Source organism: Campylobacter concisus (assembly GCF_002165815.1).
GTDB lineage: Bacteria > Campylobacterota > Campylobacteria > Campylobacterales > Campylobacteraceae > Campylobacter_A > Campylobacter_A concisus_BH.
Genome location: NZ_NDYN01000006.1, coordinates 57,672 through 115,107, shown reverse-complemented (window position 1 = coordinate 115,107; position 57,436 = coordinate 57,672). Strand labels below are relative to the sequence as shown.

Below are 57,436 nucleotides of genomic sequence, written 5' to 3'. Positions count from 1 at the left end.
GCTTGCACCAAATAAATTTACGCCCAGAAAAAGGGCAAAAATGGCAAATTTTTTCATATTTTTCCTTGAAATTTTTGCGTTATACTAGCCTTTAAGCACTTAAATTTTAAAATATTTTGCAAAAAAAGGATGAAAAATGAGGCGAAAAGATAGAGAGCTTAGCCAAGACGAGGCGCTTGAGATTATCGATGATTGCGAATACGCGGTGATCTCATGCGTGGATGATGAGGGAGAAATTTTTAGCGTACCGATCTCGCCAGTTAGAGTTGGTGAGAGCATTTTTATCCACGGAGCGAGCGCTGGCAGCAAGGCAAAACTGCTTCAAAATGGGCGAAAAATGGAGTTTGTCTGCGTTAGCTTCAACAAGGTCCCACACCTAAATGATAGCGAGCTAGAAATGATAAAAGACGACGGCAAGGCGCTTGGTGGCAAGGTCTTTACGACTGAATACAAAAGCGCCATCGCAAAAACAATAGCCTACGAAGTGAAAGATGAAGCCAAAAGATATGAAATTTTAAAAATTCTCAGCCAAAAATACACCTCCTACGCGATGAGCACCTTTGACGTGGCGGCCGAGTATGGGCTAAAAAATATGAAAATTTACGAGCTAAAGATAGAGAGCCTTAGCGCAAAGGCCAAAATTTTACCAAAAGCGGTAAAGGAGTAAATTTGAGCTCACTTGCACTGATGTTTAGACCAAAAAACTTGGATGAAATTTGCGGTCAAAAGGCGGTTAAAGCGGCATTTTTAAAATTTATAGCCACAAGCAAGATACCGCACTCCATATTTTATGGTCCAGCAGGCTGTGGTAAGACGAGCTTTGCAAGAGCTGTGGCAAGCGGGGCAAACTACGACTTTTACGAGTTTGACGGCGGAAATTTAAAGATAGATGACTTTCGCAAAATTTTAAAAAACTACGAAAACGCCCTAAACAAGCCGCTCTTTTTCATAGACGAGATCCATAGGCTTAGCAAAACCCAGCAAGAAGCGCTTTTGATCCCCATGGAAAACTACAAAGCCCTAGTCATCGGTGCAAGTACTGAAAATCCCTTTTTCACGCTAAGCTCAGGCATAAGAAGTCGCTCGATGCTCTTTGAGTTTAGACCGCTTAGCAGTGGCGATTTTGAGGAGCTTCTTGGCAAGATAAAAGAGCAAATTTCATTTAGTATTGACGAGGAGGCAAAGGAGTATCTCTTTAAAAGTAGCGGTGGCGACGCAAGAGCTATGCTAAATTTACTCGAATTTGCCGTCACGCTTGATGAAAATGTGAGCCTAGAAAATTTAAAAACACTTCGCCAAAACGCCCTAAAAGAGGGGGCAAAAGAGGATGACACGCACTACGAGCTAGCAAGTGCTTTTATAAAAAGCCTGCGCGGAAGCGACGAAAACGCCGTCATATACTATCTCGCAAGGCTCATAGACTCTGGCGAGAGCGCGGACTTCATCGCTAGAAGGATGGCGATATTTGCCAGCGAAGACATCGGCAACGCAAACCCAAATGCGCTAAATTTAGCCGCAAGCACGCTTAGCGTCGTAAAAGAGATAGGCTTCCCAGAGGCTAGGATCATACTGGCTCAGTGCGCCGTCTATCTAGCTAGCTCGCCAAAGTCAAACTCCAGCTACAACGCGATAAATGCCGCCCTAAGATACGTGCAAAGCGAAGAAATTTTAAAGATCCCGCCATATCTAAAAAATCACACAAAAGAGAGCAAAGACTACCTTTATCCGCATGATTTTGGCGGCTGGGTCGAGCAAAAATACCTAGAAAAACCGCTCGTTTTTTACAAAAGCAAGGGCATAGGCTTTGAAAAAACGCTAAATGAGTGGCTAGAAAAGATAAGGTCAAAGGACTAAATTTAGGCTTTACTCTTTCAAATTTAAAAGGGCTGTTTTAAGGATGAATGAGCAAAATTTAGAATATATCGCAAATTTAAAGATAAAAGACGTGCCATGGGATAGACTAAGCTGTAGCTACGGCACGGCGGAGCTTTTTGCGCAAATTTTAAACACACTTACAAAGGCTGTGAAAAAGTCTAAATTTGATGAAAAAGAGCTTAGCGAGCTGCTTGATGAAATCTTTGGTGAGTGTGAATATCAAGAGACATTTTGGCATGCAACGCCATTTGCGCTCGTTTTTTTAGTGCGAATTTATAAAAGTGCGCTAGACGAAAAAGGCGAGGCAGCTAAATTTATCTCGTGTAAGCTTGAACTCTTTTTTAAATTTATGCTTGAAATTTGCGAGAAATTAGAGCAGCTTGAGCACGCAAAGCCACTTACTAAAATGGAGCAAATGCTAGAGCCAAAGTATCTTGATATCGTAGATCAAGACGAGCTAAACTATGACGATAGGCTATTTTACAGCTTTTACTACTACTCAAGCATGGTTTTGCAGGACGCTTTTGTAAAAATTTAGCTTGGCCATGATTTTTTAGTAGTTAATTTAAATTTTATATTTTTTCAAATATACTTCTTAAATCCAAATCAATCACGAAAGTTAAAAAATGCCTACAAATTTTGCTGAAATTTTAAATAACTACGTTGAAAGTATAAATTCATTTCTCTGGGGTCCATACTTCCTAATCGCCCTACTTTGCGGCACTGGACTATTTTTCACCATTAGACTTGGCTTTGTTCAGATTTTTAAATTTAAGATGGGTTTAGGCGAACTTTTTGGAAATTTCTCACTTCACGGCGAGGCTGCTGGCAAGGCTGGTATGAGCTCGTTTCAAGCAGTCGCAACCGCTATCGCGGCTCAAGTTGGCACTGGAAACCTCGTGGGTGCGACCACAGCGCTTATCATGGGCGGTCCTGGGGCCATTTTTTGGATGTGGTGCGCAGCCTTTTTAGGCATGGCTACAAATTTTGCTGAAATTTGCCTCGCCCAAATTTACCGCACCAAAGACGATAGCGGCCACACGATAGGCGGTCCAGCCTTTTACATAAGCCGCGGATTAAAGGGCAAATGGGCGAAATTTCTAGCTGGATTTTTCGCTATCGCTATCATCATCGCACTTGGCTTTATCGGCAATATGGTTCAAGCAAACTCCATATCAGACGGCTTTAGCGGCGCTTTTGGCATACCGCAGTGGCTAACGGGGGCGTTTTTGGCTCTCATCTGCGCGCTAATTTTCATAGGCGGAGTAAAAGCGATCGCAAGGGTCGCTGAAAAGATCGTGCCGCTAATGGCGCTACTTTACATCGTTGTTGGCGTGGTTATCATCACTTTAAATTTTCACCAAATCCCAGAGGCGATCTCGCTAATATTTAAAGCCGCATTTGATCCTTCGGCTGCTTGGGGTGGGGCAACTGGAGCTAGCATCGCAGCTGCTATGAGATACGGCATCGCAAGGGGACTTTTTAGCAACGAAGCTGGCATGGGCTCAACTCCGCACGCACACGCTGCTGCAAACGTCAAACACCCAGTCGATCAAGCCGTCCTTGGCATAATGAGCGTCTTTATAGACACCTTTGTCATCTTAAATATAACCGTTTTTGTGGTGCTTACTGCAAATGTCATCAGCTTTGAAAACGGCAAGGCAGTCTTTACAGGCATCACCTTGGTGCAAGAGGCGTTTTCGTCACATATATTTGGCAAAACTGGCGGTTATAGCTTCGTGGCGATCTGCCTATTTTTCTTCGCATTTACGACGATCATTGGCTGGTATTACTTCGCTGAGATCAACGTGCGCTACCTTTTTGGCGCAAAAGCGGTTAAAATTTTTAAAATTTTAGTTGTCGTTTTTGTCTTTTTAGGCAGCTTGCAAAAGGTCGATTTTGTCTGGAGTTTAGCAGATATGTTTAACGGTCTTATGGTTGTGCCAAATTTGATCGCCATTATCCTTCTAAGCCCAGTTGTAGCCAAACTTTTAAAAGATCACGATGCTGGCAAAGAGTACGACGTAAAAGAGTATTTGAAGTAAATTTAAGAGTGAGTGGAGAGAGCTCTCTCCACATTAAATTTATATTATAGGTGGTCAGTTGGAGCAACAGTTATAGGCTCAAGTGGCATATAAAATGTCGTTGCTTGAGGTTCTGCGTATTTATTGCCAGCCTCATCTACTGATGAAGCTTGGACTGTGTACTCAAAATCTCTATTGTTTAAAACACTACTTTCGACTTTCCAGTTGCCATCAGCATCAGCCTTAGCGCTTAGCTCTTCGACTACTTGAGCTGCTTTACCTAGCCAAGAGTTACCTAAGCCATCACGATTAATAATATCAGCTGTTTTAATAACCAAATTTATTTCAGCAAATGGCTCTGCTTTGCCCTCTATGGTCGGTGAAAAGTCATATTGTTTATTGCTATCATACATTGTATTATAGTGTGACAGGTCAGAAAAGTCATCAGTAGATATTTTTGTGATAGACAAGGTGCTATTGTCTGTATCAACAGTTATCTCTTGCTTGCTTGTAGCTTTTAGCTCTTCGCCGTTTGCAGCTACTTTACTAGCTTCAATCGTAAATTTATGATCCCCATCAGCTAAAGGCGAAGTTGGTGTGTATGACCAGTTGCCATCATTATCAGCAGTTGTCGTGCCAAGCAGTGGTGCATTTTCACCTTCACCATCAAATATACTTATAGTAGAGTTTGCAGTAGCTTTACCTACTAAAGTTGGAGTGTTATCATTTGTGATATGTAGGCCTGTTCTTTGTGAATTTTCATGCTCTAAGATATTGCCCTCGATGTCAAGGTTGCTGCTTACTGCCTGATCTGTATTTCCAGTCACTACGTTATCATCAACTGCTGTGACAGATACTTCTAGTGGCTGCGGCAATATATTGTTATATGCATTATCTATCGCAGCCGCAAGTGTATCAAGACTAAAGCCCTCCTCGCTTGCGCCACCGCCTACATTTGTAAAAGCCTCTGCACTTGCATTTGCTTGAGAGCTTAGATCGCCAAAATTCGCATTGATGTTTGACTCATGACCGCCATTTGCAAAGCCAGCAGCGCCAAGGCTCACGCCATTCGAGCTTACTCCGCCCGCTGATTGAGTGCCGCCAGCTGCAGTCTCTTCAAGATCAGAGATATTTTTACCATTTAATAATTGCTCTTGTAGTGATGCTATCTCTTTGCCAGTCTCATCGCTAGCTTTTTCATTTTGAGTTTGCGCAGATTGTACCTCAACCTTTACGCCATCTTGCTCTTTTATGACCTCATTGTCATAGATCACGTCGCCTGCTTTTAGAGTTCTTTGATTTCCGTTAGCGTCTATAGCGACGATGGCATCCGTGCCGATTATTGATTTTATTAATCCTTTAACTTTACTCATAACATTTCCTTTTTATGTTTTTAGTTTTTATGCTGCAATTATAAGTAAATATTTTAGTTCTTTACTATTGTACTTTGGTACAGTTGTGACATTTTAGAAATATGAAGTTATAAATTTTTTAGTTAAATTTAGTAATAGCTTGCCGTATTTTAGGGATTTAGTTTAAAATTTAAAAATGGTATAGTTACAAAAAAATATTTTTAAATTTTATTTTTTGGATTTTACGTTTTGGGGAAGTTTATATAGAAATGGTGGCCCCGAATGGACTCGAACCATCGACCACTACCATGTCAAGGTAGTGCTCTACCAACTGAGCTACGGGACCAAAGATTTGGGATTATATTTTATTTTCCTTTTTATTTAGCTTAATTATCCTTTTCTTTAAAATTCAAACGCTTGATTTCTCTTACATTATATGAAATTTATTACCAAAAGATAAATTTATATATTAAAGATAATATTAATTTTTACTAACAAATTTTCTTTTATTACCTTAAAAATGGCAATATATTTTTTATCATTTCTCATATTATTCTCATACTATCCTTGTATAATTCTCACAGCGAGACAAATTTTATCCAAAAGGAGATCTTATGAAGCAAATTTCAAGACGTGAAATGCTTAAGATGAGTGTTGCAGGTGCTGGTGCTTTGGCTTTAGGTGCTGTAAATGCACAAGCTTCTGCTATAGATGCAAAAGATGTCAAATTTGACGAAGAATATGATGTTGTCATCATCGGTTCTGGATTTGCAGGGCTTGCAGCTGGCCTTAGCGCAGCCAAAAGAGGAAACAAAGTCTTGATCATAGAAAAAATGGGTAGGATCGGCGGTAACTCTGTCATAAATGGCGGCGGTATGGCTGTTCCAGTAAATCCAGTCCAGGAAAAAACTGGCATAAAAGATAGCAAAGAGCTATTTATCGAAGACTGTCTAAAAGCAGGCCTTGGGCTAAACCACCCAGAGCTACTTGAGACCATAGCTAATCGCGCGATGGAGTCATTTAACTTCTTAGTAGACTGCGGCGTGCAGTTTAAGATGGATCACTGCGCTCACTTTGGCGGTCACAGCGTGGCTAGATCGATGCTTACTACAAACGACAGCGGCTCAGGCTACATCCAGCCTATGCTTGAGAAATTTGAAAAAACAGATGGCTGCAAGCTAGTAAGAAGAACTAAATTTGACGACTTTGTTGTCGATGAGAGCGGCAAAGTAGTGGGTGTTGCGGTAAGAGAAGAGTATAAATTTGATGATAAACTTTATAACGACGACTTAGAGAACACAAGCGGCACTAAAAAGACCATCAAAGCAAACAAAGGCGTCATCCTTGCAGCTGGCGGCTTTTGCAGGGATAAGGCGTTTAGAAAGCTTCAAGACCCGCGTATCCCAGACAACGTCGATAGTACAAACCACGCAGGTGCGACAGCTGGCGTGCTTTTAAAGGCATTTGAGCTTGGCGCATACCCTGTGCAAGTAGACTGGATCCAGTTTGGCCCATGGGCGAGCCCAGATGAGAAAGGCTTTGGCACAGCTCCTATCCTAACTCAACAAGGCACATTTAAATACGGCATCGCAGTAGATGTAAGAACTGGCAAGCGCTTCATGAACGAGCTAGCTGACCGCAAGACAAGAGCAGACGCTGAGTTTAAAATTTTAAGAGCAGCACCTGATAAATTCCCTATCACATTTGCCGATACAAAGATGGCATTTAAAGACCTTAGCGAAGAGATCATAAGCAAGGGCATGAGTAGTGGCAAGCTAGTTGGCGAGTGCAAGAGCTTAGATGAGATCGCTAGCAAATACGGCGTCCCAGCTGATGCGCTAAAAGAGACGGTCAAAAAATATAATGAGGGCGTAAAAGCCAAAAAAGATGAATTTGGCAAGCAAGAGAGTGCGCTTTCTGAGATCAACGAAGCTGGTCCATTTTATGTCATCCGCCTATCTCCAAAACCTCACCACACAATGGGCGGTCTAAAGATCAACGAAAAAGCGCAAGTATTATCAAGCAAGAGTGGCAAGCCAATACCAGGCCTTTACGCAGCTGGCGAGATCACTGGTGGTACGCACGGAGCGAGCCGCTTAGGCACTGTTGCGATCACTGATTGTATAGTATTTGGCATGATCGCTGGAGAAAATATCTAAATTTAGTGTGCCTTTTGGCACACTAATTTATTATTAATGCAGATTTAATCAAGCGAAGACTATAATTTTATAAAAATAAGTTTAAGCAAAAATATTAGTTTTTCACTGAAATTTGACGTTAATAAAATTTTAAAAGAAAGGAAAAGGGTATGAATAAGCTTAAATTCATCGCTATTTTTGCCTGTTTATTTTCGCTTCATCTCTTTGGCGCCGATATGCCAAAGGGCGATCTAAACGTCACAAAAGTAGTAGTCTCTGATGAGCTAAGAGCCAAATATAAGATCAAACCTCATCACGAGCACCTAAGCTTTGACTGCGTTGATTGTCACCAAAACCAAGGCGATGATCCTAGCAAATTTAAAGCGATCGGCGACGCTGGCTGCCTATCCTGTCACAAGAGTAAAAAGCTCTTAGCCCAGAGGCTAAAATTTATGGATACTCTAAAGGCAAATCCTCACAACTCTGTTCACGATGGTCCGACTTTGTACTGCGACGAGTGCCACAACGAGCACAAACCATCTACAAACATGTGCTCTGAGTGCCATGAACACGAGGTGCCACAATGGATGAACGGAGTAACACCATGAAAATTTCAAAAAAATTACTAGCGCTTATAATCTTCATAAGCGGAATTGTTGGATTTTTAGTCGTTTTGCCAGTTCATTACGCGCTTGATGAGACGAGTGGGGATAAATTCTGCGTAGTTTGCCACGAGATGGATCCTATGGTGATCGCCTACAATGACGACATCCACAGCGGCAAGGGCAAAACCGGCATCAAAGCAAGATGCGTCGACTGCCATATACCACATGACAACATCGCAAAATACGCCCTAACAAAGGCGAAAAATGGCATTTTAGAGGGCTGGGTGCATTTCTTTGGCGATCCTAACGCAATCGACTGGCACAAAAACCTCAAAAATCGCGAGCATTTTGTCTTTGACAACGGCTGTACAAGCTGCCACACAAACGTGATAGACAGCAACAGCACTTCAGTGCAAGCTCAAAAGATGCACGCTCACTATAAAGAGCTTCTTGGCACTCCTAAAGAGCTAAAATGTGTAAGCTGCCACTATGACGCAGGTCACGGCGCTGGCTTTAGAAACTATCTTGAGTACTGGAAGCCATCGTATAAAATTTACGATAAAAAGATGATCGAAAAGAGGATCGAAACTAAGCAAAAATTCTTCAAAGATGAGTACAAACCTACAAAAGAAGAAGAGGAATTTATAAAACAAAAGGCTGAAAAAGACGCCAAAAAACCAGCTGGCGGTGGCATGGCTGGCTGACGAAAAAGATCTTGCTGCTCTCAAGCGACTTTGAGCAAAATGTCATCCTAAATGCATCGCTTTACCGCTTTGGGTTTAGGATGATCCAGCTCAAAAGCGCCAGCGAAGTCATCAAAGACTTTGAGTGCGGCAACGGATAAAGAAATTTAAACCTTGATCTGGTTAAATTTATAAGAGATAGCCAAAATATCACTCCCATTATGCTTTTGCTAGATGTTAGCGTTCCTAGCGTTTTTAATAGGATTTACTACGCTAGAGTTAATGACTTTATCATCAAGCCATTTTGCCCTGAAGAGTTTTTATTTCACGCCTTTAGCTTTGCAAGGTGCTTTTAGGCTCTAAATTTGAGCTAAAAAATGGCCTAGTCTTTGACAAAGACTCCCTTTGTATAAGAAAAGAGGACGAGGTCATCTATCTTGGCAAAAAAGAGAGCCAGCTGCTTGAAATTTTATGCAAAAACTCGCCCCACGTCGTCACCTACGACGAGATAGATCATCACCTATACAAAAACGAGACATTATCTCAAGACCGCATAAGATCACTCGTACGGGAGATAAGAGCTAAGATCCCAACCATTTGCCTAAAAACCGTGCGAGGCACTGGATATAAGGTGTAGTGAGGGGTTTAGTCAAATTTAGATCTTATTTGAGGGGCAAATTTCTATACTTTTGGATCAAATTTGCTTAAATTTGTAAAAACTCTTGCCTTGTTTGGCTATTTTGACTTCAACGATTTTCACAGCACCTTTGATAAATTTACCTTGCCAAAGCAGCGCCTTTTTTCTCTTAGCAGTTTGCCGTATTCGTATATCTCGTCAAATTTCTTACATAAAGCAACATCTTTTTTGCTATAGCAACTTTTTGAAAATCGCCAAGCAGTAGCTAACCGACATTTAAAACAGCTTGTAATCGCTAATGATAACGACTATTCTTTGTGGATTTGTGGTGCCATTGCGCTATCAAAAAAGAATTTGTATAAATTTATAGCAAGAGCTGGCGTTACACCAACTCTCTTATGCTTTTTGTTAGTTCAAGGCTCGCTTCGATCTCGGCGCGTTTTGCCATGACGCTTTCTATATTTATGCTTAAATTTAGCCCATTTTCATCGCCAAATTTCTTTAGCTCGCACCAAATTTCTTTGATGATCTCGCAGCTACTGGCTAGGTAGTCAGAGCTTAAATTTAGCCTCTTCTCAACCAAGCTTGGCACGCTCACTCCGAGCCATTTGATAAATTCAAGTGTTTTTGCATTGCCAGCTGTACTAAATGTAAGAAATATCGGCTCGCTTATCTTTGCAGCCGCACAATCCTCTAAAAATTTACGCGCTAGCTGTGCGTCAAATATCGCTTGCGATATGAAAAATTTAGCCCCAGCTGCGATCTTTTCACGCATTCTTTGTGGCTCATCGCCCTTTTTGCCGTGACGCTCTGCGATACAGACACCGCCCACTGCCAACTCTTTAAATTCGCTAGCGATCTCGTAGGCGCGAGCTAAATTTAGCCTCACTTTTTGCGTGCTTGAAGTTGCCCCCACTAGCACGTTTAAATTTGAGCTTTGAGCCTTAAGTGCCGCGCGAAATTCATCCTCGCCGTATCCGCTAGCCACGCGGTAAAATATACTAGGTGTTGCGACGTTTAGATACTTTTTGTAGTAAATTTCTGGGCTTAACGTCCCACTAAACTCAAATGTCCTCTCGCTATCATTTCGCTCGCTCTCGTCTTGCACCTCGTAAAGCACGAGCCCGTCGGCCTTGATATCATTTATCCGGCCCGTCCAGCGCTCTGAGATCTCACGCAGCTTTGCCTCTTCAAATTCAGCCTTTGGCGGCGTAAGGCCATATAGCAAGAGCCCTTTTTCTTTATTTAAAATTTTCTCTTTTAGCATTTTCTCACTTTTGAACTAGATCAGCCCTCATCACCACACCAACAGAACTTTTTGACGACATGCAGACAAACTCGTCTTTTAGGTATTTCGCGTCGGCTCGCCAAAAGCTTACGATATTTGCCACGTCGGCATTTTGCTTTTTAGCAGCTATCATATATCTTTTTATAACAGCGACAAAAGCCTCTTGGCAATAGCCCTTTATATCTCCGCTATCAGTGATAAATCTTTGAACCTTTACATTTGCCTTGATGACGCTTTTATTTTGGTCGTTTGAGCCAAACTCAAGCCTTACATTTTCAAAACCTGCTAGCTCTTTTTTGGCAGCTTCTAAATTTAAAGCCTCGCTGATACTATAGATATTTGTTTGCTTGTATGCACCTTTGTTGAGTGGTATAGAGTGGCGTCCAGAACTACATCCGGACGCAAAGATAACTAATATTACAAATAGAAAAATCCTTTTCATTTTTCAAATCCTTTTTAATTAAATTTTATAGACCTCTTACGATCTTGACGGCTTCTACCATGTTTTTAAGGCTTGGCTCGACCTCTTCCCATTTTCTGGTTTTTAGGCCGCAGTCTGGATTGATCCAAAGTTGCTCTTTTGGCAAGACCTCAAGCAGAGCTTTGATCTGAGCGACGATCTCCTCGACACTTGGCACGCGTGGGCTGTGGATGTCGTAAACGCCAGGTCCGACCTCTTGTTTGTAGCCAACGGCTTTGAAAATTTTAAGTAGCTCGTTGCCACTTCTTGCCGTCTCGATACTGATAACATCAGCATCCATTGCCTCGATAGTCTTGATGATATCGTTAAATTCAGAGTAGCACATATGCGTGTGGATCTGAGTTTTTGCCTCAGCTGAGCTTACTGAAAGCTTAAAGCAATCAACCGCAAATTTCTCATAAGCTGGGATATTTTCAGCTCTTAGCGGATAGCCCTCTTTAAACGCTGCCTCATCGACTTGGATCACTCTGATGCCCGCATTTTGAAGGTCTGCGATCTCGTCATAGATACAAAGTGCGAGCTGTTTTGCTACCTCGCTTCTTGGAAGATCGTCACGCACAAAGCTCCAGTTTAGCATAGTCACAGGACCTGTTAGCATGCCCTTCATTACGTGTTTTGTGATACTTTGAGCGTATTTCATCCACTTAACAGTCATCGGCTCTGGGCGGCTTACGTCACCAAAGAGGAGTGGTGGCTTGACGCAACGGCTGCCGTAGCTTTGTACCCAGCCATTTTGGCTAAATGCATATCCGCTGATCTGCTCGCCAAAGTACTCAACCATGTCGTTTCTCTCTGGCTCGCCGTGTACTAGCACATCTAGGCCGATATCTTCTTGGAATTTCACGCAGTGATCGATATATTTTTTGATGCCTGCTTCATAAGCGGCCGCGTCGATCTCGCCTTTTTTGAAATTTTGGCGAAGTACGCGAAGATCAACCGTTTGAGGGAAGCTACCTATCGTTGTTGTTGGTAAGATGCCGTATTTTAGCGTTTCACGTTGAATTTTGATGCGATCTTCAAATTTCTCGTCACGTTCAAATTTGCTTAAATTTTTGATACGTTTTTGAACACTTTCAGAGTGGATGAGCTTTGAAGTAGCGCGAGTTTTAACTGCATTTTTATTCTCTTCGTAAATTTTTGTTTCGCTCTCATCAAGCTTCTCGCCATTTGCTAGTTTTGTGATGATCTTGATCTCATCAAGCTTCTCAACCGCAAAGCTTAGCCAGCTTTTGATCTCTGGGTTTAAATTCTCTTCATATTTTAGAGTGTATGGCACATGTAGAAGCGAGCATGAAGTGCCTATGTAAAAGTCTTTGCCGCCTATTTTTTCTGAAATTTCACGAACAAGTTTTACCTTATCATCGATGTTGCTTTTCCAGATATTTCTGCCGTCTATCACGCCAGCAAATAGCGTCAAATGGCTATTTTTGATAGTCTCAAGTGCTTCGAAATTTCTCTTACCGTGGATGAAGTCAAGCGCGATGCCGTAAATTTTAGTTTTAGCCACTTCGCTAACTGCCTTGATCGCATGCTCAAAATATGTCGCAAACACGATCTTGATGTTGTTTGCAACGCCTGTTAGCTCGTTATAAACCTTTGTGATAAGTGGTAAAAGGTCGCTTTCGTTTTTGTCAGTTACGAAGATCGGCTCGTCAAACTGCACTAAAATTTCATCATCAAGCTTAGAAATTTGCTCAAGTAGCTTTTTATACTCGCCTACAAGCGCGTCAAGGTGCTTAAATGGGCAGCTGCCATCAGTCGTCTTTGAAAGAGCCAAAAATGTGATAGGGCCGATCAAATTTACCTTGCCTTTTACTCCGTTAACCTTCGCCTCTTTGTATTCATTTAAAATTTTGTCCGCTTTTAGGCTAAATTTACTCTCGCTGCTAAGCTCTGGCACGATGTAGTGGTAGTTTGTGTTAAACCACTTTGTCATCTCCATCGCAACGCCATTTTTGTTGCCTCTTGAGCAAGCAAAATATTGCTCCAAGCCGCTTAAATTTGCAAATCTTGGAGGCGTAGCGCCAAAAGCGATGATGTTATCAAGCATTAGGTCGTAAAACGAAAAATCATTAACGCTAATAGCCGAAATGCCAGCGTCTTGTTGATATTTCCAGTGTCTTTGGCGAAGCGTCTTTGCAGTCTCTTGCAAATTCTCTTCACTAAAGCCCTCTTTACCAGCCCAAAAGCCCTCTAACGCACGCTTTAACTCTCTTTTCTCTCCGATTCTTGGAAAACCTAAAACATAACTTTTTATCATTTTTATCCTTTATAAATTTCTATTTTTAAATTAAATCTGCGCAAGGCACAGCAACCTTGAATATTTTTATGCAGGTATATCCCTTCGACCAAAACCCCCCAGCACGTTCAATGTTGTTGCACTGCGCACAAGTCTGGGCTACCCAAAACGCGGTGGATGACACCCACTTCTTCTTAAACTAAAGTAAAATTTATAAAAAACCCTGCTAAAAAGATCCTTGCCAAATTTCAGGCACTGCTTAGCTTTGCTGTTAAAAATGCAGTTACAATGCAGCGGACCTGCTAGCAAAAATGGATTTATATCAATGTGAAAAAATGTAAAATTGTTTAAAAATTTGCGTGTTTTTTGAAAATCGCTGATATGTTTTTTGCCGAGATTAATGAGCTTTACGCATGGGACAAGGCATCAGCGTTTTTCCTTTGTAGTGAATTTTTGTCGCATTATAAACGCTCTTTGCCAAATTTTTGTTTAAAGTTTGGGCGCTACTAAATTTCGCGCCCAAAGTTTTTAGTCTTTTTTGCCTTTATTTAGGGATTTTAGCTTAGCATCCATATCGGCTGTAAGCATAGTAAAGACTTTGTTTGTAAGCTCCTGAGTTAGATCTTTAGCCTCTTGCATAGTCTTTTGGCTAAATTCATTTAGGAGTTTGTCCGCTTTTTTCTTATCTTTTTTATAAAGTTTGACGTACTCATCTTCAAATTTAGCCTGTTTTACCGCCAACTCTTTTTCAAATTTAGCGTAGGCCTCTTTAACCACCGGCGAATACTTCTCATAGTCAGTCATAACAAGGGTTTGAAGCTTTCTATAAACCCAGTAAATCGAAGTGTCATCAGCATCGTATGAGCCGTCTGAGTAGCCTTTTATAAAGCCATCAAGCCCCTCGTAATACGGCAAATAAACGCTAAGATCAGCCATACCAAGAGCGACGTAGGTCACACGGCCGATCTCTTTTGGTAGCCATGGGCGCACTTGCATGACGTGAGACTCGTATGTTCTAAAGACGCTTATAGCGCGGTAGATGTTTTTCTTATCTTCATCTTTGCTAGTGTAGTTATCAAACGGGGTGCCGTCGTAGTGGGCTCTCATCGCAGCTTTTAGATCTTCTACACTTAGTTTTTTCTCTGGTTTTAAAAATACTGGAAATTTCTGGCCATCGGCGAAGTCTTGTTTTAGGCTTGGGTTAAACATGCTTTGAACCCAGCAAACACGTGGGTAGTTGTAAGTCACATCCCTCTCATCATCCCTTGTATAGGCCTTTGTAAAGTTAAATTCTCCATCTTTTGCAGGGTCATAAGTCTTGTTATCGATCGCAAATTTGATGACATCTTTTGCGCCCATGAAATTTGGATCATTTTCTTTATAAGCGTGAAGTCTGCCTTGGTTTGCAGTGACGAAGTACTCATCTTGTGGGATCTTTGAAGCGATCCACTTATGGCCTGTGCCAGTTTCAAAGTACCAAAGCTCATTTGCATCGACAAATACCACACCAAAGCCCTCGCCAGCGCCTTTTGTCTCAACTATCTCGCCAAGAAGTTTAACGCCCTCTTTTGCACTCTTCATACGCGGCAAAAGCACGTCTGGGATGTCATCTTCTGTAATGCCACTCTCTTCGTTGTATGGATCAACTTTTAAAAGCTCATCTTTTGCATAGATGGTCTCAGTGCCACTAAGTCCTACGCCAGCCTCGTTGTAGCCGACTGCTCCGTGAAGTTTTGTGTGTGAGTTTGCGATAGTTGTGTATCTCATGCCATCTTTTGGGAGCGGATATGTAAAGTCATTTGCGCCGTCATGTGCCTTTGAGCTGTGCATGCCAGTTTGGTTTTTCGTAGCTGGGTGTATCAAAAAGACTTGAGCTTTTATAGCCTTGCTATCAGCACTTCTAGCCACTAGCATAGAGCCGTCGTTTGAAGCTTTATCTCCTACTAAAATGGTAGTGCATGCCAAGCTACTTGTGCCTAGAATCGCACTCATAGCGACGATTGATGCGAGAATTTTCCCTTTCATTTTTACTCCTTTAGTAAAATAAATTTCTTATATGTGATTATATGCCAAATTTAATAATTTAATTATAAATTTTAAAATTCTTTTAAGTTTAATGTAAATTTATTGCAAATTTGTCTAAGTGAAATTTAAATTTTCTAAAGGATTTTTCGATATAATCCAAATCTTACGCACTTGCGTATAAAATTTCAAAAAGGATTAGCATGCCAAAGATGAAAACCGTTCGCGGTGCTGCTAAGCGCTTTAAAGTAGGTAAAAATAAGATAAAAAGAGGCTCTGCTTTTAGAAGCCACATCTTAACAAAAAAACCTACTAAGCGTATGAGAGATTTGCGTGGCCCACACTACGTGGATAGCACAAATGTCCCAGCCGTTCGCAAAATGCTCGGCGTATAAAGCAGCGTAGATTTAAGTTTTTGACAAAAAGTCATTCAAACTCCCCCAAATTTAGGGGCAAGACTCACTTCGTGAGCGCCAATTTGTAAAAGGATAAATATGGCAAGAGTAAAAACAGGCGTAGTTAGAAGAAGACGCCATAAGAAAGTTTTAAAGCTAGCACGTGGCTTTTTCAGTGCTAGACATAAACACTTTAGAAAAGCTAAAGAGCAACTAGAGAGAAGTTTAGTTTACGCATACCGCGACAGACGCCAGAAAAAACGTGATTTCAGACGTTTATGGATCGTTCGTATCAACGCAGCTTGCAGACTAAACGACATTAGCTATTCAAGATTTATCAACGGCTTAAACAAAGCTAACATAGAACTTGATAGAAAAATTTTAGCTGATCTAGCTATGAATGACGCGAAGGCATTTGCGGCACTTGCAAAACAAGCAAAAGATGCTTTGAAATAACACCTTTTCTCCGCTTCGGCGGAGATCTTCTTTTTTTATACACTTTAAAAAATTTAATAACAAAAACTCTATAAAGCTCTTTGTTTTAATTTACTACCCGCGACTTTTACAAACTACTAGCTAAATTTAACTACCAGCAGACGAAAAAGTTAAATTTCGATACTCGTGTTTCACCGCTCCGCTAAATAAAATTTCGGCGGAGATTTTTACACCCCACTAAACTTCATATAAATTTATTCTCGAGATATTTAAGTAGCTAAACTCTTAAATGGTTTGTATTTAAATTTTAAGTCAATACCACTATAAATTTAGCTAACTGTTGAGCGTAAAATTTAATGGCATAAATTTGAAAATTTGCTTGCTCTGACTAACCCAAAGCAAGCGTAAAACTCGCTCTAAAAGCTTAAATTTCAATACTCGTATCAAAGCAGTGTTTCACTGCTCCGCTAAATAAAATTTTGCCATTTTCAAGCCTAAGGCCAAGCTCTTCGCCGCTTTTTGGATAGACTTTTAGGCATTGCGCTTCGTTTAAATTTAAAGTAGCGCCATAAAAGCAAGCCGCCATACCAGTGCCACAAGCTAGTGTCTCGTCCTCCACGCCCCTTTCGTAGGTTCTTACCTTTAAAACTCCACCATCAAATTTGGCTAAATTTACATTTGCATTGTATTTTTGGCGAAGCGCCCTGCACTCTTTGACGTCAAATTCATCTAAATCTTGAGTGAAATTTACAAGATGCGGCACGCCAGTGTCGTAAAAGTACCAAGTTTTGCCGTTTTCATTTAGTGGCTCGCTTAAAATTTTTGGACTTGTTAGCACGACCTCGACGCACTCATCTTTCACGCTTGCCATCACCTCGCCGCTACCAGTTAGCAGAGCAAATTCGCTTGAACTAACAAGGCCGTTTAGATAGGCATATCTAGCAGCCGCACGCGAGCCGTTGCCACACATCGCAGCGTAGCTTCCGTCGCTGTTGTAAAACTCCCATTTCACGCCCTTTTCGTAAGGCAAAAGCACGATGAGCCCGTCAGCTCCCACGCCGTTTGTTCGGCTACAAATTTGCCTCGCAAGTTCGCTTCTATCTTTGCCTAAAAATGTGTGAAATATGACAAAATCGTTGCCGCTGGCGTTATATTTTGAGACTTGCATGAGCCATCCTTTTATTTTTTGCGTGATTTTACTAAAATTTAGATAAGAGTTATTAGTGATTTTAAAGGAGCCACTTTGAAGAGCTACATCTTAAATTTAGAAAAAGAGTTTTCTTTGATAGAAAATGGCTTTAAAGAGCAAGAAAGAAGAGCCTTAGCTGACTATAAAGCAAAGGGAGCTGCGCACTGCAAAGAGCTTGCACTCCTAGCATACAGCTCGGAGGTCTATCAAGTGCGGATGTATGCGGTTTTTCTCTTTGGACACCTATCAGATCGTGAAGAAATTTTGACGTTTATGAGGGATGAAGTCTCAAAAGATGAAAACTGGAGGGTTCAAGAGGTGCTGGCAAAGGCGTTTGACGAGTTTTGCAAGAAAATTGGCTACGAGCAGGCACTTTTAACGATCGATGAATGGCTAAAAAATGGCAACGCAAATGCAAAAAGAGCCGTAACAGAGGGGCTTAGGATATGGACAAATAGACCTTATTTTAAAGATAACCCAAACGAGGCCATTAGGCGTCTAGCCAGCTTAAAAGGAGACGAGAGCGAGTATCTTAGAAAGTCAGTTGGCAATGCAATAAAAGATATAAGCAAGAAATTTCCAAATTTAGTAAAAACCGAGCTTGATAGCTGGGATTTGGATAGTAAAGAGGCCATGCAAACATATAAATTTGCTAGTAAATTTATCAAGAAATAGCGCAAATTTGGCCTAGAAATTTCTCTAGCTCAAGCTTTAAATGCTCCATGTCGCTGCTATTATCTATAACAAATTTTGCCATTTTTTTCTTTTGCTCGATGTCCATCTGAAGCCCTACTCTAGCTTTTGCAGCTTCTAAATTTAGAGCATTTCGGTTCATTAGACGGCTTAGCAAAAGCTCTTTTGGCGCGTAGATCACGGCTACATTTTTAAATTCGCTGTAACGCTCCTTTTTTTCAAAAAACAAAGGGATATCGACAAAATAAACTTGCCCCAAACCCTCAAACTGCGAAGCTTTGAAAAAAATTTCAGCTTTTATCTTTGGATGTAAAATTTGCTCTAAATTTTTAAGCTTTTTTGGCTCGTTAAAGACGATGGCGCCCAGTTTTTTGCGATCTATTTTACCAGCCTCATCTAAAATTTGCTCGCCAAAAACTTCTACTATCTCTCGTTTGCAAATTTCAAGCTGCTCGTGCGCGATCAAGTCCGCGTCGATCACACTAAAACCTCGCTCTTTTAGTAAATTTACAACCGTGCTTTTGCCACTAGCGATCGAGCCTGTGATGACGTAGGCGTTTGGAAAATTCTGCAAACTCGCTCCATTTTTGAAAATTGATAACAATTTTAGCAACTTTTGGCTAAAGTTTTAAAAAATAACCAAAAGGGTGAAAATGATAAGTTATAAAGATGCCGGAGTCGATATAGATGCTGGAAATAGCTTTGTTGAGGCGATCAAGCCTTTCGTAAAATCTACGCAAACACCAAACGTCATAGGCGGCATCGGATCATTTTCAGGTGCGGTCAGACTGCCAAGCGGATATAAAAATCCAGCCATTTTAGGTGCCACAGACGGCGTTGGCACGAAGCTTCGCCTAGCTATCGACGCTAAGAAATTTGAGGGCGTTGGCGAGGATCTAGTCGCTATGTGCGTAAATGACCTCATCTGCAACTTCGCCACACCACTCTTTTTCCTCGACTACTACGCGACTGCAAAGCTTGAGATAGAAAGCGCCAAAGAGGTGGTAAAAAGCATCGCAAATGGCTGCAAAAAGGCGCAGTGCGCGCTTATCGGCGGCGAGACAGCCGAGATGCCATCGATGTATGAAAAGGGCGACTTTGACCTTGCTGGATTTGCCGTGGGTATCGCTGAGGCTGACGAGATCGACAGGAGCAAATTTGTAAAATCTGGCGACGTTTTAGTCGCACTTCCAAGTAGCGGCCTGCACTCAAATGGCTTCTCTCTTGCAAGAAAAGTAGTAAGCGAGCTTGGGCTAAAATTTGATGAAAAAGTGGATGAGCGCAAACTAATCGACGTGCTTCTTGAGCCAACTAAAATTTACGTGAGCGACTTTTTAAACTTGAAAGATAAGATCACAGCGATGGCGCATATAACAGGTGGTGGCATAGTTGAAAACTTGCCTCGCGTCTTCCCTGCTGGACTTGGCGCGAAGGTGCAAAAAAGCGCTATAAAAACGCCTGAAATTTTTAAAATCCTAGCTCAAAAAGTAGAAGATAGCGAGATGATGAGGACATTTAACATGGGCGTTGGTATGATCCTTGTTGTAACTAAAGAAAACGTAGATACTGTGCTAGCAAATAGCGATGGCTACGTGATCGGCGAAGTGGTAAGTGGCAAAGGCGTTGAGCTAGTTTGATGCAAGAATTTAGCAAAAAACGCCTGCTAAGGACCGAAAATAAGAGCTTTTTTGATCTTAGCATTTATGAATATATAGGCTATTTTGGTGTACTAGAAAGCGAGATAAAAAAGCTTGATCCTTATAATCACTGGTGCAAGGTCTCACGAGGGTCAGGCATGCTGTCTATCATGCAAGACAACGGCGAGGACGGCGATCTTTATGATGAGAGCTACGAGGTGATCGACTGCCTTATCTACCTATATGACTGGGAGAAATTTAGCCGTATCTACATAAATACAGGAAATTGACTTGGCAAAGCAAAAGGCGAAAATCGCACCGATCTGGGCTAGAGTAAAGGCCTTTATCATCGATCTTTTCATCATCGGCATGCCGATATTTTACATCAGCACATATCTCGTTCTTGGCGGTAAAGAGGACTTTTTAAACAACCAGCTTGCCATCTTTGTGGTAAATAGCATCATCTCATTTATAATGTGCCTATTTTTTAGCATAAAAGCACAAACTCCAGGCTACAAAGCGCAAGAAATTTATCTCATAAATTTACAAACTGGCAAAAAACTAAGCCTTTTTCACGCGATCTTGCGTCAAATTTGCTTTGCATTTGCTGGCTTTAGCATCATCGGACTTTGCCTTTGCTTTTTCAGAAAAGACAGACTAAATTTACACGACATCATAACCCACTCAGCCGCCGTGCAAAAAGCAGCTTAAATTTACTTTGCTCCGTGCCAAAGTAGGCGGTTTTTGCCTAGCTTTGTATCAATACTCTCTTTTATAATGGAGCAGATATACTCTTTAAAAAGCCCTATATCTCTTGTCCTTTGCATGGTAGCAAGCAGGTGCCACTAAGAAGTTACAAAACGGGCTAATCTATGCTCTTAATTTTTTATCTTGGCAACAGCTTTATCACAAAATAATGCACATTTATCAATGTAAATTTAGCTGATGAATTGTTGTTTCAAATTTTTGGTCACAAATCGTCTATATGGTGAGCTAAATAGAGAAAATAAAGGCTGAAAATTAAGAAATTTAGCTACAAGCCACGAAAAATTTTTGATTAAATTTGAGTGAAATTTAAGCGCTTTGCGAGTAGAGTTTGACCTCGTTTATCAAAAATTCATAGACTCTTTGTTGCACTAAAATTTCCTCCTCGCAGCCACTCATCAAGCGACGAAGGTGCGAAAAGTCTATCTTTTTAGCATATCTTTTATGATCTTTCATATCTTTATCTATGCTTAAAAGAAGCGTGTCAAGCGTGATCCTATCGTTTCTTTTGACCCTTGCCACATACTCTCTAACGGTTTGGATTAAGAAGTCTTTTCTGGTCTGATCGTTTTCATAAATTTCACTTACGATGTCGTTTAAAACGTCAAAATCATCCTCGTCTGGGTCAAATTTAGCCGAGATAATCGCAGTAAAAATTTTGGCACGAAACTCTAAAGACTTGTGATGATAGACAAAAAAATCTCTAAAGGCCGATAAAAAACGAAGTTTGATCTTTCCTGACATTGCCCTACTTTTGGTGAAATTTATGTGAGATTATATACTCTTAAAGCTAAATTTTTAAAAATGTAACTATAAAACTAAATTTAAGTATAGTTTTTGTATGATTGCGAAGCTCCTTCTTAGACCTGTGCAATGCTTTTTATGAGCACCGCTTCAGGGTGGGAACACAGCAGAGCACTTGTATTAAGTGTGTGCCGCAGTCATCTGAGAGGGGGTCTTTCTAAACCAAAGTGCTCATTAAAATCATCGCAAATCTCTAAAAAATCCACTCCGTCGATCTTAGGTTTTTCGCTAAAAAATTTATACATATTATTAAAACCATCAGTTAGCTCTTTTGACTTGACGCCGTAGCTTATGGAAATTCCGGCTTCGATGTAGGCTGAGAGCTTGTCGCAGTATTTTAGCGCTTTGCCATCGATCGGGTTAAATTTATCCTCATTTACGTTCTCCATAGTCCCTTCGTGGCAGATGATCTTGCGCTCGAATGTTCTATTTTCAAACTCATCTTTTATAAATTTCTCGCCATCTTTTCTGATACCAAGGATGTAGCTAAACTCATCTTTGATCTTTTCAGGCACAAATGGCAAAATCCTCTCATCAATAAGCCTCATCTCATACTCGCTGATGATCTCATTTAACCCCTTTACGCCGTATTTTACAGGGCTTATGATATCCCTTGTAAGGCTCTCTGGCAGGTCGTGAAATAGTGCGCAAAAGAAGTTATTTTCTAGCCGTTTTTTGCAAGCTTTTGCTTTTAGTGAGTAAAAGTAGCTTAGTATCGCAACAACTAGCATATGTCCTAAGACCGCAGTTTCAGGGATGCGTGGCGTTTGTGCCCAGCGCTTTTGAAACCTTAGCCTGCCACTTAGATCAACAAGGCGGGCTAATTTTTGATTCATAGCGATCTTTCTAACGCCAATTAACTCGTAATAATCCTCCATCTCCTCCTCAACCTTCGCCTTAAGCTCGTCGATGTCGCTTAAAAACTGGCTCGTTTGATAGACGATAGAAAATTCCCACCTAGTGGCAAGATAGCTGGCTGCTTTTAGTATAAGGCGCTCTTTTTCGTGAGTTTTGTCGTTTTTATAGTGGTTTTTAAACCTCTCCAAAAACTCGCCGTCCTCGATATCTGAGATGAGCGTCTCAAGGTTGCTTAAAACCCAGCTATTTATCTGCTCTTTTTTCGTCTTTTGGATGTGGTGAAAGACGTCAGGACGTATGTCTGTGACAACAACCCTGCTTAAAAACTCAAAAATTCCAGCCTCGATGATGTAGTTCATATCGGCATTTTGCTCTTGTTTTGCTATGAAATAAGCGATGATAAATTTATGAGCCTGCTTGTCAAGCTCGACTAAATTTGTCATCTTTGGATAGTCGTTCCAACGTGATATAGATGCTGCTTTAAAGATATGTTCTATAAGCTTAGCACTTATCATTATTTATCCTTTTTGACTACTTTTGGCTTCTTATCATCGGCATAGCTTATCTTTCTAAAGCCCTCTTTGTTTGAGCTTCTTCTTGGCTTGTCATCTTTTTTAAATTTATCATCTCTGCTGCCTCTACTGCTAGCGCGATCGCTTGTGCTGCGTCTCTCACGTGGCTTGTCGCTAAAGTTTCTCTCCCTACTTTTTGGAGCGTATTCTTTCTCTTCAGCTGGCTTTTTTACCACTAGATCAGAGCTGATCTCGATAACTGTATGGACATTTCCACGTGGGTTAAAGTCGCCAACTATCTTCATAAATTTAGGCTCAAGTTTTTTCTCTAAAACAGAGTAAATTTCATTTATACTATCTTCGTGGCTGATGTTGCGGTTCATAAAGCTATTTATATAAAGCTTTATCGCTTTTAGCTCGACAACTAGCTTGTTAGGGATGTACTCAAGGTATATAGTCGCAAAGTCAGGATAACCAGAGCGAGGGCAAAGGCAGCAAAACTCAGGCAGAGTGATCTTTATGACATAGTCCCTTGTTTGCTTATTTTCCCAGACCTCAAGGTCACTCTCTACGTCAAATTCTTTTAAAATTTTCTCGCCGTATTTCATCTCTATCTCTAGCTCTTCACTCATTCTTTATCCTTTATATTTTTACTAACCAGGTCAAATTTAAATTTGATCACCTTTTAAATATCCAAGTGTTTAACGTCTTTTGCGTGGTCTTGGATGTAGTTTCTTCTTGGTTCGACCTCATCGCCCATGAAGAGATTAAACGTATCAGAAGCACTTATAGCGTCGTTTATATCGATCTTTAAAAGTCTTCTGTTCTCAGGGTTCATAGTTGTCTCCCAAAGCTGCTCAGGGTTCATCTCACCAAGACCTTTGTAGCGCTGGATATATGCACCTTTTTTCGCATTTTTCTCTACTTCATCAAGCACGTCTATAACGTCACTATGCAAGTCTAGGCCGCGCTCTTTTATCTTTTGGCTGATGTAAAGTGCCTCTTCATAGAGTGGATTTGTGAATAAATTTTCATTTACCACAAGCTCTTCTAGGCCGCTTTCAGTTTGGACGTAAATTCTAACCTCATCTTCGCTAACGTAGTGATTTAGGATGTTGTGACCCTCAGCTTTTAAGAAGTCTCTTAAAATTTCAAAAATTTCATTGTAGCTTTTTGAGACGATGTCTGGATTTTCTATCATATAGCGGATCGCCGAAAGGACGTTAAAGCGTTTTTCAAGCTCTTTTAAGACGCTTCTATAAGCTGCAACGATCTTTAAAAAGTCAATCAAATCCGCACTGCCAATACCCTCTATATCAACGCCCTCGATGCCAGTTTCGATAAGAAATTCGTTTAGTGCCTTTTCATCTTTTAGATAAATTTCTTTTTTGCCTTTTTTATAACGGTAAAGTGGCGGCTGAGCTAGGTAGATGTGGCCATTTTCAACAACTTTATTTAAAAATCTAAAGAAGAAAGTTAAAAGTAGCGTCTGAATGTGGCTACCATCGACGTCAGCATCGGTCATGATGATGATCTTATGATATCTAAGCTTTTCAGCGTCAAATTCATCTCCGATACCGCAGCCTAGCGCTGTTATCATATTTTTTATCTCATCAGACTTTAAAATTTTATCTAGTCTTGCCTTTTCAACGTTTAGAATTTTACCCTTTAGCGGCAATATCGCTTGAAAAACTCTATCACGTCCTTGCTTTGCAGAACCGCCCGCAGAGTCGCCCTCCACTAGGTATAGCTCGCTAATAACTGGGTCTTTACTTTGACAATCAGCTAGTTTGCCAGGTAGTGTGCCTACACTCATGCTCTCTTTTTTGCGAGTTAGATCCCTAGCTTTTTTAGCGGCTTCGCGACCACGAGCTGCCATTAGGGCTTTATCCATTATCACTCTTGCTTCGATAGGATTTTCTTCAAAATACTTTGTAAGCACGTCAAAAACCATCTTTTGAACGATAGGTTTTACATAGCTTGAGCCTAGTTTGCCCTTTGTTTGTCCCTCAAACTGTGGCTCTGGCACTTTTACACTAACAACTGCGATAAGTCCCTCGCGGATATCTTCACCAGTTATCTTTGTATCTTTTTCACGTGCAGCAGCGTTTGCTTGAACGTAGTTTGTGATAACTCTTGTAAGACCCGCTCTAAAGCCAGCCTCGTGAGTACCGCCATCTGGAGTTTTGATGTTATTTACAAAGCTTAGTAAATTTTCACTATAAGTGTCGTTGTAAAGCAGTGCAAAATCAACCATAACATCATCTTCGCCGCCGCTAAATGAGACTGCTTTGCTAACAGCATTTGCCTTATTCATATCAGTTACAAAGCTCTCAAGTCCGCCCTCAAAATGAAAACTCTCACTTCTGCCATTTCTTTGATCTTTGAAATTTATAGTTATCTTTGGGTTTAGATATGCTAGCTCGCGAAATCTTTTTACTAAAATTTCATCGTCAAATTCAGTCACTTCAAATATACTGTCATCTGGCCAAAACTCGACTTGCGTGCCTGTGCGGTTTGTAGTTTTTATCACTTCAAGATCGCTTTGTGGGATACCTTTTGCAAATTCTTGTCTGTGAAGCTTGCCATCGCGTTTGATATTTACGATTAGCTTTTTAGAAAGGGCATTTACGACAGATACACCAACGCCGTGAAGACCGCCAGAGACCTTATAAGTGTCCTTGTCAAATTTACCACCAGCGTGAAGCACAGTTAAAACAACAGTCGCAGCTGAAATTTTCTCAGTTGGGTGCATATCTACTGGGATACCACGGCCATTATCGCTAATGATCGCTGAGCCTTCACGTGTAAGCTCAACATCTATCGTATCACAGTATCCTGCCATCGCTTCGTCGATAGAGTTATCAACGACTTCGTAGATCATGTGGTGAAGGCCGCTTATGTTAGTATCACCTATATACATGCCTGGGCGCTTCCTAACCGCCTCAAGCCCTTTTAGTACTTTAATATTTTCTGCGCCGTAATTATTTTCCATCATAAACCTTTTTTAACTTATATATTTAATGGACTTATAACCGTTAGAAGCTCTTTTGAGCTAACAACGAAAGGTAAATTTTTATCTTTAAATCCAAACTCAAATTTCTCATCTTCTATGCTTTGCAAGAAGTCTATTAAATTTCTATTTTTTACATTTATGCTGATATCTTCTTCAAGTCCTGTTTGAAACTCTATCATTGTTTTTGCTTCTGAGTTATCCTCTATGATGCTCTCAAATGTGATGCTCTCTTTTGAAAAAGTTATCTTCATCTGATCGCTTAGCATCGAGATAGTTTTGATGCCCTCAACCATCTTATCTCTGCTTAGCTCAAATCTTATAGCGATATCTTTTGGTATAACGCGCTCATAGTCAGGGAATTTGCCGTTTATCAGCTTTGTGAAAAACTCAAAATTTTGGCTTTGAGCGATAAGGACATTTTCATCATAGTAAATTTCTATCTTGTCGAAAAATAGCTTTTGAATTTCATTTATCGCTTTTTTAGGGATGATCAGTGAAAACTCATTGCTCGCTTCATTTGCAAATTTAAATACAGCTAGCCTTTTTGTATCGGTGCCTACTATATTTATATAGTTTTGTTTTATGTCTAGTAAAGCGCCGTTTAGCTCAAATTTAGGGTTGTTGCTATCGATGCAAGGTAAAATTTTCTTTAAGCTTCTGCCTAGCATTATGGCGTCTATGTCAAATTTAGCCTTGCCATCTATCGTTGGAAACTCTGGGAAGTCTTCAAATTTATACATTGGAAGTTTGTATTTTGAGTTTTTTTGTTTGATGTAAAGATAGTTATTAACAGTTTCAAGCGTTACTTCTTCATCTTTTAGGCTTTTGATGATATCAAGTAGCTTTTTACCATTTGCAGTTGCATAGCCCTCATCAACGATCTTTGCGTTGCTTAGTTTATATGCTAGTCCTATCTCGTGATCAGTTGCTTTTATGTTTAAAACTCCATCTTTTGCTGAAATGTAGATGTGAGAAGTTATAGCACTAAGATCTCTTTTTTCGAGATATGGATTAGTGTTTGTTACTATGCTCTCAAGCATGTTTTTGTTTATTAGAACCTTCATTAAATACTCCCTCTTATTTTTAATTTTCTTTTTGTTGTATTAGTTGGTAGCGTGAAAGTGTGAAAAGCATCTTTTCTCACGCCAGCATCGTTATTTAAAATGTGAAAAGAATTTTTCATTTCTTCACATTTATTCACGAATTTCATTCTGTTTTTATCCTTTTGTTAAAATTTTGTTCTTTATCTCAGTCACTCTGAGGTTGAAAATTTCGTTACTCTCCATGAGCTCGTTTATCTTTTTTATGTTGTGACTAACGGCGCTATGGTCTTTCATACCAAAATAGTTTGCAATTTGGGGCATTGAATTTGTAGTGAGCATCTTTGCAAGGTAGATGATGATGCGTCTAGCCTCGACGATATTTTGCACTCTTGACTTGCTTTTTATGTCGCTTGGCTTGATGTTTAGCTCTTTGCTAACGATCTCTATAATGGTCTCTAAATTTATATTTTCATGTTTTTCTTTGATGAGATCTTTTAGTGTGTTTTTAGCAAATTCAAGCGTTATCTCAACTCTCATCAAGCTTGCGTAGGCGTTTAAATTTATAATAGCGCCCTCGATCTCACGGATATTATCGCCCATGTTTGTAGCGATGTAGTCGATTACCTCTTTGTTTAGGTAAATTTTGTCAAATTCACATTTTTTGATGATGATAGCTATCTTTGTATCAAGCTCAGGCGGCGTGATATCAGCCATTATGCTTTGCTCAAACCTTGACTTTAGCCTCTCATCAAAGCCCTTTAGTATCTTTGCTGGGCGGTCTGAGGTCATTACGATCTGACCTTTTTTGGCGATGAGCTCGTTAAAGGTGTTGAAAAACTCCTCTTGAATTTTATCTGTCTTGCCAAGAAACTGCACGTCGTCTATTAGTAAAACGTCGCAGTTTCGGTATTTTTCACGAAATTTAGTCATCGAGTGGCTATTTAGATGCGTGGTAAAATCAATCATAAATTGATCGCTCGTGACGCAGATGACTACTTTGCCTTGATCTAGGCAGTAGTTGCCAACTGATTGAAGCAGGTGCGTCTTACCAAGGCCAGTAGTGCCATATATAAAAAGTGGGTTGTAAAGCACGCCAGGCTTGTCCGCGACTGCCTTTGCGTTTAAAAATGCAAACTGATTTGAGTCGCCGCAGACAAAATTTTCAAATGTATATCCAGGGTTTAAAATGCTACTTTGCGCCTTGATCTGCTTTACATTTACTTGGTTTTGCTTTATGTTTTTTAGCTTTGTTTGACTAGTTATCTCGACCTCTGGCTTTTTGCCGGTTTTTACTTCATAAAGGTAGGCGATCTTTTCTGCGTATCTAGTTTTTATAAATTTAGCCATCAATTCACTCGTGGCGTTAAAAACTATAAAATCTTCGTTTGAAGCCTTTTCGTTAAATTTTAATTGTTTGATGTAGCAGTCAAATTCATTAGCGGATATTTTTGTCTGTAAAAGCTCTAAAATCTCGTCTGCTAGCAAATTTAAACCCTTTTGAAGTAATTAATTTTATTAGCGATTTTATCTTAAATTTAATAAAACCTTTGTTAAACTCCGACAAACTTTTTCACGGCGTGAAAAAGTCGTGAAAAAGTATTGAAAAGATTGTGATGAAAATTTTAGGAATCGATCCAGGCACGAAAAATTGCGGTTACGCGATACTTGAAAAGAGCAAATTTAAAACCATACTTCTTGAAGCTGGGCTTATAAAGATAAAGCCAAACACACTTCAATACCAAATAACAGAGCTTTGCGAGGGGCTTGATCTCATCTTTAAAAACCATAAATTTGATGAGGTCGCGATAGAGGACATCTTCTTTGCCTACAACCCAAAAACCGTTTTAAAGCTCGCTCAGTTTCGCGGGGCACTTAGTCTTAAAATTTTGCAGCTTCATGGTGACTTTGCCGAATATACGCCACTTCAAGTGAAAAAAACGGTCACTGGCAAGGCAAAGGCTGACAAAGAGCAAGTGGCATTTATGGTGAAGAAAATTTTAGGTATAAATAAAGAGATAAAACCGCTTGATATCACCGATGCGATCGCGATCGCGCTAACTCACGCGAATAATTTAAGAATAAACTAAATTTGATAGGGATGAAATGGCAACACTAAAAGCTTTACTAATTGGAGGCGTGAAAAACTACGGCTCGCAAAACGCAACTGATAAGCTAAATTTACCTTGGAGCTCAGCTATTTTTAAAGTAGCTCAAAATGGCGAAATTTTCGCAAATGAGCTTGGTTTTGAGGGCGATAGCGTCGCTGATACGAAGCACCACGGCGGCCCTGAAAAGGCGGTCTTTGCAAATTCATTTGCAAACTACGCCGAGTGGGAGAAATTTTTGGGATTAAAAAACATAGCTTATGGGGCGATGGGAGAGAATTTATGCGTTGATGGGCTTGATGAGAGCTGCGTTTATGTGGGCGATATCCACAAGGTGGGCTCACTTGTGCTTCAAGTCTCGCAGCCTAGAAAGCCATGCTTTAAGCTCTCAAAAAGATGGGGCAATGAAAATATGGCGACACATATCTTTGAAACAGGCCTTACTGGCTGGTACTACCGCGTCCTTACGCCAGGCTCATGCAAAGCAGGCGACGCGATAGAGGTTATAGAGAGTGACCCAGTTCATATGAGCATTTTAGAGATAAATAGGCTCTTTTACGCGCCAAATGAAAATTTAAATTTACTTGAGAAATTTAACGCCCTCACCACTCTTACAAATGGCTGGCATGATGATATGAAAAGACGCATCGAGGGAATTTACAGCACTGAATTTATGAGAACACTATAAACATTTATACTTTTGCTCCGATTTTGTTTTACAAATAAATTTCAAACAAAATTTAAAGGAGCAGAGGTGTTTCGTTCTATCACAAATAAGATAGCACTCGCCTTGATGGTTTTACTCATCATCTCGTTTTGCGCTATCTCGGCGGTTAGTTATTTTACTTCAAAGGACAAGATCGTTGAACTTGTCAGTGGCAAAGAGGATCAAGTCCTTAAAGATATAAAGAGTGTTGCAAATACTTTTTTTGATGAAAATTTAGAATACGTCAAGAAAATTTCATCAGCAGTTGAAGGCGCTCAAAGTGGCGATGAGATAATGAACTTTGTCTTATTAGAAAAAAAGGTCGCAAACTCTGCGGTGAAATATGTCTATTACGGCGATGAGGACGGACACTTCTTTCAGTCAGATGGTAAAAGAACAACCGTAGCTGATAACTACGACCCAAGAACTAGAGGCTGGTATAAGAGCACAAAAGAGAAAAATAAAGAAATTTATACCGAGCCAAGGATCACTTCTACAAATGATCTTGTTATGAGTTTTACTGCTCCTGTTACTAAAAATGGTAAATTTGTTGGCGTTGCTGGTATAGATGTAGATGTGAAAAAAGTTAGCGACAAGATCATCGAGATAGGCAACACTGGCGATGGCGGATATGCTTATGTGATGAGAAAAGATGGCACTATGCTCTTTTCTGACGTAGTTTCAGAGGTTGGCACTATCTTGCCAGCTACAAAGGTCGTCTCAGAAAAATATGCCAATAAAGAATTTGACGAAAATGGTCTGATCTCATATAAAAACTCTAAAAACCAAGATGTAACGGCTAAAATTTTACCTATCAACGATGATGGCTGGCTTGCAACTGTTGCCATAGGTGCAGATACATTTTCAAACCACACTATGCCTATCTTAAAAGCTCAGCTAATGCTTGCAGTGCTATTTATAGTCATACTCTCAGCCATTGTTTTCGTGCTACTAAAACGCTCGCTTAAACCTATCGGAGTTATCCAAGAGAAGCTTTCTGATACATTTAAATTTATCACTTATGAGAGCAGCACCGCTCCAAGCAAGCTAGACATCCACACAACTGATGAATTTGGCGTGATGAGCGAGGATATAAATAAAAATATCGACAAAGTCATAGCTGGTATCAAGAAAGATAACACCATGCTTGAAGAGCTAAATGTAGCTGCAAATAACATGATAAGAGGAAATTTAGGCGTCAAACTAAGTGAGAATCCAAACAACCCATCACTTATCAAGCTAAAAGAGCTACTAAACACCTTCTTTAGCTCTATCAGTCAAAATTTAGGCAGCGTCATAAATATCCTAAAAGCCTACTCAAATAATGACTACACCGCTAAGATCGAGCTAAGAGATGACATAGAGGCTGATCTAAAAGCTATGATAGTTGGCATAAATAGCGCAGGCGATGCTATAAGCGCTATGCTAAATAGCAACCTAAATCAAGCTCAAATTTTAGAAGAAAAAGCAACGATGCTTGCTGAGTCTATGAGAAATTTAACTGAAGGTGCGAGCAAACAAGCTGACTCTATCCAAGAGAGCGCGGCTGCGGTTGAGCAGATGTCAAGCTCGATGAATGCTATCTCGCAAAAGACAGGGGACGTCATAAGACAAAGCGATGAGATCAAAAATATCATCGTCATCATCCGTGACATCGCTGATCAGACAAATTTACTAGCCCTAAATGCCGCTATAGAAGCAGCAAGGGCTGGCGAGCATGGACGTGGCTTTGCGGTTGTGGCTGATGAGGTTAGAAAACTAGCTGAAAGGACACAAAAAAGTCTAGGCGAGATCGAGGCAAATACAAATGTATTGGCTCAATCAATCAACGAGATGAGTGAGAGCATAAAAGAGCAGGCTGAGGGCATAAATATGATAAATAGAAGTGTCGCTCAGATAGATAACGTCACAAAAGAAAATAGAAGCGTTGTTAGTAACACAAATGAAGTAACTAGCGAGATAGATGGCATGGCAAAGGTCATACTAACAGACGTTAGAAAAAATAAATTTTAATACCCAAAAATACTACTAGGCTCATGTAAATTTACGTGGGCCTTTAAATTTTAAATCTTTTTTACGCTAAAATTACCAAAAATTTAAAGGAGAATATATGCCACTACTTGATAGTTTTTGCGTAGATCATGTGAAGATGAAAGCCCCAGGAGTTAGACTAGCAAAGAGTATGAAGACCCCAAAGGGCGATGATATCAGCGTTTTTGACTTGAGATTTTGCAAGCCAAATGAGGAAATTTTGCCAGAAAAAGGCACTCACACTTTAGAGCACCTATTTGCTGGCTTTATGAGAAACCATTTAAACGGCAACGGCGTTGAGATCATAGACATCTCGCCGATGGGTTGCAGGACGGGCTTTTATATGAGTGTGATCGGCACACCTAGCGAAGAAGCTGTAAAAAAGGCATGGCTAGCCTCTATGAAGGACATCTTAGAAGTCAAAGATCAAGATAATATCCCAGAGCTAAATAAATTTCAATGTGGCACTTACAAGATGCACTCACTTGATGAGGCGCACGCCATAGCAAAGAAAATTCTAGATCATGGTCTAGTCATCATAAACAACGATGAGATCAAGCTTGACGTTGATGCTATGGGACTAAAAAAGCACTGATTTGAAACCAGCTAGACAAGAAAATCAAGCCTATCTAAAAGAGCAAATTTTAACCTATCTTGGTAACAAACGCTCTCTTTTAGGCTTTATCGAGCGAGGCGTAAAATACGCAAAAGACGAGCTTAAAAAAGAGAAGCTTAGCTGCTGCGATCTCTTTAGCGGAAGCGGCGTGGTGGCTAGGTTTTTAAAACAAAATAGCGAATTTATAGTCGCAAACGACTTGGAGCTTTATAGCTTCATCACAAACTCATGCTACCTACAAAACGCCACAAATGAGCTAAGAGATGAGATAAATTTCTGGCAAATGAGACTTGAAGAAGAGATAAAAAATAGCCTTCATGAGGGCTTTATAACAAGGCTTTATGCCCCGCAAGATGATGAAAATATCGCATTTGGCGAGCGGGTCTTTTACACAAGGAAAAATGCCAAATTTATTGATACCGCAAGAAGGCTCATAGATGAGATGTTGCCAGAGGAGATGAGAAAATTTTTCATAGCTCCACTACTTTATAACGCAAGCGTGCATGCAAATACGAGTGGAATTTTTAAAGGTTTTCATAAAAATAAAGAGGGCATCGGTCAGTTTGGTGGCAGGGGACAAAATGCCATCTCAAGGATCACTTCTGATATAAATTTGACTAAGCCTATTTTTTCAAATTTTAGCGTGCCATTTGAGGTCTATCAAAAGGACGCAAATTTGCTGGCAAAAGAGCTTGATGGGCTTGATCTAGTCTATCTTGATCCGCCTTATAACCAGCATCCATACGGCTCAAACTACTTCATGCTAAATCTCATCGCAAGTTATGAAGAGCCAAGTAAAATTTCAAAAGTCTCAGGCATCGCAAAGGACTGGAACAGATCAGTTTTTAATAAAAAATCATCAGCAAGCGAGGCATTTTTCGAGTTGATATCAAATTTAAAGGCGAAATTTGTGCTTATCTCGTTTAACTCAGAGGGCTTTATCAACCAAGATGAATTTGATAAAAATCTAAATAAAATGGGCAAAGTTCATCTACTTCGCCAAAAGTATAATGCCTACCGCGGCAGCAGAAATTTAAAAGCTAGAAACATCCACGTAGACGAACTTCTTTACGTTTTGAAAAAATAAATTTAAGGCTTAACCCTCATCCGCTGGCAAACACTTCTCGAATATGAATTTATGCTCATTTGGCAAGGCGTCGTAGATAGCATTTGATAAATTTCTTATCTCCCAAAGGGCTGACTTTGAGCTTCTTAGTGAGATGAAATTTTGCAAGCTTCTAGCGTTTATACTCCACGTAAGCTCGGTTTTATAGCACTCTGGCAAGCAGTATTTAACGATATCAAGGCTCTTTGTAGTTGTGGCTAAAATTTCACGTAAGTTTTCAAGCGCTTTTATGCTTGCGTTATCGACCACTTCGTCATTTGTCAGCACGATAAATTTAGCCGCACGCTCAAACTGCCCTACTTCAAATTTCTCCTCCTTTTTTAGCTCTTTTAGCGTGTAGCGTGTTGATTTGACGCTTAGGCTTGCTATGCGGTGGCGGGCTAGCTCTTGAAGTAGTGCGCGCGAGATGCCTTGGATGTAGAAGTTGTAGTAAAGATGCTCTAGTGTTGAAGCGTGTTTAAATTTATTACCCACCCTATCTATCAGCTCGACGTCTTTTTCGCCGCCATTGTCGCCTTTTTCAAAGCTTTGCCAGCATGTGCGGATCGCATGAGAGCAGATATTTAGTGGAGTGTGATTTAGAAGTGTTACTTGCATATTTTCTCTTTTTGTGAAATTTTTTAGCATTTTACAAAAAGAAGGCTGATTTTATTTGTAAATTTAAAAGGGAGCGAGCGCCCCCTTTGTGATTATTGTTTTAGTTGAAGAAGTGTGTTTAACATCTCATCACTTGTTGTGATCGTTTTTGAGTTTGCTTGAAAGCCTCTTTGGATGACGATAAGATCTGTTAGCGCACGGCTTAGATCGACGTTACTAGCTTCTAGTTTTGAAGCTGCGATCGTTCCTTTATCGCCAGTGCCTGCTGCGCCGATGACTGCTTCGCCTGAGTTTGCAGTTTGCGAAAAGACGTTTCCGCCCTCACTTTGAAGACCCTCGTTGTTTGTAAAGCTAGCAAGTGCAACTTGAGCTAGACCAAAGCTTTGTCCGTTTGTAAATGCACCGATGATAGTGCCAGTTTCGTCGATCTTTAGGTCATTTAGTGTGCCACCTGTGTAGCCATCTTGTGAGATAGACTCAGTTGATGAGTCTTTATCAAAGCTTGTTAGTCCGTTAAAGTCTGTTCCCAAGCCAAAATTTAAACTAACATTTTGACCGCTTTGTGAGCCGTTGTTAGCTGAAAATGTTATCGTAGCTGGGTGAAAGCTAGCTAGTGAGCCATTTGAGTTAAATCTCAATGAACCAGTGACAACGTTGTCTGGACCCTCGCCTGTGTAGTTTATCTTAGCAGGCTCTGGCACTTGGATGATCATATTCCACTCAGTTCCACCATCTGTTGTAGTGCCTGTCTTTGCCCATCTGATACTAACTGTGTGTTTTGAGCCAAGTGAGTCAAAAATTTCAGCCGTTGAGCCGTGGCTTGACATCATCATCTTACCGCTCGCTCTTAGAGCTTGACCTGGGCTTAGTGCGCCATCAAGTGCTTTCATGATATTTGTAAAGCGAACGTTTTCATTTACTGCTGCGTTGTTTGTACCTTGAGCCGGTTTTGTAAGACCAGTTGTAGTCATATAAAGGGCTTGATCAGCCATTTCGTTTGTAGGGTTTTCTAGTTGAAATTGACCTAGTTTATTTACAGTGATCTTTACGCCGTCGTTTGTATCATCTCCAGCAATTGCCTGAAGTGCTGCGATACCGGCTGCGTGTTTTTGATCAGGTGTGCCTGCTGCTGCTGCATAAGCGTTGTTATATGCTAGTGCATAAGCTGGATTTGTTATAGCTGCACCACCAGTGCCTGGAGCTACCTTGTGAGCAGCAGTTGCAAGTTTTGCTGCATCAAGTGCGTCAGAATTTGCATTGATCTGACCATCACCGTTATAATCAACGTGGTTTCTAGCATCCTCTTGCATAGCAGCACGAAGATCTTCTGTTGTTGTTATTTGTCTTGCTATCTTGTCATTATTTGGGTGAACAGCTGTTGTTTGTGAGCTTGTATAGACATATTGATAAGCTGTGATGATATCTTTACTAGCTAGACCGCCAACCGTGTTTCCAGCATTTACTGTTAAGTGGATGTTTTTTGTCTCTTCGGTTGTGCCTGAGTTGTTTCTATTTATAAGCGTTAGTTTGTTACCCTCTGAAATTTCAGCTCTAACGCCAGTTTTGTTGTACTGAGCGTTGATAGCAGCAGCAACGTCACTGATGCTTGTCATCGTGCCAGCTTGAGTTTTGATGTTTTGTCCATTTAGTGTTATATCAAGCGTAGCTGGTGGGTTGATCTGACCGATATTTTGTGCTAGAGCGCTACCTACGCTAAATTTCTCAGTCTTAGCATTTGCGTAGCTTACCCAGATACCTTGTCCATCTCTTAGTGCAAGACCGTTTCCAAGCTCGTCAAATGTAACACCAAGATCGACGCCACGCTCTGTTAAGATTTGCTCGTTTCTTGAGTTTGTATAAAATTCATCATTATTTGTATCGTTTTCGTTATGAACTTCGTTGGCGTTTAAAATTCCATCGTTATTGTAGTCACGTCCGCCAGCAACTGAGTCAAGTGCGTAAATAGGTGTGCTTCTTTGACCGATGCTGTTACCTGAGTCAAGGTTGCCTTTTATTTTAACTTCTGTTGTCGCTCTTGCTGGAGTTGTAAGACCTTCTTTGATGACGATGTTGCTTATAGGACCTGTTGAGTCGATAGTGCCAGTCTCGTCATCTCTAGTCCAGCCTTGAACGATGTAACCGCTGTTATTTACGAAGTTACCAGCTTTATCACGAACAAAGTCGCCGTTTCTTGTATAGTATCTTGTCGTTCCACCATCTGGAGAGACGACAAAAAAGCCATTTCCTTGAAGAGCAAGGTCGGTTTGCTTATCAGTGGCTGTTAGTGTGCCTTGTGAGAAAATTCTTGTAGTTGAGTTTATAGTCGTTCCTAGACCTATTTGCATAGCGTTTTGACCGCCTAGCTGACCTTGTGGAGCGGTAGCAACTCTTGGAGTTTGGCTTAGTATATCAGCAAAATTTGCGCGGTTGTATTTAAAACCATAAGTATTGACGTTTGCGATATTGTTGCCTTCTACGTCCATGGCTATCTGGTGGGCTTGTAGGCCTGAAACACCAGACCAAAGTGATCTCATCATGAGCTTATCCTTTTTCTCGTTTTAAAATTTTTTATGATATTTCTAAAGCAAAAGATGTTCCAAAATTTATATCGGCAAAAAGAGAAAAAATTGAAAATTTTTATAGATTGTATTTTTTAATATGCTTTTTCTCGTGATGAAATTTCTATTATCTCAATAGTTAAAATTTCATCTTGCTTAAGCCCTATTATGCGGTAATGTATGCCAACTCTCCAACGCCAGCGATCATCATAGCCTTGCATCTTTTCTGCGTTATTTGTTGCAAAAGGATTTTCTACTTTTTCGAGCTCTTTTAGAAAGGTACGTATTTTTAGAGCTGCTCTTAGATCACCTTTTGAAATTTTATCTAGTTGCTTGTCAGCAGAGCGCTTAATGACTATTTTATACACTAAACGCCCATTTCAGTTTTAACTTCAGCTATTAGTGCTTCTTGCTCTGCTTTTGAGAGTTTTTTAAATTCTATATCGAGTTTTTTTATGCTTGGAGACTTTAAAAGTTCATAATCTTTTGGCTCATCAAGTTTACTTTTTATCTTTTTTTTAAGATAAAGGATTAGTTCTGATTGTTTTTTTAAAGTATCTTGCAATGAATTTAGTTTTTTTTCTTCTTTTTCAAGAGAATTAAACAATGCTTTACGTGTCATCGTCTCGTATTTTGCATAATCAATATTTGTTTGCATCGCATTTTCCTTTAAATTTTTTAATGATTTTAACACATTTATCCAAGTATCATGGCTCCTACGATGCCACCGATGATTAGTGGGATGTTAAAAAATACAAACGTAGGCACACAAGTATCATATATGTGGTTGTGCTCACCATCAGCATTTAGACCGCTCGTTGGTCCAAGTGTGCTGTCGCTTGCTGGGCTTCCAGCGTCGCCTAGAGCTGCTGCTATACCAACTAGCAAGATGATAGCTGGCACGCCAAAGCCAAGACTAAGACAAAGTGGCACGTAGATAGAGGCTAAGATAGGTATTGTACCAAAGCTAGTGCCTATGCCCATCGTCACAAGAAGTCCGATAAGTAGCATCAAAAATGCTCCACCTATCTTGCCGCCAGATACCAAACTAGCGTATTTTACAAGCTCGTCTATACCGCCACTCTCTCTTAAAATAGTGCCGTATCCCGCAGCAACAAGCATGATAAATGCGATAAAGCCCATCATAGCAAGGCCATTATCCATGATCTTATCTACTTTTTTATATTCTATTCCACCAAAAACTACCATGACCAAAAGTCCAAGTAGCGCGCCAAGTGGCAAGAGCGAAGTATAAATTTGCACGACAAAGGCCACTACCGCACCAGCTAAGACTGCCCACTCTTTTTTAGTCATCTCAAGGCTCTTTGCACGCTCGATCTCATCAAGCTCGGCCTTTTCAAATTTAGATGTTTTATAAACTCTCTTTCTGCCGTAGACAAAGATAGCGATGATAAGGCCAACCAACATCGACGCACCGCCGATCCACATAACTGAAGAAATGTCCGAGATAGTTGTATTTATGCCGTTATTTGCTAGCTCTTTTTTAAGGATATTGTGAAAAAGAAGGCCAAAGCCAACGCTAAGGCTCACATAAGGCGCTTGCAGACCAAATGTAAGAGCGCAAGCCACCGCACGTCTGTCTATACCCATCTTATTCATAAGAGCAAGAAGTGGTGGGATCAAGATAGGTATGAAAGCTATATGAACTGGGATCAAGTTTTGAGACAAGCAAGCGATAAATGCGATGGTTAGCGTGAATATCACCTTATTTGAGCTAAGAAATTTACTCATTGCATTTATCAAAATGGCTGTTAAATTTGTATTTGCAATGGCAGCTGCAAGAGCACCTAGCAAGATGTAGCTAAGTGAGGTCTCAAGGTTGCCTTGCATGCCGCTTATGAGGCTTTGCGTGGTCTCTTTTAGGGCCGTAAAAAAGCTCTCAAAACCACTTGCCAAACCACTTTCAAATCCGCTAAAACCATGCTTATACATAACCCCAGCAACAAGGGCTGAGATGAGGATAGAAAGCAGGATGTTAAAGCGCAGCAAACATAGCACCGTCATCACCAAAATGCTAAAAACAACAGGGTTAAAGAGAAGCATGTGTGTCCTTTTTGTATGTTGAAAGAATTATACAAGCGTGGGGCTTATTAAATTTTAAAAAGAGTGGCTTAAGTGGGTATGTGTTAAGATTTTTGCCAAATTTCAAAAGGAAAAAGCGATGGATTTAGAGAAAATTTATAAGGACGCTGGGGCGTATTTAGAGGGGCACTTTTTGCTAAGTAGCGGCAACCACTCGCAGTTTTATCTACAAAGTGCGAAGGTGCTTGAAGACCCTGCTCTTGCGGCAAAGCTAGCAGATGAGCTAGCACGCGTGATAGAGAAATTTGGCATTAAATTTGATAGCATTTGTTCTCCTGCACTTGGAGGAATTTTAGCTGGATATGAGCTAGCTCGCGCGGCGAAAAAGCGCTTTATATTTACAGAGCGCGTTGATAGGGTGATGAGCTTAAGGCGCGGCTTTGAAGTGAAAAAGGGCGAGAAATTTATAGTTTGTGAAGATATCATCACAACTGGTGGCTCGGCACTTGAAGCAGCCCACGTGATAGAGAGCCTTGGGGGCGAGGTAGTTGGCTTTGCAGCACTTGCAAACCGCGGTTTTTGTAAGGTTGCAAATTTAGGCAATGACTCAAAGCCAAATGCAAAACTGCCAAGCGACAAGCCATTTTTCGCTTTGGGGAATTTTGAATTTGAAATTTACGAGCCAGAGCACTGTCCACTTTGTAAGAGTGGTAGCAAGGCTATTAAGCCTGGAAGCAGAGGCAACTAAATTTTATAAAATTTTACGCTCAAAGCTTAAAATAATAATATTTGTAACTTATTCGTTATTTTGGGCTTTGAGTAAATTTTCTCATCAAAATTTCTTTTTTTCCTTAAATTTTAAAAGTTAATTTATAATTAAGATTTGAATGTATAAAATGGCACGCAATTTTTAGGAGATCCCAAAATGCAAGGATGTGTGCTATGAAAATATCTACAAAGATAATTCTCACTTTTGTTTTTTCAGTTTTACTTGTCAGCTGTTTGCTCATCTTTTTAAATAGCAAATTTTCAAGCGACCTAACGCAGTTTTTTACCAACAAGTCCTACGACGAGCTGGTAAATGCCAGAAAAGAAAATTTAAAAGATGATGTCGAGACGATTAATCAAATGATGCGTGAAATTTATAATGGCGGCAAAGAAAAAGGGCTAAGCGACGATGAGATAAAAAAAGAAATTTTTAGAGTCGTCTCAAAGCTAAAATTCTTTAGCGACAAGACTGGCTATATCTTCATCTACGACTACGACGGCGTTGTTTTGATGCACCCTGAAAAGCCATCGCTTGTGGGTAAAAACTTAATCGGACTAAAAGATCCAAAAGGGCTACTTCTGATAAAAGAGCTCATCGAAAAGGCTAAACAAGGCGGCGGATTTGTTACATTTGGTTGGGCGAAAAAAGAGGGGCAGGAGCCAGTGGAGAAGCTTGGCTACGCTGCAAATTTTGAGCCATATAAATGGATGCTAGGAAGTGGCGTATATGTCGATGACTTAGCGGACGAGACAGAAAAGACAAAGGCCGTTTTAAACGAGCAAAACAGCCAAAATACAAAAACATTTATCATCGCTTGCGCCCTGATCACAGTTGTTTTGATAGCTATCGTGTTATTTATCTTAAGTAGGGCGATCATCAGACCTATAAAAAATATCGTTGCAAATTTAACCGCGATGTCAGATGAGATAAAAAGTGGCAGAGGCGATCTTACTAAAAAGCTTGAAGTTAGTGGCAAAGATGAAATTTCAAACATCAAAAGCTCTATAAATGACCTAACAAGCGAGCTAAGATCTGTGATAGAGAGCGTTAAAGGCCTAGCGCATGAGAACTCTTCTATCGCCGAGCAACTCTCTTCAACATCAGCTCAAACTACAAATTTAACCAACAAATCTTCGCTAATCGTCACAGATACGACAAACATGGCAAAAAATATGTCAGAAGAGATAAAGAGCTCATTTGAAGAGGCTAAGAAGAGCAAAGAAAATCTTGAAAGAACCTGTCTATATATAAATGAAGTTTCAAACGATGTTTTGGGGCTTAGCAAAAATGTCGATGAGGCTGCAAATAGCGAAATTTCACTAGCTAGCTCGATGAAAAGCCTAGCTGATCAAGCTAAAAATGTAAAAGATGTCTTAAATATCATCGATGACATCGCTGATCAGACAAATTTACTTGCTCTAAATGCCGCCATAGAAGCAGCGCGTGCAGGTGAGCATGGACGTGGCTTTGCAGTCGTGGCTGATGAGGTTAGGCAGCTAGCTGAGCGCACGCAAAATAGCCTAAGCGAGATAAATGCAACTATAAATTTAATCGTTGAAGCGATCTCAAACTCAAGCCATACCATCGGCGATAATGCCAAAAAAGCTGGCGAGCTTTGCAAAAAATCAGCCCAGATAAATGAAAAAATAGAAAATATGAATCTGCTAATGAACGAGACTGTTAGCTTAAATGAGACCTCTACGAGGGATTATATAGAGACTGGAAATAAGGTCGAAGAGCTGATAAAAGGCATCGTAAATATCGATGAAATTTCAAAACAAAACTCAAAAAGCATGGATGAAATCTCACTCGCAGCTGCTCATCTTTCAAAGATGACTGATAATCTAAACACTAGCCTTTCAAAATTTAGAACCTGATAAATTTAGCCAAATCTTTGGCTAAATTTAACTTTCTCTTTTAAATTTATCGCTTAAGTATCGAGCCGATTTTTTACTTTAAGCTTACGATCATGATGTAAATTTATGAAATAATTTTTATTTTGTGTTATTTAAGTCGGCATTTTGGCTTAAGAGATGAGATGACGTATGCAAGAGTATGATATTTTAGATGTTTTATCAAACAAAAAGGTCCTTTGCCTAGAGGACGAAGAGGCGATTTTGCGAAATATCTGCGCCTCGTTGGAGCTCTTTTTCGCAGAGGTTAAAGGCGTTACAGACGGCTTTGACGCGCTTGAGCTTGCAATGAGTGGGGCGTATGACGCGCTAGTGCTTGATATCAGCGTGCCAAATATCGATGGTCTTGAGATCGCTAAAAAAGTAAGAGCTATCAATCAAAAAATCCCTATCGTGATCTTATCAAGCCACGTTGAGCAAGAGTATCTGTGGCGAGCAGTTGAGCTAAAGATCACAAGATATCTTGCAAAACCATACGATAAAAAATCTTTCATAAAAGCGCTTGAAGATGTGGCTATGGAGCTTGTGGGACGCACACCAACTATCAGGCTAAATGACGAGCTTGAGTATGATTTTGGCAAAAAAGTGCTTTATGTAAATGGTGAAATTTCTCATCTAAGCAAGAGCGAGAGCAAGCTTTTGGAGTACTTTTTAAACAACAAAAACAAAACTATCACTTATGAGCAAATTTTTGACTACATCTGGGACTACGAGCAGCCGACAAAAGAGGCGATAAAGACGATCGTAAAGGAGCTTAGAAGAAAGCTTGGTAAAGATGTGATCAAAAATTTATACGGCGTGGGCTATCTTTGTGAGATATAAATTTCAGCTAATTGTCGGTGCTTTTATCTTTGTCTATCTGCTAGTCTCAGCGCTTGTTTTAAATTTTTACAACGATCTTGCGATGAAAGACGCCAAAAAAGAGGCGTATTATGTTTTGGAGGGCATAAATTCTGTAAGAGAGTATATCGCTGGAGTTCAGCGCCCGCTAATCGAGCAGTTAAAAGAGCAGGGCATCTTAAAAGAGGACTTTTTTGACGAGAGACTTCTATCATCTTCATATATAAGCCGTGAAATTTACAACATCCAAAAGAAAAAATACAACCTTGAATTTGACTACAAGCTAGTTGCTATCGCTCCGCTAAATAAAGCCCACCAGCCAAATGAATTTGAAGCTGGCGTCTTGCATGGCTTTAAAGAGAATAAATTTAAAGAATTTGTAAAGATAATAAAAGATGAAAATGGCTCACAGCTCTTTGTGGGTCTGCCTATAAAAAACCAAAGTCCAAGCTGTCTAGCCTGTCATAGCAGCGCAAATGCCCCACAACAAATGCTAGAAAAATACGGCATGGAGGGCATAGAGATCCCAGACGTGAACGAAACGGTCGCGATGATCTCGTTTAAGATACCAATCCGCGCCATTTTTACCTACCACTTGCAAGAGGTCATCGTCATAATGAGCGCTATAACGCTTATCTTTGGGCTATTTTTGCTACTTGTTTATAAGATGCATAGGCGAGGAGAGGAGAGCAAAAGGCAGACTGAGCAGCTAATGATACATCAAAGCCGCCTAGCCTCTATGGGCGAGATGATAGGCAATATCTCGCACCAGTGGAAGCAACCACTCGCTCAGATAAGCTCGGCTTTGATAAATTTAGAGCTTTATCAAGAGAGAAAAAAGCTTGATGAGGCGAAAATTTATGAATTTATAGAAGAGACAAGCAAGCAGATAAATTTCATGTCAGAAACCGTTGATGACTTTAAAAATTTCTTTAGTCCAAATACCTTGAGAAAAGAGTTTAAAGTGCTTGAAGTGATAAATCAAACGATAAAAATTTTAAACGCAACGCTTAAAAAGTATCAGATCGAAGTGCAGCTTGACGTGAGAGAAAATTTTGAACTATTTGCAAATTTTAATGAGATAATCCAAATTTTAATAAACATCATAAACAACGCCAAAGACGCATTTAAGCAGAGCTACACAAAGCCAAGAGTGATAAAGATAAGCGCCTTTTTAAAAGATGATCGCAAGAATTTATGCGTGCAAAATAACGCAGGAGCGATAAAAAATTCATTTTTAAAGGTTATCTTTGAGCCACACTTTAGCACAAAAGAGAGCGGTAGTGGGCTTGGGCTATATATGAGCCGTCTTATCGCTCGCAAAAACAACGCCTTAATCTTTGCTAAAAATGTGGATGAAAACCACGTTGCATTTACAATTAGTTTTGAAAATTTATAATTTGTTAATTTTCCCCCTTTTCTGCCCTTTTTTGGTGTTAAGATTATCAGTATGAAATCATTTTGATTTTAGGATAAAAATTCAAAGGAGGAGACGTGAGAAACTTACACAAAGCCTTAGCAGGCTTACTCATGGGTGTTAGTATCTTTGCTTCACAAGCCTGTTGCGAAGAGCATAATATGCAGATGTCCGATAAAGCACGTGATGTTATCGCAAATCCTAAAGGCACACTGCAAAGTAGAGGTGTTGTCTCCTTGCAAGACTACGTCGTAGAAGAGCAAGAGATGTATAACTGGCTATTTAAAAACCACCCTATTTTTACAAAGTATGGTGGCAAAACCGTCGGCAAAATGGTCGTTCATGACCGTGGCTTAGAATGGCTTGCCGAGGGACATGGCTTTGATATGTCAAAGCTTAGTAAAAGAGATGGCGGTAAGGGCTATAGTTCTATGATGTATAGAATTCCAGCCACTTCATCACTTCAATTTCCTAATAAATTTGTAGGTCCAGAAAAGTGCGGTGAGTGTCACCCAGCTCAGTATGAGGTCTGGAGCAGATCTCGCCACGCAACTACTATGCGCTTCCCTGGCGAGCACCCAGAGGTTAATAACAACCTAACTGAGCCAGTATTTGACAAAGATACCGCTTCTATCCTTCCAAAAGGTATCACTCCAGATGTCATCTACGCAACCGTTGGTCACTTAAGAACTAAGATGGGATACGTTGATGCATGGCTACTTCGTGGTACTTACTACGTTGAGGGCGGTTTGCTAAGAGATGGCACAGGTCAGATCGTAGCTGGCGGTAACCAATGGCAAAGAACATGGGCGTTAAATTTAGACGACGCAACTGTTAAAAAGATAAAAGAGCTTGTCCCAGAATTTCCTGGCACGCTTGAAGAGTATGGCGATAATGGCGGATATGTCAGAGGTCTTGCCTCATACGCCGCAAAACATAAAAAGTCGATGTTTTTCCAAGCAAACTCATCATATTGTGAGGTTTGCCACCCAGTTAAATTTGACTTTAAGTCAAAAGCAGAATTTTACGCAGCACTTGGTAATGCCAAAGAGCTTCAAAAACACACTATCTCAAAAGGCGTAAGCTGTGAGGAGTGCCACGGAGCTGGCGGTCACCTTGATGGAGCTACAAATTTTAGAACATCAAACTGCGAACGCTGTCACCAAAGATTTAACTTTAGCCCAGATCTAATGCGAGCTAACCCACTCAATAACGGCAAGCTTGATCTCTCACTAAGCTCTAAATTTAAATCAATGGGACCAGGATGTGGTTCTGAGGGCTCACAATCATACTTTACCGCTCACTACGATAAAGGTATGAGATGCGTCACCTGCCACGATCCACACGACAACACAGGTAACGTTGTAGGCGATAAGAGCGTAACTGGTATGAATTACAACCCAGATCAAGGCTATCTAAGTGCGTTCTACACTAAACCAAAGATCAAAAAAGATTGTAAAGATTGTCACGAAACTCAAGCATATATCGCATCAAAGGCAGATACTCACAAAAACAACACTTGTGCATCTTGCCACATGCCATTTATGATGAGCTGCGAGAATTTCTACGCTGTTCAGTTCCAAGACAACGCTGGCTTTGATACTCAAAGACGCTCTCACATCTGGAAGATCATGGTCGATCCAAAAGAGAAATCTCTTGTCCCAGGCGACGCTGCTAAAGGTCCAAGAGATGCTAAAGATTGGCACTTTGAGAGAGATAAAAATGGCCACAACTATGTTGATTTGATGTGGGCATGCGCTAGAACATCTTGGGCTGATAAAGATATGAAAGATAATAAAGGCTGCCATAGCCCAGTGCTATCTGAGCTAAAACCAACACTTCACTTCAAAAACCAAAAACAAGTTTATGATGAGGTTATGGGATGGCAAACTCCAGTTAAAAATGAATTCTCAGAGGTCAAAATAGGCATTGAGGGAATTTACTCACTACTAGAGACTAAAAAGCTAGATCCAAGTGATAAAGCAAGAGTTTATGAGCTTGTTCAAAACGCTCAAGAGATCATCGATATGGTCGAAAAAGATGGTTCGTGGGGTATGCACGGATTTAAATTTACTAAACAAAGACTAGATGCATCTAAAGAGTATATAAAAGAAGCTCAGAGAATTCTAAACAAAAATTTATAGCATTTAGGGGCTAGTTTTAGCCCCTTTAATCTTAAGGGTTTGAAATGAAAAATGGGTTTTTAAAATGTTCGCTACTTCTTAGCCTAAGCGTGGCTAGCCTCTTAGCAAATGTCGATACAAACGACTCTTATGCCATAGGCGCAACAAGTGGCGGATATGTTTTAAAAGGACTGCTAGATCAAAAGCAACTAGGTGTTGGCTATGACGCTGATGCAGTGATAAAAGGCTTTAGCGATGCGCTAAAGAGCGAGCTAAAACTAAGTGATGATGAGATAGCAAAGCTACTAAACAAAAGGGCTGAAAGCTTAGATAAGATAGTAAAAGAAAAAGAGGCTGCCAAGCTAAAAGAGAATTTAGCCCAAGGCAAAGCCTATATGGAAAAAAATGCAAAAAACAAAAATGTAAAAACAACAAAATCAAATTTACAATATGAGATCATAAAAGGTGGCTCAAAAGGGGCTACTCCAAAACCTGAGAGCATCATCATAGTAAATTATAAAGCAAGCTTTGCAGGTGGCAAGGTCTTTGACGAGACAAAAGAGGCTCCAGCTCATCTTTCGATGCTAAATTTGATCCCTGGTCTTGAAGAGGGACTTATGCTTATGAAAGAGGGCGAGAAGTTTAAATTTGTCATCCCGCCTGAGCTTGCATACGGCGATAGCGGCATGGAGGGGATACCTGGAGGCGAGACTATCGTTTTTGAGATAGAGCTTATTAAGGTCTTAAAGCCTGGCGAACTAGCTGAGGCAGCAAGAAAAATTCATGAAAAAGAGCAAAATGAGGGTATTAAAAAGCCTCATTAAGGCATAAATGGAGTTAAAAATGCAAAATCAAAATAGCAGAAGAGCCTTTTTTAAACGCATGGCAGTTGTGGCTGCTGGTGCTAGCGTGGCAAGTAGTGGTTTTGCTTTTAAGAGTGAAGAGAGTGCGAAAAAACCACATTTTGGCATGATATTTGACCAAAACAAATGCGTTGGCTGCACGGACTGCGAAGTGGCATGTAGAAAAGTAAATTTAGTCCCAAAAGGGCAGATGAGACTTTTTGTAGAGGATAAGACTGATCCAAAGAATTTGCTCGATAAAAGATATGTAAGAGTATCTTGTCAGCAGTGTGAGGATGCGCCTTGTGTGGCTGTTTGCCCAACAAAAGCCTGTCACAAGGATATAAAAACTGGCATCCAAACTACAAACATAGATGACTGCATCGCCTGTAAATACTGCATCGTAGCCTGTCCTTACGACGTGAGATATATCGATAAGTTTAGTCACTCAGCCCAAAGCTGTAACTTCTGCATAGATACAAATTTAAAGGATAAAAAAGACCCAGCCTGCGTTGAGGCGTGCAGATATGAGGCTTTGGTATTTGGCGATTTAAACGATGAGAGCTCGCACATTAGCCAGCTTTTAGCTGTCAAAGATAGCATAAGGCTAAGAGCAGAACTTGGCACAAAACCAAGCCTTAGATATATTCCTAAAGTAAAAGCGGGGGTGTAAGATGGATGGTGCATTAAATTTCACTGCGACATTTTCGCACGCAGTTGAGTGGGGCTGGCCGATCGCTGTTTATCTTCTGCTAGCTGGTATGAGTGGCGGAGCATTGATCGCTGCCATAGTTCTAAAGCGCTACAAAAGGCAAGATGGCTTTAGTCCATTTTTCAAGGCTGCTTCGCTTTTGGCATTCGTTAGCATCATGCTTGGCATGGTTTGCTTGATAGCTGACCTTGAAAAGCCACTTTTGTTTTGGAAAATTTTAATTAATTACAACTTCACATCGGTTATGTCTATCGGTGTAGCCGCGCTTTGCGTGTTTATACCGCTTAGCTTTTTGATGTGTCTATACGCTTTTAATGCGGAGTTAAAGTCATTTTGTGGCTTTTTTGATGGCGTTATGAAAATTTTATCGCCACTTTATCCGCTCTTAAGCGCGCTTTGCCTGCTTTTTGCGGTTATCATTTGCGCATATACAGGCTTTTTGATCTCGGTGCTCATTAGATTTCCACTTTTAAACACCGCCGTTTTACCAGCGCTTTTCATAGCTTCAGGACTTAGTGCTGGCATAAGTGGTAGCAGCTTGATAGCGGCACTATTTTTCAAAGAAGATCCACACTCAAGCGACCTTAGCTCGCTTCATGGCGTGGAGTTTTACGTATTATGCGCTGAAATTTTACTCATTTTAATGCTTTTTGTATCGCTTTTGCTTGGCTCAAGCTATCAACAAGGCGCAGCAGTTGCATTTTATAGTGGCGTTTGGGCTAAATTCTTTTGGCTTGGGGTTGTTTTAGTTGGCTTTGTCTTGCCTCTTGTTTTAAATTTCGCACTTGGCAAGATGAAATTTAGCTTCTACCTTGGCTCATTTGCAGCAGTCGTTGGCGTTTTATTGCTTAGGGTTTTTATACTTTATGCAGGACAGACTTATAGCATTTAAGGCTTAAGGGCAAGTGATGAAAATTTTAAACATTTATCGCTTGTCTTTAATATTATTATTTATCCTTGCTTTTGGTGCAGGGGTGGCGACCTTTTTGGAAAATTTTTATGACACACAGACGGCTAGAGTGCTTGTTTATGAAGCGCTCTGGTACGAGTGCGTCATGGCAGTTTGTGTTATTTGTTTAGCCATTAGCATCGTAAAAACCAAGATGTATAAGAAATTTGGCGCATTTTTGATACATCTTGCTTTTATTCTGATCTTCATCGGTGCTGCGCTTACAAGATACTTTGGCGAAGAGGGCGTTATGCACTTAAGAGTGGGCGAGAGTGGCAACTCTATGCAAAGCACAAAGCCCTATTTAAGAGTGCAAATTTCAAATGAAAGTTTTGAATATCCACTAAAACTTAGCCTGCTTGGCAAAAACGACTTTGGCTTTAAAAAAAATATAAACGGCAAAGAATTTATTATAAAGATAGTTGGCTACAAAAAGGATGAGAAAAATGCTCCAGCCACGCTTAGCATAGAGGCTGGCTTTGCTGGACAAAAGAGTAAAACCGCCAAGCTAAAAGGTGGCGCTGGATACGATCTTGAGCCAAGCATTTTGAGCTTTGATGGGCAAGAGGCAAAATTTTACTTTAGCTCACGAGTGATAAATTTACCATTTTCACTAAGGCTTGATAAATTTATCCTAGAGCGCTACGCAGGGCTAAATAGCCCATCATCTTACACAAGCAGGGTAAATATCGCAGGTAGCGAGCATGAAATTTCACTAAATCACCCACTTAGCATCATGGGCTATAAAATTTTTCAGTCATCATACGATGCTGACGAGCTTGGAAGCGCCTTTGAGATCAGCTTTGATCCTGGCAAAGTGCCAACTTACATCGGATATTTTCTGCTTTGCCTTGGCTTTGTGGGAAATTTATTTAGCAAAAAGAGCCGATTTTTTAGACTTTGTAACTTCATAAAAGGCACACAGTTTGCATTTTTAACCCTGCTTTTACTAAATGCTACGCCAAATTTCGCAAGCGATGAAGCCATAAATTTTAAAGCTCACGCAGATAAATTTGCCAAAATTTTAGTTCAAACTGATAGCAGGATCGCCCCAGCTAGCTCTTACACAAGGGCAGTAATAAGCAAAATTTCAACCAAAACCACACTCTTTGGGCTTAGTAGCGATGAGCTGATGCTCTCTTTTGCCATCTCGCCACAAGAGTGGATGGATAAAAAGATAGTAAAGATCACGAGTGAGCGCGTGGGCGAGCTTCTTGGCGTTAGTGAGAAATTTGCTAGCTTTAATGACGTTTTTAACGAAAATGGCGAGTATAAGCTGGCTAAATTTGTAGAGGCTGCAAATGAAAAATCTGCCTCAAAAAGAGATAAATTTGATAGCGATGTCATTAAATTTGACGAGAGGCTAAATGTCTTATACCTTGCGCTAAAGGGCGAAATTTTAAAATTCATCCCTGCTAAAAATGGCAAAGCGATCACGTGGCTAGGTGTAAATGAAGCCTTTAGCAAAGATGAAATTTCAAATGAGTTTAAAAGCGTTTTAGGAGCTTATATAGAAAATTTAAGCCTTTGCGTAAAAAGTGGCGAGTGCGCGAGCGCCAATAAATGCTTGGAGCAAATTTCAAACTATCAAAGAAGCACTCTAGGCTCTCTTGCGCCAAGCGAGGCAAAGGTGGAGCTTGAAGTGCTTTATAACCAAATGGAGATATTTAAATTTCTTATCTATTTTTACATGATCCTAGCTCTTGCTTCGCTCGCTCTTGGCTTTTATAGGCTATTTTTTGGGAGGAAATTTAGATTTGAAAGAGCGCTTAGCCTTGCGTTTTTTACTGCATTTATAGTGCATGCTCTAAATTTAGCCCTACGCGCTTACATCTCAGGTCACGCGCCTTGGAGCGATGCTTATGAGAGTTTAGTTTATATCTCGCTTATAAGCGTGCTAGCTGGAGTGCTATTTTTCAAGCATCAAAGCTTCGCTCTTGGCGCTGCTTCGCTTTTTGCAAGTGTGAGCTTGCTCGTTGCTCATCTAAATTTTATAAACCCACAGATAACAAATTTAGTCCCAGTTTTAAAGTCATTTTGGCTTAGCGTGCACGTAAGCGTCATCACCGCAAGCTACGGCTTTTTGGGCTTTGGCTTTGTGCTGGGACTTGTGGGACTTATATTAATGGCTCTAAAAAATGACAAAAATGAGCAAAAGCTTAGCGAGCAGATAAGATACCTAGCCGCCACTGATGAGCTAAGCCTTATCATAGGACTTAGCTTGCTAACTATAGGGAATTTCTTAGGCGGTGTCTGGGCAAATGAGAGCTGGGGCAGATACTGGGGCTGGGACAGCAAAGAGAGCTGGTCATACATAACGATCATCGTCTATGCCATAGTGCTTCATTTAAGGTTTATACCAAAGCTAAGGGGCGTTTTTGCCTTTTTAACGGCTAGCGTGCTATCATTTGCCTCGGTGCTTTTTACATATTTTGGAGTAAATTTCTACCTTAGCGGACTTCACTCATACGCAAATGGCGAGAGTTTTGGCGTTTCTGGGCTGATATACTTGATCTTAGCAGCTCTTGCCTTGCTGATCGCCCTAGCCTACCGCGGCAGAGATATAAAAGTAGTTTAGGAGATATGATGAAGAGTTTGGTTTTACTGGCTGCTAGTTTATGCGTTTTAAATGCTGGCTACATCAAAGAGGCTTTAAACGCAAAAGATGATCATAACAAACTAGCGCAAATTTATGAAGATGCTTGCGACAAAGAGAAAAAGGCATCAGGCTGCTACAACCTAGCTGTGCTTTACAGCAGGGGTGACGGCAACGTCAAAAAGGACGAGGCAAAGGCGGCGATGCTCTATGAAAAGGCTTGCGATCAAAATTTCTCTATGGCTTGTGGCAACCTTGGCTACGTCTATGAAAAGGGCAAAGGCGTAGAAAAAGACCTAGCAAAAGCAGTTAAATTTTATGAAAAAGCATGCAGTGACAACGAGGGCTGCACGGAGCTTGGCTTGCTTTATGCAAATGGCACTGGCGTGAGAAAAGACCTAAAAAAGGCAAAAGAGCTTTACGAGAAGGCTTGCAAAGCAGGGGACGGCATGGGATGTAGCAACCTTGGCTACTTATATGCTCAGGGCGAGGGCACCGAGAAAGACTACGCAAAAGCTAAAGCATACTACGAAATGGCCTGCGCAAACGAAGCTGGCATAGGGTGTGACAATCTTGGATTTTTATATGTTTATGGGCAAGGGGTTGATCAAAATCTTACAAAAGCGACAAAACTTTACGAGCAAGCGTGCATATACGCCTATGAAAAGGGCTGTAACAACTACGCTATCATGCTAGCTGAGGGCAAAGGCGTGAAAGAAGACGTAGAAAAAGCACGTGAAATTTTCACTAAAAGCTGCAAAAATGGCTTAAAAGAGGCGTGCGAGAATTTAGAAATTTTAGGAAAGAATTGATGAGTTTTAAAAACTGGGGCAATAAAGAGGCAAGCCTAGAGGCGCTTTATCTACTTGATAGCGCCTTTTTAGAGCCAGATGAAGAGTATCTAAGGCTCATTTCTAAAAAAGAGGATGAAAATAGCCTAAGATACGTGGTAGATAACGGGCAGGGCGATCTACTCGATGTGATATTTACGCGTGAGGCGGTGCTTGTTAGAGGGTTTGACCATGAAAATGAGCTAAATGCGCTAAGCATGGCAGACAAAAGCGTAATAGAGCAAATTTATAGTGGCGAGGCTGCTAAATTTCGCTCTTACTTCTTGCCAGATGAGATAGAGCAAACGACCTTTTTTATCTGGTATGACGGGACGGAGCATCAAAATTTAGTCGGTGGCAATAACGGCGGACGCTGGCTACTTGGCTATGCCTTTGATGAGTTTGATAAATTTAGCGAGTTTGTAAAGGGCTATTACGAGATAGAATTTGATGATGAGATGTTAAAAAAGCTCTATGAAAAGGGCGAGTTAGAAAAAGAGAAACTAAAGGAGATAAGATGAAATTTATAGCTTTGTTGCTTAGTGCAGTTTTTGCCTTGTGGGCTGGAAATTTGACGAGTGAGGTAAACATAAACGCCTATAAAGGGGCAAAAGAGCGCATCGAGCTACCAAAGGATGCAAGATGTGCAGTGTGTGGCATGCCTATAAAAAACAAGCAGTGGGCGACGCTTATCAAGGCTGGTGGCAAGGATTATTACTTTGATGGTGTAAAAGATATGGCGCACTTTTACTTTGCAGATGAGGTGGCGAAAGAGGCTTATGTGAGTGATTATTACACGCTTGAAAAGCTTGATGCAAAAGAGGCGTTTTACGTTCATGGCTCAAACGTTTTTGGACCGATGGGTGAGGAGTTTATCCCGTTTAAAGACGAAGCAAAGGCAAATAGCTTTATGAAAGATCACGCTGGCAAAGGTGTCATAAAATTTGACGAGATAAAGACATTTATCGGTAAATAAAGTGAAATTTCTAGCATTTTTGGCGTTATTTTTTGGACTCTCATACACGCTTTTAGCGGCGCACTACCTTAGCTTTGATCACAAAGCAAAGCAAGATGAGCTAAGAGAAATTTCAAAGATAACAAGGGCAAATTTAGCTTCTAGCTTTAGCCTAAAAGAGCAAAAAGGCTTTGTCTATGATAAGTAGAAATTTCATAAACTACGCCGTGATATTGCTTTTTAAAGACAAAAAGGATCATCTCTTTAGCTTTTGCCTCTTTGCGCTCATTATCTTTGTGCTAAGCTCGGTGCTTTTCATCTCTAGCTCGATCCAGCATGATCTCATAAGCTTAGTAAAAGATAGATCAAGCATCGTTGTTAGCGCCTTTCGTGCTGGCAAAAACGACCTCATGCACCCTGGCTACATCTACGACATCTCAAAGATCGATGGCGTGGCTGACGTTAGGGGTGTGGTTGATGGGGAGTACTACTTCGTGCAAAAACGCGTCTGGTTTCATCTATATGAGGATGATAGCTTGAAAGAAGATGAGATGATCGTTGGAGAGGGCGTAAAAGCTGCTATGAACGAGCTTTACTACGATGAGAGCTTTAACTTCTTAACAGAAGAGCGCATGATACCAGTAAAGATAGTAAAAACCATGCCAAAACAAAGCGCTCTTATCTCAAATAACGCGATATTTTTGCATCCAAAAACGCTAAGGGCTATCTTAAATTTAAAAGATGAAGAATACACAAAGCTCTATGTCGATGTGCCAAATAGCGAAGAGATCAGCCAAGTGGCTTTAAAGATAGAGAATTTATATCCAAATTCATTTGCCATTAGCATAGAAGATGAGGTGGCAAACATTAGGCATCTTTACTACTATAAGGGCGGAATTTTTATGAGCATTTATGTTAGCGTTATGCTCATTTTTTTCGTGCTGCTTAAAAACCAAATTTCACTTGCTTATGGCAGTAAAAAGCGTGAGATAGCCATTTTGCGAAGTATTGGCTTTAGTATAAAAGAGATCATTTTTTTAAAATTTATACAAAATTTCATCGTTAGCGTTAGCGCCTTTTTGCTTGGTGTTATGTTAGCTTATATCTTTGTATTTATTTTTAATGCTCCATTTTTAAAGGGGATATTTTTAGGCGACGAGCTTTTAAATTTTACAAATTTCACGCCTATTTTGGAGTTTGATAAGCTCTTTTTGATCTTTGTCTTTGGCGTCATACCATTTTTGGCATTTGTCCTTATCCCGTCGTGGCGTGTGGCGTGTGGCGACATAAATGAGGGGCTAAAATGATAAATATAAGAGGCGTTAGCCTAGTCTATAACCAAGGCAAACAAAACGAGTTTTGCGCTCTAAAAAATATAAATTTAGACGTTAATAACGGCGAGTTAGTGATACTAAAAGGCGTTAGCGGAAGTGGTAAAAGCACCCTGCTCTCGCTCATCGCCCTACTTCAAAAGCCAACTAGCGGGGAGATTTTGATAGACGGCACCAACATCGCAAAGCTGCCTGACGTATTTTGCTCCGAGTTTAGGCACAAAAGGCTTGGGCTTGTTTTTCAAAATTTTAACCTCATAGAGGGCTTAAGCGTCTATGAAAATTTGTTAGCTCCGTTTGCTCTAACAAATTTCAAGGCAAATGTGCGCGAAGAGATGATAAAAAAGGCTCTTGAGCTCGCAAATATCTCACACAAAAGAGATGAAAATGTATCAAATTTAAGCGGTGGCGAACGCCAAAGATGTGCGGTGGCTAGGGCTTTGTCAATGGATGCGGATATCATTTTGGCTGATGAGCCAACGGCAAATTTAGATAGGCAAAATGCGTGTGCATTTTTAGGCCTACTTGAGTCATTTAAAGCGCTTAAAAAAAGCGTTATAGTTGCCACTCACGATAGCATTTTTGACGAGCTGGGCGCCACAGATAGGGTAGTTAGCTTGCAAAACGGAGAGATAGTATGAGCGTATTTTTATCAAACGCCGTTATCGCCTTTTTGTTAGCGGAGTTTGTGCTGTTAGTTTTGATGAGCATTTCGCTATTTTACGTCGTCAGGATCATGAAGTCGTGGGACTATAACGCGCTAACATCGCTTCAATACTCACTTGAAAAGCAAAACTACCTTGTAAATACGATCTTGCTCTTTAGCGTCTGCACAAAGATCGTTTTGTTTATATTTTTTGCACTTTGTCTAAACGAGCTCTCTGACATCGTGCCAGGGGCTATGTGCTCGGCTGGTGTGATCGGCTCAAATAAATTTGGCGGCATCTTGATGCTCACTAAAATTTTGCTGATATTTGGGCTTGGTATCTGGCTGGTTATAAACAAACTTGACTTGCAGGCTCTAAATTTCCCATATCTAAAGAAAAAATATGCCATTTTCATCTGCCTTTTTGTGATGATATTAGTCGAGCTTGGCATAGAAATTTCGTTTTTTTATAACATCCCGCTAAAAGTGCCAGTCTTTTGCTGCTCGGTCACTTTTCAAGCTCCAAAGTTGCCATTTGGCTATACAAATTTTGGCTTAGTAAGCGCCTTTTTCGTGCTATTTTTTGTCATTTTGGTGCTAAATTTCTTAAAGCAAAGCATGGCAAGTTTTGTGGCAAATTTGCTATTTTTAGTGCTTAGCTACTACGCTATCACCTACTTTTTTGGGCTTTACGTTTATGAGCAGCCAAATCACAAGTGCCCATACTGCATGCTAAGAAGCGACTATTTTTACGTTGGCTACCTTATCTGGGGCAGTTTGTTTTTGGGCATTTTTTACGGCCTTATGCCATATCTTGTGGAGATCATCACAAAGACAAACTACTCGCACAAGCTTAAATTTTCATCGATCTGGCTAAGTGTTTGCGTGCTGATCTGCTCGCTTTACGTGCTCAAATACTATTTGTTAAGAGGATTTTTACTTTGATAAAGCAAATTTTTTCTCTTTGTTTGTTAGCTCTAGTCTTAGCCGTGCTCGCCTATAATGCCGACATAAGCGATGATAAAATTTTAGTCCTAAATAACGGCAAATTTGAGCCCATAGAGCAGCTTACGCCAAATAAATTTATATGTTATGAGAGCAGGACGCTCATCGCTGATAACAACGATACAGCTCAGGCGATCATGCCAAATGGCGACATCTACTTTTTTAACGACATCACAAATTCTTTCATCTGGTATATGGCGCAAAAGAGCAAAGATAAGATCAAGCTATATGTCTATTCAAGAGATACAAACCGCTACATCCCAGCGCAAAATGCCTGGTACTCAAGGGTCGATATCACGCCGATGGGATACGGCATAGGGGCGTATGAGTTTCACACTTACGGCATAAACGACAACTACTTTAAAGAGGTCTTGCTCTATGCAGCACGCGGCGAAACGCTGCTAAATCCATATATAAACATCCTACTTTCAGAAAATAGGATATAAATTTATGAAGCTCTAAATTTGCTAGAACCCTGTTGGATTATTTTTAGTATTAAAGGCCTTTTTCGTTTAACTTTTTATAAACGTCACACCCTGGTTGAAGCCCTAATTCGCAAGCTTTATAAAAATATTCTTTTGCTATGTGGTAGTCTTGTTTTGCGCCTTTGCCTTTTAGATAAAAAGCTCCTAAATTAAAACAACCGCGATTGTATCCATTATTGCAAGCTTTTTTATATAATTCTAGGGATTTACTGTAGTCTTGCTCTACACCTTGACCGTTTTCATATAAAATTCCTAAATTAGAGCAACTATCATTAACTCCATCGTCACAAGCTTGTTTGTATAGATCAGCCGCTCTATAATAGTCTTGTTTCACACCTTGGCCATTATTGTATGAAATTCCTAAGTTGTAACAACTCATACTGTATCTGTCATTGCAAGCTTTTTGCCATAATTGAGCTGCCTTATAATAGTCTTGCTCTACACCCAGACCATTTACATATAAAACTCCCAAATTGTGGTAGGCTTGGGCGATATTGCCATCGCAAGCTTTTTCGTATAGTTTGATAGCTTTGGTATAGTCCTGCTCTACCCCTTGTCCTCTTTCATAAAAATTACCTAGATTATAGCAGCCATTAGCATATCCGCCATCACAAGCTTGTTTATATAGATTGGCCGCTTTATAGTAGTCCTGCTTTAGATATTTGCCTTCTTCGTATAAATTTCCTAAATTAAAACAACCTATAGCATTTTTACCGTCACAAGATTTATTGTATAGCTCTATGGCTTTGTTATAGTTTTGTTCTACACCTTGGTTTTTTATATATAAAACACCTAGATTAGAACAGCTTAGTGCATGTCCATTATTGCAAGCTTCTTCGTATAATCTAGCCGCCTTATTGTAGTCTTGCTCTACACCTTGACCATCCTCATATAAAAGCCCTAAATTATAACAACCAATACTATATTTGGCATCACAAACTTTTTGCCACAATTGAGCAGTTTTATAGTAGTCTTGTGTAGTGCCTTGACCGTTATAGTATAAAAATCCTAAGTTATAACAAGCTTGAATAATTTCACCATTACAAGCCTTTTCGTATAATTTAGCTGCTTTATTGTAGTCTTGTTTTACACCCTGGCCATTTATATACAAAAGTCCTAAATTATAGCAATTGCCATTATTTCCATCATTGCAAGTTTTAGTAAATATCTCGACTGCTTTGTTGTAGTCACCTTTGCTGTAAGCCTCAAGTCCAAGTTCTACTAGATCCTTGGAGAATCCAATAGTTAGTAAGATTGTGTATAAAAGAACAGCCTTTTTCATTTTTTCTCCATTTTTGTAAATTTGTAGTTATTGTGGTTTGGCTTGCCTCTTTGATGGAGAAACAAGCCTAAGTTAGTATCTAACGTTATTAACTTTTAAAAAGTCTCTTAGGTCTTCGTATTCGCTATTTTCAAAGTAGCGCCATTTGCCAGGCTTTAGCATATCAAGGCTAACGCGTCCAAAGCTAACACGTTTTAGGTCCATCACTTCAAGGTCGAAGTAGCCAAAGAAGCGGCGTAGCTCTCTGTTTTGACCCTCATTTATGATG

General features: G+C 40.2%; 58 protein-coding genes, 1 tRNA gene, 1 other RNA gene and 1 pseudogene (2 of these 61 only partly in view). 39 read left to right on the top strand and 22 right to left on the bottom strand.

All coding sequences use genetic code 11. The features are described 5' to 3' along the window. Positions 1–57, bottom strand: the 5' end (the start) of a protein-coding gene (locus tag B9N65_RS07230; RefSeq protein WP_087583382.1) for a hypothetical protein. The gene continues 237 nt to the left of window position 1, outside the view; only the first 57 of its 294 coding nucleotides appear in the window; it begins with the start codon at positions 55–57; its stop codon lies off the left edge, out of view. A 79-nt stretch (positions 58–136) separates the two neighbouring features. On the opposite strand from B9N65_RS07230, the gene B9N65_RS07225 reads away from it, so the two are divergent. From B9N65_RS07225 to B9N65_RS07210, 4 genes are all read left to right on the top strand, one after another. Beyond that, positions 137–667 (top strand): pyridoxamine 5'-phosphate oxidase family protein, encoded by a 531-nt coding sequence (locus tag B9N65_RS07225; protein WP_087583381.1) that lies wholly within the window; start codon positions 137–139, stop codon positions 665–667. A 20-nt stretch (positions 668–687) separates the two neighbouring features. After that, positions 688–1,854, top strand: a complete 1,167-nt coding sequence (locus B9N65_RS07220) for a replication-associated recombination protein A (RefSeq protein WP_257640044.1) — start codon at positions 688–690, stop codon at positions 1,852–1,854. Positions 1,855–1,897: 43 nt separating this feature from the next. Beyond that, positions 1,898–2,413 carry an ATP-dependent DNA helicase RuvA gene (locus B9N65_RS07215; protein WP_087583379.1) on the top strand — a complete coding sequence of 172 codons (516 nt, stop codon included), beginning with the start codon at positions 1,898–1,900 and terminating at the stop codon, positions 2,411–2,413. A gap of 88 nt (positions 2,414–2,501) precedes the next feature. Continuing rightward, on the top strand, positions 2,502–3,920 hold the full coding sequence (locus B9N65_RS07210) for an alanine/glycine:cation symporter family protein (RefSeq protein ID WP_087583378.1): 1,419 nt from the start codon (positions 2,502–2,504) through the stop codon (positions 3,918–3,920). Between the two features lie 44 nt (positions 3,921–3,964). Here B9N65_RS07210 and B9N65_RS07205 read toward each other — a convergent pair whose 3' ends face one another. Further along, positions 3,965–5,272, bottom strand: a complete 1,308-nt coding sequence (locus B9N65_RS07205; protein ID WP_087583377.1) for an Ig-like domain-containing protein — start codon at positions 5,270–5,272, stop codon at positions 3,965–3,967. Between the two features lie 249 nt (positions 5,273–5,521). After that, positions 5,522–5,597, bottom strand: a tRNA-Val gene (locus tag B9N65_RS07200). A gap of 268 nt (positions 5,598–5,865) precedes the next feature. Between B9N65_RS07200 and B9N65_RS07195 the strand changes: the two genes are divergently transcribed. The 5 genes from B9N65_RS07195 to B9N65_RS11015 all read left to right on the top strand — a co-directional run bounded on the left by B9N65_RS07195 (position 5,866) and on the right by B9N65_RS11015 (position 9,314). Then, entirely contained in the window at positions 5,866–7,410 is a 1,545-nt protein-coding gene (locus tag B9N65_RS07195; protein WP_087583376.1) for a flavocytochrome c, read from the top strand. Positions 7,411–7,559: 149 nt separating this feature from the next. Beyond that, on the top strand, positions 7,560–7,997 hold the full coding sequence (locus tag B9N65_RS07190) for a cytochrome c3 family protein (RefSeq protein ID WP_004317425.1): 438 nt from the start codon (positions 7,560–7,562) through the stop codon (positions 7,995–7,997). Beyond that, entirely contained in the window at positions 7,994–8,698 is a 705-nt protein-coding gene (locus B9N65_RS07185) for a cytochrome c3 family protein (RefSeq protein ID WP_087583375.1), read from the top strand. Before B9N65_RS07190 ends, B9N65_RS07185 begins: the two co-directional genes overlap by 4 nt. A gap of 11 nt (positions 8,699–8,709) precedes the next feature. Beyond that, positions 8,710–8,838 (top strand): hypothetical protein, encoded by a 129-nt coding sequence (locus tag B9N65_RS11265; RefSeq protein ID WP_257640041.1) that lies wholly within the window; start codon positions 8,710–8,712, stop codon positions 8,836–8,838. A 185-nt stretch (positions 8,839–9,023) separates the two neighbouring features. Further along, positions 9,024–9,314 carry a winged helix-turn-helix domain-containing protein gene (locus tag B9N65_RS11015; RefSeq protein ID WP_180385137.1) on the top strand — a complete coding sequence of 97 codons (291 nt, stop codon included), beginning with the start codon at positions 9,024–9,026 and terminating at the stop codon, positions 9,312–9,314. Positions 9,315–9,696: 382 nt separating this feature from the next. Here the strand turns inward: B9N65_RS11015 and B9N65_RS07175 are convergent, their stop codons facing one another. The 4 genes from B9N65_RS07175 to B9N65_RS07155 form a co-directional block, all read right to left on the bottom strand. Then, entirely contained in the window at positions 9,697–10,581 is an 885-nt protein-coding gene (locus B9N65_RS07175; RefSeq protein ID WP_087583374.1) for a methylenetetrahydrofolate reductase, read from the bottom strand. A 4-nt stretch (positions 10,582–10,585) separates the two neighbouring features. Next, positions 10,586–11,044, bottom strand: coding sequence for a hypothetical protein (locus B9N65_RS07170; protein WP_035169741.1), 459 nt, complete (start codon positions 11,042–11,044; stop codon positions 10,586–10,588). Positions 11,045–11,069: 25 nt separating this feature from the next. Next, the gene (metE, locus tag B9N65_RS07165) at positions 11,070–13,343 is read right to left on the bottom strand and encodes a 5-methyltetrahydropteroyltriglutamate--homocysteine S-methyltransferase (RefSeq protein ID WP_087583373.1); all 2,274 of its coding nucleotides are present in this window, start codon (positions 13,341–13,343) and stop codon (positions 11,070–11,072) included. Positions 13,344–13,850: 507 nt separating this feature from the next. Continuing rightward, positions 13,851–15,347 carry a C69 family dipeptidase gene (locus tag B9N65_RS07155; RefSeq protein ID WP_087583372.1) on the bottom strand — a complete coding sequence of 499 codons (1,497 nt, stop codon included), beginning with the start codon at positions 15,345–15,347 and terminating at the stop codon, positions 13,851–13,853. Between the two features lie 200 nt (positions 15,348–15,547). On the opposite strand from B9N65_RS07155, the gene rpmI reads away from it, so the two are divergent. Next, the gene (gene rpmI / locus B9N65_RS07150; RefSeq protein WP_087581277.1) at positions 15,548–15,739 is read left to right on the top strand and encodes a 50S ribosomal protein L35; all 192 of its coding nucleotides are present in this window, start codon (positions 15,548–15,550) and stop codon (positions 15,737–15,739) included. Between the two features lie 99 nt (positions 15,740–15,838). Continuing rightward, positions 15,839–16,195, top strand: a complete 357-nt coding sequence (gene rplT / locus B9N65_RS07145; RefSeq protein ID WP_009295119.1) for a 50S ribosomal protein L20 — start codon at positions 15,839–15,841, stop codon at positions 16,193–16,195. Between the two features lie 403 nt (positions 16,196–16,598). On the opposite strand, the gene dapF is transcribed toward rplT, so the two are convergent. Further along, on the bottom strand, positions 16,599–17,342 hold the full coding sequence (gene dapF / locus B9N65_RS07140) for a diaminopimelate epimerase (RefSeq protein ID WP_087583371.1): 744 nt from the start codon (positions 17,340–17,342) through the stop codon (positions 16,599–16,601). 75 nt (positions 17,343–17,417) lie between these two features. On the opposite strand from dapF, the gene B9N65_RS07135 reads away from it, so the two are divergent. After that, a complete protein-coding gene (locus tag B9N65_RS07135) occupies positions 17,418–18,038 on the top strand; it encodes a DNA alkylation repair protein (RefSeq protein WP_087583370.1) in 621 nt (206 codons plus the stop codon). Here the strand turns inward: B9N65_RS07135 and coaE are convergent. Then, complete coding sequence (coaE, locus tag B9N65_RS07130) at positions 18,028–18,630, bottom strand: dephospho-CoA kinase (RefSeq protein WP_087583369.1); 603 nt, start codon at positions 18,628–18,630, stop codon at positions 18,028–18,030. The genes B9N65_RS07135 and coaE overlap by 11 nt on opposite strands. A gap of 79 nt (positions 18,631–18,709) precedes the next feature. On the opposite strand from coaE, the gene purM reads away from it, so the two are divergent. From purM to B9N65_RS07115, 3 genes are read left to right on the top strand one after another with little or no spacing between them, the layout of a single operon-like run. Then, a complete protein-coding gene (gene purM, locus B9N65_RS07125) occupies positions 18,710–19,693 on the top strand; it encodes a phosphoribosylformylglycinamidine cyclo-ligase (protein WP_087583368.1) in 984 nt (327 codons plus the stop codon). Then, the gene (locus B9N65_RS07120) at positions 19,693–19,983 is read left to right on the top strand and encodes a hypothetical protein (protein WP_087583367.1); all 291 of its coding nucleotides are present in this window, start codon (positions 19,693–19,695) and stop codon (positions 19,981–19,983) included. The genes purM and B9N65_RS07120 overlap by 1 nt, the downstream gene beginning before the upstream one ends. Before the next feature lies 1 nt (position 19,984). Further along, entirely contained in the window at positions 19,985–20,404 is a 420-nt protein-coding gene (locus tag B9N65_RS07115) for an RDD family protein (RefSeq protein ID WP_087583366.1), read from the top strand. Positions 20,405–20,767: 363 nt separating this feature from the next. Here B9N65_RS07115 and B9N65_RS07105 read toward each other — a convergent pair whose 3' ends face one another. Next, positions 20,768–21,202, bottom strand: coding sequence for a hypothetical protein (locus tag B9N65_RS07105; RefSeq protein ID WP_087583365.1), 435 nt, complete (start codon positions 21,200–21,202; stop codon positions 20,768–20,770). Positions 21,203–21,315: 113 nt separating this feature from the next. Here B9N65_RS07105 and ffs point away from each other — a divergent pair. Next, positions 21,316–21,413, top strand: an RNA gene (gene ffs / locus B9N65_RS07100) — signal recognition particle sRNA small type. Here the strand turns inward: ffs and B9N65_RS07095 are convergent. The 5 genes from B9N65_RS07095 to dnaA form a co-directional block, all read right to left on the bottom strand. After that, positions 21,400–22,635: an HD domain-containing protein gene (locus B9N65_RS07095; RefSeq protein ID WP_087583364.1), complete on the bottom strand. Its 1,236-nt coding sequence runs from the start codon at positions 22,633–22,635 to the stop codon at positions 21,400–21,402. The genes ffs and B9N65_RS07095 overlap by 14 nt on opposite strands. After that, positions 22,635–23,264 (bottom strand): preQ(1) synthase, encoded by a 630-nt coding sequence (gene queF, locus B9N65_RS07090; protein WP_257640040.1) that lies wholly within the window; start codon positions 23,262–23,264, stop codon positions 22,635–22,637. The genes B9N65_RS07095 and queF overlap by 1 nt, the downstream gene beginning before the upstream one ends. Positions 23,265–23,317: 53 nt before the next feature. Next, positions 23,318–25,627 (bottom strand): DNA topoisomerase (ATP-hydrolyzing) subunit B, encoded by a 2,310-nt coding sequence (gene gyrB, locus B9N65_RS07085; RefSeq protein ID WP_087583363.1) that lies wholly within the window; start codon positions 25,625–25,627, stop codon positions 23,318–23,320. Positions 25,628–25,644: 17 nt separating this feature from the next. Further along, positions 25,645–26,712, bottom strand: a complete 1,068-nt coding sequence (gene dnaN, locus B9N65_RS07080) for a DNA polymerase III subunit beta (protein ID WP_009295131.1) — start codon at positions 26,710–26,712, stop codon at positions 25,645–25,647. 153 nt (positions 26,713–26,865) lie between these two features. Continuing rightward, positions 26,866–28,176 carry a chromosomal replication initiator protein DnaA gene (dnaA, locus tag B9N65_RS07075; protein ID WP_002940543.1) on the bottom strand — a complete coding sequence of 437 codons (1,311 nt, stop codon included), beginning with the start codon at positions 28,174–28,176 and terminating at the stop codon, positions 26,866–26,868. 122 nt (positions 28,177–28,298) lie between these two features. On the opposite strand from dnaA, the gene ruvC reads away from it, so the two are divergent. From ruvC to B9N65_RS07050, 6 genes and pseudogenes are all read left to right on the top strand, one after another. Then, positions 28,299–28,778: a crossover junction endodeoxyribonuclease RuvC gene (gene ruvC / locus B9N65_RS07070; protein WP_087583362.1), complete on the top strand. Its 480-nt coding sequence runs from the start codon at positions 28,299–28,301 to the stop codon at positions 28,776–28,778. Between the two features lie 16 nt (positions 28,779–28,794). Continuing rightward, entirely contained in the window at positions 28,795–29,484 is a 690-nt protein-coding gene (locus tag B9N65_RS07065; RefSeq protein ID WP_087583361.1) for an MOSC domain-containing protein, read from the top strand. A gap of 105 nt (positions 29,485–29,589) precedes the next feature. Further along, positions 29,590–30,324 (top strand): annotated as a pseudogene (locus tag B9N65_RS11450) (cache domain-containing protein); the annotation flags it as partial. Positions 30,325–30,378: 54 nt separating this feature from the next. After that, a complete protein-coding gene (locus tag B9N65_RS11445) occupies positions 30,379–31,515 on the top strand; it encodes a methyl-accepting chemotaxis protein (RefSeq protein ID WP_374220075.1) in 1,137 nt (378 codons plus the stop codon). 97 nt (positions 31,516–31,612) lie between these two features. Further along, positions 31,613–32,128: an S-ribosylhomocysteine lyase gene (gene luxS, locus B9N65_RS07055; protein ID WP_087583359.1), complete on the top strand. Its 516-nt coding sequence runs from the start codon at positions 31,613–31,615 to the stop codon at positions 32,126–32,128. A gap of 1 nt (position 32,129) precedes the next feature. Then, complete coding sequence (locus B9N65_RS07050; RefSeq protein ID WP_087583358.1) at positions 32,130–33,236, top strand: DNA adenine methylase; 1,107 nt, start codon at positions 32,130–32,132, stop codon at positions 33,234–33,236. A gap of 9 nt (positions 33,237–33,245) precedes the next feature. Here the strand turns inward: B9N65_RS07050 and thyX are convergent, their stop codons facing one another. The 5 genes from thyX to B9N65_RS07025 all read right to left on the bottom strand — a co-directional run bounded on the left by thyX (position 33,246) and on the right by B9N65_RS07025 (position 38,494). After that, positions 33,246–33,872, bottom strand: a complete 627-nt coding sequence (gene thyX, locus B9N65_RS07045; RefSeq protein WP_087583357.1) for an FAD-dependent thymidylate synthase — start codon at positions 33,870–33,872, stop codon at positions 33,246–33,248. 92 nt (positions 33,873–33,964) lie between these two features. Then, the gene (gene flgE, locus B9N65_RS07040; protein ID WP_087583356.1) at positions 33,965–36,409 is read right to left on the bottom strand and encodes a flagellar hook protein FlgE; all 2,445 of its coding nucleotides are present in this window, start codon (positions 36,407–36,409) and stop codon (positions 33,965–33,967) included. A 116-nt stretch (positions 36,410–36,525) separates the two neighbouring features. Next, positions 36,526–36,798, bottom strand: coding sequence for a type II toxin-antitoxin system RelE family toxin (locus tag B9N65_RS07035; protein WP_087583355.1), 273 nt, complete (start codon positions 36,796–36,798; stop codon positions 36,526–36,528). Beyond that, positions 36,798–37,088 (bottom strand): hypothetical protein, encoded by a 291-nt coding sequence (locus B9N65_RS07030; RefSeq protein ID WP_021088839.1) that lies wholly within the window; start codon positions 37,086–37,088, stop codon positions 36,798–36,800. Before B9N65_RS07030 ends, B9N65_RS07035 begins: the two co-directional genes overlap by 1 nt. A 38-nt stretch (positions 37,089–37,126) precedes the next feature. Beyond that, the gene (locus tag B9N65_RS07025) at positions 37,127–38,494 is read right to left on the bottom strand and encodes a Na+/H+ antiporter NhaC family protein (RefSeq protein ID WP_087583354.1); all 1,368 of its coding nucleotides are present in this window, start codon (positions 38,492–38,494) and stop codon (positions 37,127–37,129) included. A 118-nt stretch (positions 38,495–38,612) separates the two neighbouring features. Here B9N65_RS07025 and pyrE point away from each other — a divergent pair, with 118 nt between their 5' ends. From pyrE to B9N65_RS06940, 17 genes are all read left to right on the top strand, one after another. Then, positions 38,613–39,221 (top strand): orotate phosphoribosyltransferase, encoded by a 609-nt coding sequence (gene pyrE / locus B9N65_RS07020; RefSeq protein WP_087583353.1) that lies wholly within the window; start codon positions 38,613–38,615, stop codon positions 39,219–39,221. Positions 39,222–39,406: 185 nt separating this feature from the next. After that, positions 39,407–41,119, top strand: a complete 1,713-nt coding sequence (locus B9N65_RS07015; protein WP_374220073.1) for a methyl-accepting chemotaxis protein — start codon at positions 39,407–39,409, stop codon at positions 41,117–41,119. Between the two features lie 168 nt (positions 41,120–41,287). Beyond that, positions 41,288–41,977, top strand: a complete 690-nt coding sequence (locus B9N65_RS07010) for a response regulator transcription factor (RefSeq protein ID WP_021088843.1) — start codon at positions 41,288–41,290, stop codon at positions 41,975–41,977. Further along, the gene (locus tag B9N65_RS07005) at positions 41,967–43,394 is read left to right on the top strand and encodes an ATP-binding protein (RefSeq protein WP_021088824.1); all 1,428 of its coding nucleotides are present in this window, start codon (positions 41,967–41,969) and stop codon (positions 43,392–43,394) included. The genes B9N65_RS07010 and B9N65_RS07005 overlap by 11 nt, the downstream gene beginning before the upstream one ends. A gap of 95 nt (positions 43,395–43,489) precedes the next feature. After that, positions 43,490–45,556 (top strand): cytochrome c, encoded by a 2,067-nt coding sequence (locus B9N65_RS07000; RefSeq protein WP_009295151.1) that lies wholly within the window; start codon positions 43,490–43,492, stop codon positions 45,554–45,556. Between the two features lie 44 nt (positions 45,557–45,600). Beyond that, positions 45,601–46,359 (top strand): FKBP-type peptidyl-prolyl cis-trans isomerase, encoded by a 759-nt coding sequence (locus B9N65_RS06995; protein WP_087583351.1) that lies wholly within the window; start codon positions 45,601–45,603, stop codon positions 46,357–46,359. Between the two features lie 19 nt (positions 46,360–46,378). Then, positions 46,379–47,050: a 4Fe-4S dicluster domain-containing protein gene (locus B9N65_RS06990; RefSeq protein ID WP_035143353.1), complete on the top strand. Its 672-nt coding sequence runs from the start codon at positions 46,379–46,381 to the stop codon at positions 47,048–47,050. Between the two features lies 1 nt (position 47,051). Continuing rightward, positions 47,052–47,981 (top strand): NrfD/PsrC family molybdoenzyme membrane anchor subunit, encoded by a 930-nt coding sequence (nrfD, locus tag B9N65_RS06985; protein ID WP_087583350.1) that lies wholly within the window; start codon positions 47,052–47,054, stop codon positions 47,979–47,981. Between the two features lie 16 nt (positions 47,982–47,997). After that, a complete protein-coding gene (gene ccsA / locus B9N65_RS06980) occupies positions 47,998–50,616 on the top strand; it encodes a cytochrome c biogenesis protein (RefSeq protein ID WP_087583349.1) in 2,619 nt (872 codons plus the stop codon). An 8-nt stretch (positions 50,617–50,624) separates the two neighbouring features. Next, positions 50,625–51,446, top strand: coding sequence for an SEL1-like repeat protein (locus tag B9N65_RS06975; RefSeq protein ID WP_087583348.1), 822 nt, complete (start codon positions 50,625–50,627; stop codon positions 51,444–51,446). Beyond that, a complete protein-coding gene (locus B9N65_RS06970) occupies positions 51,446–51,985 on the top strand; it encodes a hypothetical protein (protein ID WP_087583347.1) in 540 nt (179 codons plus the stop codon). The genes B9N65_RS06975 and B9N65_RS06970 overlap by 1 nt, the downstream gene beginning before the upstream one ends. After that, the gene (locus B9N65_RS06965) at positions 51,982–52,440 is read left to right on the top strand and encodes a nitrous oxide reductase accessory protein NosL (RefSeq protein WP_087583346.1); all 459 of its coding nucleotides are present in this window, start codon (positions 51,982–51,984) and stop codon (positions 52,438–52,440) included. The genes B9N65_RS06970 and B9N65_RS06965 overlap by 4 nt, the downstream gene beginning before the upstream one ends. A gap of 1 nt (position 52,441) precedes the next feature. Next, on the top strand, positions 52,442–52,627 hold the full coding sequence (locus tag B9N65_RS06960; RefSeq protein ID WP_021084005.1) for a hypothetical protein: 186 nt from the start codon (positions 52,442–52,444) through the stop codon (positions 52,625–52,627). Next, a complete protein-coding gene (locus tag B9N65_RS06955; protein WP_087583345.1) occupies positions 52,617–53,726 on the top strand; it encodes an ABC transporter permease in 1,110 nt (369 codons plus the stop codon). The genes B9N65_RS06960 and B9N65_RS06955 overlap by 11 nt, the downstream gene beginning before the upstream one ends. Next, entirely contained in the window at positions 53,723–54,391 is a 669-nt protein-coding gene (locus B9N65_RS06950) for an ABC transporter ATP-binding protein (RefSeq protein ID WP_087583344.1), read from the top strand. Before B9N65_RS06955 ends, B9N65_RS06950 begins: the two co-directional genes overlap by 4 nt. Continuing rightward, on the top strand, positions 54,388–55,341 hold the full coding sequence (locus tag B9N65_RS06945; protein WP_087583343.1) for a hypothetical protein: 954 nt from the start codon (positions 54,388–54,390) through the stop codon (positions 55,339–55,341). Before B9N65_RS06950 ends, B9N65_RS06945 begins: the two co-directional genes overlap by 4 nt. Continuing rightward, the gene (locus B9N65_RS06940) at positions 55,338–55,847 is read left to right on the top strand and encodes a hypothetical protein (RefSeq protein WP_087583342.1); all 510 of its coding nucleotides are present in this window, start codon (positions 55,338–55,340) and stop codon (positions 55,845–55,847) included. Before B9N65_RS06945 ends, B9N65_RS06940 begins: the two co-directional genes overlap by 4 nt. Before the next feature lie 49 nt (positions 55,848–55,896). Here the strand turns inward: B9N65_RS06940 and B9N65_RS11010 are convergent, their stop codons facing one another. Together B9N65_RS11010 and B9N65_RS06930 are read right to left on the bottom strand one after the other, a co-directional pair. Continuing rightward, on the bottom strand, positions 55,897–57,168 hold the full coding sequence (locus B9N65_RS11010; RefSeq protein WP_087583341.1) for a tetratricopeptide repeat protein: 1,272 nt from the start codon (positions 57,166–57,168) through the stop codon (positions 55,897–55,899). A gap of 72 nt (positions 57,169–57,240) precedes the next feature. Continuing rightward, a protein-coding gene (locus B9N65_RS06930) for a pseudouridine synthase (RefSeq protein WP_087583340.1) crosses the window boundary here: on the bottom strand, positions 57,241–57,436 show its 3' portion. The gene runs 578 nt beyond the window's last position; 196 of the gene's 774 nt are visible here — the last part of the coding sequence; its start codon lies off the right edge, out of view; its stop codon occupies positions 57,241–57,243.

What these genes read in the sequence shown, in the direction of transcription:
- pyrE (WP_087583353.1), top strand. Translation starts at nt 38,613, where the DNA reads ATGGATTTAGAGAAAATTTATAAGGACGCTGGGGCGTATTTAGAGGGG.
- rplT (WP_009295119.1), top strand. Translation starts at nt 15,839, where the DNA reads ATGGCAAGAGTAAAAACAGGCGTAGTTAGAAGAAGACGCCATAAGAAA.
- B9N65_RS06990 (WP_035143353.1), top strand. Translation starts at nt 46,379, where the DNA reads ATGCAAAATCAAAATAGCAGAAGAGCCTTTTTTAAACGCATGGCAGTT.
- nrfD (WP_087583350.1), top strand. Translation starts at nt 47,052, where the DNA reads ATGGATGGTGCATTAAATTTCACTGCGACATTTTCGCACGCAGTTGAG.
- B9N65_RS07095 (WP_087583364.1), bottom strand. Translation starts at nt 22,635, where the DNA reads ATGATAAGTGCTAAGCTTATAGAACATATCTTTAAAGCAGCATCTATA.
- B9N65_RS06950 (WP_087583344.1), top strand. Translation starts at nt 53,723, where the DNA reads ATGATAAATATAAGAGGCGTTAGCCTAGTCTATAACCAAGGCAAACAA.
- B9N65_RS06995 (WP_087583351.1), top strand. Translation starts at nt 45,601, where the DNA reads ATGAAAAATGGGTTTTTAAAATGTTCGCTACTTCTTAGCCTAAGCGTG.
- B9N65_RS07205 (WP_087583377.1), bottom strand. Translation starts at nt 5,272, where the DNA reads ATGAGTAAAGTTAAAGGATTAATAAAATCAATAATCGGCACGGATGCC.
- flgE (WP_087583356.1), bottom strand. Translation starts at nt 36,409, where the DNA reads ATGATGAGATCACTTTGGTCTGGTGTTTCAGGCCTACAAGCCCACCAG.
- ccsA (WP_087583349.1), top strand. Translation starts at nt 47,998, where the DNA reads ATGAAAATTTTAAACATTTATCGCTTGTCTTTAATATTATTATTTATC.
- B9N65_RS07065 (WP_087583361.1), top strand. Translation starts at nt 28,795, where the DNA reads ATGGCAACACTAAAAGCTTTACTAATTGGAGGCGTGAAAAACTACGGC.
- B9N65_RS07155 (WP_087583372.1), bottom strand. Translation starts at nt 15,347, where the DNA reads ATGAAAGGGAAAATTCTCGCATCAATCGTCGCTATGAGTGCGATTCTA.
- B9N65_RS07175 (WP_087583374.1), bottom strand. Translation starts at nt 10,581, where the DNA reads ATGCTAAAAGAGAAAATTTTAAATAAAGAAAAAGGGCTCTTGCTATAT.
- purM (WP_087583368.1), top strand. Translation starts at nt 18,710, where the DNA reads ATGATAAGTTATAAAGATGCCGGAGTCGATATAGATGCTGGAAATAGC.
- B9N65_RS06975 (WP_087583348.1), top strand. Translation starts at nt 50,625, where the DNA reads ATGAAGAGTTTGGTTTTACTGGCTGCTAGTTTATGCGTTTTAAATGCT.
- dnaN (WP_009295131.1), bottom strand. Translation starts at nt 26,712, where the DNA reads ATGAAGGTTCTAATAAACAAAAACATGCTTGAGAGCATAGTAACAAAC.
- metE (WP_087583373.1), bottom strand. Translation starts at nt 13,343, where the DNA reads ATGATAAAAAGTTATGTTTTAGGTTTTCCAAGAATCGGAGAGAAAAGA.
- luxS (WP_087583359.1), top strand. Translation starts at nt 31,613, where the DNA reads ATGCCACTACTTGATAGTTTTTGCGTAGATCATGTGAAGATGAAAGCC.
- gyrB (WP_087583363.1), bottom strand. Translation starts at nt 25,627, where the DNA reads ATGGAAAATAATTACGGCGCAGAAAATATTAAAGTACTAAAAGGGCTT.
- B9N65_RS11445 (WP_374220075.1), top strand. Translation starts at nt 30,379, where the DNA reads ATGCCTATCTTAAAAGCTCAGCTAATGCTTGCAGTGCTATTTATAGTC.
- B9N65_RS07015 (WP_374220073.1), top strand. Translation starts at nt 39,407, where the DNA reads ATGTGTGCTATGAAAATATCTACAAAGATAATTCTCACTTTTGTTTTT.
- B9N65_RS07210 (WP_087583378.1), top strand. Translation starts at nt 2,502, where the DNA reads ATGCCTACAAATTTTGCTGAAATTTTAAATAACTACGTTGAAAGTATA.
- B9N65_RS07220 (WP_257640044.1), top strand. Translation starts at nt 688, where the DNA reads ATGTTTAGACCAAAAAACTTGGATGAAATTTGCGGTCAAAAGGCGGTT.
- B9N65_RS07120 (WP_087583367.1), top strand. Translation starts at nt 19,693, where the DNA reads ATGCAAGAATTTAGCAAAAAACGCCTGCTAAGGACCGAAAATAAGAGC.
- B9N65_RS07225 (WP_087583381.1), top strand. Translation starts at nt 137, where the DNA reads ATGAGGCGAAAAGATAGAGAGCTTAGCCAAGACGAGGCGCTTGAGATT.
- B9N65_RS07215 (WP_087583379.1), top strand. Translation starts at nt 1,898, where the DNA reads ATGAATGAGCAAAATTTAGAATATATCGCAAATTTAAAGATAAAAGAC.
- B9N65_RS06945 (WP_087583343.1), top strand. Translation starts at nt 54,388, where the DNA reads ATGAGCGTATTTTTATCAAACGCCGTTATCGCCTTTTTGTTAGCGGAG.
- B9N65_RS07010 (WP_021088843.1), top strand. Translation starts at nt 41,288, where the DNA reads ATGCAAGAGTATGATATTTTAGATGTTTTATCAAACAAAAAGGTCCTT.
- B9N65_RS06965 (WP_087583346.1), top strand. Translation starts at nt 51,982, where the DNA reads ATGAAATTTATAGCTTTGTTGCTTAGTGCAGTTTTTGCCTTGTGGGCT.
- B9N65_RS07185 (WP_087583375.1), top strand. Translation starts at nt 7,994, where the DNA reads ATGAAAATTTCAAAAAAATTACTAGCGCTTATAATCTTCATAAGCGGA.
- B9N65_RS06955 (WP_087583345.1), top strand. Translation starts at nt 52,617, where the DNA reads ATGATAAGTAGAAATTTCATAAACTACGCCGTGATATTGCTTTTTAAA.
- B9N65_RS07025 (WP_087583354.1), bottom strand. Translation starts at nt 38,494, where the DNA reads ATGCTTCTCTTTAACCCTGTTGTTTTTAGCATTTTGGTGATGACGGTG.
- B9N65_RS07190 (WP_004317425.1), top strand. Translation starts at nt 7,560, where the DNA reads ATGAATAAGCTTAAATTCATCGCTATTTTTGCCTGTTTATTTTCGCTT.
- B9N65_RS07170 (WP_035169741.1), bottom strand. Translation starts at nt 11,044, where the DNA reads ATGAAAAGGATTTTTCTATTTGTAATATTAGTTATCTTTGCGTCCGGA.
- B9N65_RS06970 (WP_087583347.1), top strand. Translation starts at nt 51,446, where the DNA reads ATGAGTTTTAAAAACTGGGGCAATAAAGAGGCAAGCCTAGAGGCGCTT.
- B9N65_RS07195 (WP_087583376.1), top strand. Translation starts at nt 5,866, where the DNA reads ATGAAGCAAATTTCAAGACGTGAAATGCTTAAGATGAGTGTTGCAGGT.
- B9N65_RS07105 (WP_087583365.1), bottom strand. Translation starts at nt 21,202, where the DNA reads ATGTCAGGAAAGATCAAACTTCGTTTTTTATCGGCCTTTAGAGATTTT.
- queF (WP_257640040.1), bottom strand. Translation starts at nt 23,264, where the DNA reads ATGAGTGAAGAGCTAGAGATAGAGATGAAATACGGCGAGAAAATTTTA.
- dapF (WP_087583371.1), bottom strand. Translation starts at nt 17,342, where the DNA reads ATGCAAGTCTCAAAATATAACGCCAGCGGCAACGATTTTGTCATATTT.
- thyX (WP_087583357.1), bottom strand. Translation starts at nt 33,872, where the DNA reads ATGCAAGTAACACTTCTAAATCACACTCCACTAAATATCTGCTCTCAT.
- B9N65_RS11010 (WP_087583341.1), bottom strand. Translation starts at nt 57,168, where the DNA reads ATGAAAAAGGCTGTTCTTTTATACACAATCTTACTAACTATTGGATTC.
- B9N65_RS07030 (WP_021088839.1), bottom strand. Translation starts at nt 37,088, where the DNA reads ATGCAAACAAATATTGATTATGCAAAATACGAGACGATGACACGTAAA.
- rpmI (WP_087581277.1), top strand. Translation starts at nt 15,548, where the DNA reads ATGCCAAAGATGAAAACCGTTCGCGGTGCTGCTAAGCGCTTTAAAGTA.